The organism is Glutamicibacter sp. AGC46 (genome assembly GCF_053543715.1).
Map to the genome: position 1 here is coordinate 704079 of NZ_JBLVOJ010000025.1, position 41312 is coordinate 745390.

The 41312-nt window shown below is 61.2% G+C and carries 32 protein-coding genes and 1 pseudogene; 18 read left to right on the forward strand and 15 right to left on the reverse strand.

The window, feature by feature from the left end:
• Positions 1–29: 29 nt before the first annotated feature.
• Together ACNPM8_RS18175 and ACNPM8_RS18180 are read right to left on the reverse strand one after the other, a co-directional pair.
• Positions 30–824, reverse strand: coding sequence for a hypothetical protein (locus ACNPM8_RS18175; RefSeq protein ID WP_448940397.1), 795 nt, complete (start codon positions 822–824; stop codon positions 30–32).
• Positions 821–1744 (reverse strand): ATP-binding cassette domain-containing protein, encoded by a 924-nt coding sequence (locus tag ACNPM8_RS18180; protein ID WP_448940398.1) that lies wholly within the window; start codon positions 1742–1744, stop codon positions 821–823. Before ACNPM8_RS18180 ends, ACNPM8_RS18175 begins: the two co-directional genes overlap by 4 nt.
• 140 nt (positions 1745–1884) lie before the next feature.
• Between ACNPM8_RS18180 and ACNPM8_RS18185 the strand changes: the two genes are divergently transcribed.
• Positions 1885–3234, forward strand: a complete 1350-nt coding sequence (locus tag ACNPM8_RS18185) for a sensor histidine kinase (RefSeq protein ID WP_448940399.1) — start codon at positions 1885–1887, stop codon at positions 3232–3234.
• Positions 3235–3249: 15 nt separating this feature from the next.
• On the forward strand, positions 3250–3927 hold the full coding sequence (locus ACNPM8_RS18190; protein WP_448940400.1) for a response regulator: 678 nt from the start codon (positions 3250–3252) through the stop codon (positions 3925–3927).
• On the opposite strand, the gene soxR is transcribed toward ACNPM8_RS18190, so the two are convergent.
• Positions 3908–4417, reverse strand: a complete 510-nt coding sequence (gene soxR / locus ACNPM8_RS18195) for a redox-sensitive transcriptional activator SoxR (protein WP_448940401.1) — start codon at positions 4415–4417, stop codon at positions 3908–3910. The genes ACNPM8_RS18190 and soxR overlap by 20 nt on opposite strands.
• Positions 4418–4504: 87 nt before the next feature.
• On the opposite strand from soxR, the gene ACNPM8_RS18200 reads away from it, so the two are divergent.
• The 5 genes from ACNPM8_RS18200 (at position 4505) to ACNPM8_RS18220 (ending at position 8001) form a co-directional block, all read left to right on the forward strand.
• The gene (locus tag ACNPM8_RS18200; protein WP_448940402.1) at positions 4505–4738 is read left to right on the forward strand and encodes a hypothetical protein; all 234 of its coding nucleotides are present in this window, start codon (positions 4505–4507) and stop codon (positions 4736–4738) included.
• A gap of 178 nt (positions 4739–4916) precedes the next feature.
• Positions 4917–6050, forward strand: a complete 1134-nt coding sequence (locus ACNPM8_RS18205) for an LLM class flavin-dependent oxidoreductase (protein ID WP_105661548.1) — start codon at positions 4917–4919, stop codon at positions 6048–6050.
• Positions 6034–6492 (forward strand): MarR family winged helix-turn-helix transcriptional regulator, encoded by a 459-nt coding sequence (locus ACNPM8_RS18210; protein WP_105658053.1) that lies wholly within the window; start codon positions 6034–6036, stop codon positions 6490–6492. Before ACNPM8_RS18205 ends, ACNPM8_RS18210 begins: the two co-directional genes overlap by 17 nt.
• A gap of 122 nt (positions 6493–6614) precedes the next feature.
• Positions 6615–7298, forward strand: coding sequence for a hypothetical protein (locus ACNPM8_RS18215; RefSeq protein WP_448940403.1), 684 nt, complete (start codon positions 6615–6617; stop codon positions 7296–7298).
• 109 nt (positions 7299–7407) lie between these two features.
• Positions 7408–8001, forward strand: coding sequence for a dihydrofolate reductase family protein (locus ACNPM8_RS18220; protein ID WP_448940404.1), 594 nt, complete (start codon positions 7408–7410; stop codon positions 7999–8001).
• A 13-nt stretch (positions 8002–8014) separates the two neighbouring features.
• Here ACNPM8_RS18220 and ACNPM8_RS18225 read toward each other — a convergent pair whose 3' ends face one another.
• Positions 8015–8491: an SRPBCC domain-containing protein gene (locus ACNPM8_RS18225; protein WP_105658050.1), complete on the reverse strand. Its 477-nt coding sequence runs from the start codon at positions 8489–8491 to the stop codon at positions 8015–8017.
• A 69-nt stretch (positions 8492–8560) separates the two neighbouring features.
• Entirely contained in the window at positions 8561–9070 is a 510-nt protein-coding gene (locus ACNPM8_RS18230; protein ID WP_166650847.1) for a GNAT family N-acetyltransferase, read from the reverse strand.
• A gap of 479 nt (positions 9071–9549) precedes the next feature.
• Between ACNPM8_RS18230 and ACNPM8_RS18235 the strand changes: the two are divergent.
• Positions 9550–10809 (forward strand): annotated as a pseudogene (locus ACNPM8_RS18235) (D-alanyl-D-alanine carboxypeptidase family protein).
• Positions 10810–10874: 65 nt separating this feature from the next.
• Here ACNPM8_RS18235 and ACNPM8_RS18240 read toward each other — a convergent pair.
• Genes ACNPM8_RS18240 through ACNPM8_RS18260 form a run of 5 tightly spaced genes read right to left on the reverse strand, consistent with a single transcriptional unit; the run spans position 10875 to position 16577 of the window.
• Entirely contained in the window at positions 10875–12017 is a 1143-nt protein-coding gene (locus ACNPM8_RS18240; RefSeq protein ID WP_448940405.1) for a cysteine desulfurase family protein, read from the reverse strand.
• The gene (gene nadC / locus ACNPM8_RS18245; RefSeq protein ID WP_448940406.1) at positions 12014–12880 is read right to left on the reverse strand and encodes a carboxylating nicotinate-nucleotide diphosphorylase; all 867 of its coding nucleotides are present in this window, start codon (positions 12878–12880) and stop codon (positions 12014–12016) included. The genes ACNPM8_RS18240 and nadC overlap by 4 nt, the downstream gene beginning before the upstream one ends.
• The gene (gene nadB, locus ACNPM8_RS18250; protein WP_402734958.1) at positions 12877–14520 is read right to left on the reverse strand and encodes an L-aspartate oxidase; all 1644 of its coding nucleotides are present in this window, start codon (positions 14518–14520) and stop codon (positions 12877–12879) included. Before nadB ends, nadC begins: the two co-directional genes overlap by 4 nt.
• On the reverse strand, positions 14517–15800 hold the full coding sequence (gene nadA / locus ACNPM8_RS18255; protein WP_448940407.1) for a quinolinate synthase NadA: 1284 nt from the start codon (positions 15798–15800) through the stop codon (positions 14517–14519). The genes nadB and nadA overlap by 4 nt, the downstream gene beginning before the upstream one ends.
• 51 nt (positions 15801–15851) lie before the next feature.
• The gene (locus ACNPM8_RS18260) at positions 15852–16577 is read right to left on the reverse strand and encodes an NUDIX hydrolase (protein WP_400290873.1); all 726 of its coding nucleotides are present in this window, start codon (positions 16575–16577) and stop codon (positions 15852–15854) included.
• Positions 16578–16693: 116 nt separating this feature from the next.
• Here ACNPM8_RS18260 and ACNPM8_RS18265 point away from each other — a divergent pair, with 116 nt between their 5' ends.
• Positions 16694–17443 carry an alpha/beta fold hydrolase gene (locus ACNPM8_RS18265; RefSeq protein WP_181148884.1) on the forward strand — a complete coding sequence of 250 codons (750 nt, stop codon included), beginning with the start codon at positions 16694–16696 and terminating at the stop codon, positions 17441–17443.
• Positions 17444–17713: 270 nt separating this feature from the next.
• Here ACNPM8_RS18265 and ACNPM8_RS18270 read toward each other — a convergent pair whose 3' ends face one another.
• Positions 17714–18493, reverse strand: a complete 780-nt coding sequence (locus ACNPM8_RS18270) for a helix-turn-helix transcriptional regulator (protein WP_105658042.1) — start codon at positions 18491–18493, stop codon at positions 17714–17716.
• An 85-nt stretch (positions 18494–18578) separates the two neighbouring features.
• Between ACNPM8_RS18270 and ilvD the strand changes: the two genes are divergently transcribed.
• Entirely contained in the window at positions 18579–20498 is a 1920-nt protein-coding gene (ilvD, locus tag ACNPM8_RS18275) for a dihydroxy-acid dehydratase (RefSeq protein WP_105661080.1), read from the forward strand.
• A gap of 167 nt (positions 20499–20665) precedes the next feature.
• On the opposite strand, the gene ACNPM8_RS18280 is transcribed toward ilvD, so the two are convergent.
• A complete protein-coding gene (locus ACNPM8_RS18280) occupies positions 20666–28528 on the reverse strand; it encodes a prealbumin-like fold domain-containing protein (protein ID WP_448940408.1) in 7863 nt (2620 codons plus the stop codon).
• An 887-nt stretch (positions 28529–29415) separates the two neighbouring features.
• On the opposite strand from ACNPM8_RS18280, the gene ACNPM8_RS18285 reads away from it, so the two are divergent.
• The 3 genes from ACNPM8_RS18285 to ACNPM8_RS18295 are packed head-to-tail and all read left to right on the forward strand — an operon-like array spanning position 29416 to position 32424.
• Positions 29416–30495 (forward strand): efflux RND transporter periplasmic adaptor subunit, encoded by a 1080-nt coding sequence (locus tag ACNPM8_RS18285; protein WP_448940409.1) that lies wholly within the window; start codon positions 29416–29418, stop codon positions 30493–30495.
• Positions 30485–31192, forward strand: a complete 708-nt coding sequence (locus tag ACNPM8_RS18290) for an ABC transporter ATP-binding protein (protein WP_448940410.1) — start codon at positions 30485–30487, stop codon at positions 31190–31192. Before ACNPM8_RS18285 ends, ACNPM8_RS18290 begins: the two co-directional genes overlap by 11 nt.
• The gene (locus tag ACNPM8_RS18295; protein ID WP_133834727.1) at positions 31189–32424 is read left to right on the forward strand and encodes an ABC transporter permease; all 1236 of its coding nucleotides are present in this window, start codon (positions 31189–31191) and stop codon (positions 32422–32424) included. The genes ACNPM8_RS18290 and ACNPM8_RS18295 overlap by 4 nt, the downstream gene beginning before the upstream one ends.
• 189 nt (positions 32425–32613) lie before the next feature.
• Here the strand turns inward: ACNPM8_RS18295 and ACNPM8_RS18300 are convergent, their stop codons facing one another.
• Both ACNPM8_RS18300 and ACNPM8_RS18305 read right to left on the reverse strand, forming a co-directional pair.
• Positions 32614–33480, reverse strand: a complete 867-nt coding sequence (locus ACNPM8_RS18300; protein ID WP_448940411.1) for a hypothetical protein — start codon at positions 33478–33480, stop codon at positions 32614–32616.
• Positions 33444–34241, reverse strand: a complete 798-nt coding sequence (locus ACNPM8_RS18305) for a hypothetical protein (protein WP_448940412.1) — start codon at positions 34239–34241, stop codon at positions 33444–33446. Before ACNPM8_RS18305 ends, ACNPM8_RS18300 begins: the two co-directional genes overlap by 37 nt.
• Before the next feature lie 547 nt (positions 34242–34788).
• On the opposite strand from ACNPM8_RS18305, the gene ACNPM8_RS18310 reads away from it, so the two are divergent.
• The 4 genes from ACNPM8_RS18310 to hpaD all read left to right on the forward strand — a co-directional run bounded on the left by ACNPM8_RS18310 (position 34789) and on the right by hpaD (position 39704).
• The gene (locus ACNPM8_RS18310) at positions 34789–36312 is read left to right on the forward strand and encodes a fumarylacetoacetate hydrolase family protein (RefSeq protein ID WP_181148971.1); all 1524 of its coding nucleotides are present in this window, start codon (positions 34789–34791) and stop codon (positions 36310–36312) included.
• Positions 36312–36971 (forward strand): GntR family transcriptional regulator, encoded by a 660-nt coding sequence (locus tag ACNPM8_RS18315; protein WP_332488680.1) that lies wholly within the window; start codon positions 36312–36314, stop codon positions 36969–36971. The genes ACNPM8_RS18310 and ACNPM8_RS18315 overlap by 1 nt, the downstream gene beginning before the upstream one ends.
• A gap of 78 nt (positions 36972–37049) precedes the next feature.
• Entirely contained in the window at positions 37050–38543 is a 1494-nt protein-coding gene (gene hpaE / locus ACNPM8_RS18320; RefSeq protein ID WP_105658032.1) for a 5-carboxymethyl-2-hydroxymuconate semialdehyde dehydrogenase, read from the forward strand.
• 63 nt (positions 38544–38606) lie between these two features.
• Positions 38607–39704: a 3,4-dihydroxyphenylacetate 2,3-dioxygenase gene (gene hpaD, locus ACNPM8_RS18325; RefSeq protein WP_105658115.1), complete on the forward strand. Its 1098-nt coding sequence runs from the start codon at positions 38607–38609 to the stop codon at positions 39702–39704.
• A gap of 126 nt (positions 39705–39830) precedes the next feature.
• Here the strand turns inward: hpaD and ACNPM8_RS18330 are convergent, their stop codons facing one another.
• Positions 39831–40196: a VOC family protein gene (locus ACNPM8_RS18330; RefSeq protein WP_448940413.1), complete on the reverse strand. Its 366-nt coding sequence runs from the start codon at positions 40194–40196 to the stop codon at positions 39831–39833.
• 94 nt (positions 40197–40290) lie between these two features.
• On the opposite strand from ACNPM8_RS18330, the gene ACNPM8_RS18335 reads away from it, so the two are divergent.
• The gene (locus ACNPM8_RS18335; RefSeq protein ID WP_332595293.1) at positions 40291–41286 is read left to right on the forward strand and encodes a helix-turn-helix transcriptional regulator; all 996 of its coding nucleotides are present in this window, start codon (positions 40291–40293) and stop codon (positions 41284–41286) included.
• The last annotated feature ends 26 nt before the right edge of the window (positions 41287–41312 follow it).

Consider the following 41312-nt stretch of genomic DNA (forward strand, 5'->3'; position numbering starts at 1 on the left):
CCCGATACCCCGCTGCCCCCTGCCTGCGGCTAGGCGTCGTGCCGCTTCAGCGAAACATATCCGGCTCCGAGCAGGGCCACCGCCCAGCCTGCCAGCACCAGCAGCGCCGCTGCCGGCCCATAGGGTTCGGTGGCGCCGGTGGCCATGAACGTCGCCGCATTGCTGGGCAGGTAGTCGGCCACCGTTTGCACCCATGAGAAGGGAATCAGCTGCAGGATCTGCGGCAGCCCGATCACCAGCATGATCGCCGAGACGATCGCCCCGGCCGAATTCCGGCACAGCAACCCGAGCCCGAGCACCATCAAGCTCAGCAGCGCCAGGTAGGTTCCGGCGCCCAGGCAGGCCGAAACCAGGTCGGAGACGGTGAATGCCCCGTACGGCCCCGCGCTGAGCGCTGCCGGAATGGTGCCCACGCCGATCAACGCCACCCCGGCAGCGAAACCGAGCCCGGAGAGCAGCAGCGCCTTCGCTGCCAGCAGCAGCCCACGGCGCGGTACCGCTTGCAAGGAGGTGGTGATGGTGCCGCTGGAGTACTCGCTGGTGATGTGCAGGGCCGCCGCGGCAGCGAAGAACAACTGGCCGAATTTCAGGGTTGAGAAAACCATCAGCGGGGCAGGCATCGCCGCGTCGAAGCCATTGTCCCCGCTGGCTTTCGCACTGGCACCCAGCAGCCACCCCAGGGCGATGGACAACGCGATTCCCAAGGCATAAAGCCAGAGCAGCGACCGCAGCCCGAAGAATTTAGCGGCCTCGGCGCGGGCCGCCGCCAGCAGCTCTGCGCCCAGGTATCCGGATGCGGATTCTTTGATCTGCAGCGTGCTCATTTGCTTCCCGCTCCCCTAGCTGATTCGGCGGAGTACTCCACCATGCCATGCGTCAATTGGTTGTAGGCGTTTTCCAGCGATCCGTGGGCAACGCTCAGTTCATGCAGCTCGATGCCATGGGCGAAGGCCAGCGCGCCGATATTTTCCAGCGGCAGGCCGATGACCTCCAGCCGGTCCTCGGCAGCATTCAGCTCGATGCCCGGTCGCTGCAGGAGCCCGGCGAGCGCCGCGAGCTGCGGCGAGCGCACCGTAATGACCTGCTCGGTGAATTGCCTGATCAGCTTCCTGGTGGGCGCTTGGGCGATCAGCTCCCCGCGGCCTATCAGGATCAGCTGGTCCGCGACCTGCTGCACCTCGCTCATCAGGTGGCTGGAGACGAAGACGGTCCCGCCGCGATCCGCCCGGGCGCGCAGCAGCTGCCTGATCCAGACGATGCCTTCGGCGTCCAGCCCGTTCATCGGCTCGTCCAGGACCAGGATCTCGGGGTCGCCCAGCAGCGCCGCGGCAATGCCCAGGCGCTGGCGCATGCCCAGCGAGAATCCGCCGATCCGCTGGGCGCCCACGGACTGCAGCCCGACGTCGGCCAGTACCTCATCCACCCGGGCTGCCGGGATCCGGTTGCTTTGCGCCAGGGACGCGAGGAAGGTGCGCGGGGTGTGCCCCGGGTGCCCCGCCGTGCCGCAGATGTGCGCTCCGAGAACCTGCAGCGGGTAGCGCAGCTGCGCGTAGGGAACCGAATTGACCAGTGCCCGCCCGCTGCTTGGCGCGTCCAGTCCGAGGATCATCCGCATGGTGGTCGATTTGCCGGCCCCGTTGGGTCCGAGGAATCCGGTCACCTGCCCGGGTTCTATGGTGGCGGTCAGCGCATTGACGGCGCGGGTGGCGCCGAAGTCCTTGCTCAGCGCTTCAAGTGCGATCATGGTGTGCTCCTTTGGTTCTGCGCTCAACCCTAGGATTCGCCCGGGCTGCCGCGCACCGGCTGGAAGTCGGCCAACGCGCGGCCCCGAACCCCTACCTTGGTCGGTGTCTGGCTGCGCCGATTCTGCGTAGCATGTTGATCATGACTACCTCGTGGAAGCAGCCGGTCCTGTTGCTGCTGCTGGCCCTGTGCGCCTACCTGGTTCCCATCTCCACGAACGGGGCCTGGGTTGTGCTCGCTCCCCTGGCCGCGGCCTGCAGCTACCTGGCCGGACGGCATATTTCCGCGCTGGCCCATGGATTGCTGGCCCTCGGGGCAGGGACGCTGGCCTCCGGGGTGACGCTGGCATGGTCCTCGCACCTGAGCCTGCTGGCCTTCGCACTGAATATCCTTACGGGCCTGGTGCTTTTCGCGCTGCTGCCCTGGTGGGCGGGCCGGGCGCGGCGCAATGCGGTGCTGTTCCGCAGCCAGGAGCGCCGGCATGTGGTGGTGCAAGCCGAGCTGCGGGAAAGGGCGCGCATTGCCGAAGCCATGCATGACCAGCTGGGCCACGATCTGGCGCTGCTGGCACTGTCCACCGGCGGGCTGCAGGTGTCCTTGGAAAAGGGCACGCCGGCCTACGAACAGGCAAAGCGGATCCGCGAGCAGGCCGATGAGTCCATCGAGCATCTGCACCAGATCATCGGGGTGCTGCACGAGGACGGCGAACAAGCGCCGCTGGGCCCGGCAGGTTCATCGCTGGAGCAGCTGGTCGAACAGGCCCGGGCCAAGGGCATGACGATCAATTTCTCCCGGAAGGGACCCTCGCTCCAGGCCCCCGGATCCATCCGGTGGGCCGCGGTGCTGCGCCAGGTGGCCCAGGAGGCATTGACCAATGCGGCGAAGTACGCGCCGCACGCCGAGGTGGATCTCGAGCTCGATACGCGCTCGGAGCAGGCGGTGCTGAGCATTTCCAATCCGCTGCATGGCCCCCTGCCTCCCAGCCGGGTTGGAGCCACCGGGATAGCTTCGCTGCGCGGCACCCTCGAAGCTGCCGGAGGCTCGCTGGCGGTGCACCGCACCAAGGAGCGTTTCGAACTGCGCGCTTCCATTGCCCAGGCATCCCCGCACCCGGCGCCTGCCGGGGTGCAGCCGCCGGTGAAGCGCACGAGCACCTCGATGCTGGTGCTGATGCCGGTCCTCGCCGTCACGGTGATTGCCGCGGCCCTGCTGCTGTTGCAGCATGCCACCTACCAGGCCACCGCCCTGCACCCCTCGGACTTCCAGAAGCTTTCGGTGGGCATGGACGCACGGCAGGTTGCTTCGCTGGTCCACGCCCCGGGCCTGGATGAGCCGCTTCCCGTGATCGACGAGCCGGCACCGCCAGGGGATGCGCAGTGCCGCTACTATGCGGCCCGGACCGGGCTGCTGGATCTGGGCAGCGAGATGTTCCGCCTGTGCTTCACCGAAAACGTACTGGTTTCCACCGACCACCTCTACCCCGCCGGCTAGCCGAAGGAACTGCAGATGAGCATGGATACCCCCGTCAGCGTCCTGCTGGTGGATGACGATGCGCTGATCCGCGCCGGACTGCGCGCAATCCTGTCCAGCGACCCGGGCATCGTCATTGCCGGGGAAGCGGAGAACGGGGTGCGCGCCATCGAGCTGGCCGCGCGCCTGGACCCCTCAGTGATCCTGATGGATATCCGCATGCCGCAGCTCGACGGACTGGGAGCCATGGAAGCAATCCTGGGCCAGGCTCCGGAAACCAAGGTGCTGGTCCTGACCACCTTCGGCGAGGAGGAATACATCGACCGGGCCATGTCCGGCGGAGCCTGCGGATTCATGCTCAAGAGCTCGGGACCCGAGGAACTGCTCGGCGCCATCCATGCGGTGGCCGAAGGCGCCGCGGCGCTCTCCCCGCGCATTGCCCGGAGGGTGATCGACAAGGTGCGCGGGATCGACACCGCCGCGCAGTCCCGGGCCCGGTCCCTGGTCCACGGCTTGACCGTGCGCGAACGCGAGGTCTTGGCGCTGGTGGGCCAGAGCCTGTCCAATGCGGAGATTGCCGCCCGGCTGGTGCTCACCGAGGCGACAGTCAAGGGACATATGACCGCGATCCTGCTCAAGCTCGGTGCCCGCAACCGCGTGGAGGCCGCCCTGATTGCCTATCAGGGCGGAATCGTCACTCCACGGCGCCGGTAACCCCGTGGTTGGAGTTCGCATCGAGTTTGCGGATCCAGCGAGAGCCTTCGCCTTCCGCGGCGGCCTCGTCTCCGGGGTTGACCAGCGAGCAATTCTTGATCGACAGGCATCCGCAGCCGATGCATCCATCCAGCGAATCCCGCAGCGATTCGAGCTGCAGCATGCGGCGATCGATGATCTTCTTCCAATGTGTGCTGAGCTGTTCCCATTCGTTCTGCCGTGGCGCCCGGTCCTCGGGCAGCTCGCCCAACGTGCCGGCAATTTCAGCCAGGGTCAGGCCCACGCGCTGGCCAGCAGCGATAATCGCCAGCCTGCGCAGCGTGTGCTTGGGGAACACGCGCATGTTCCCGTTGGTCCGCGTGGAGAAAATCAGGTTCCGCGACTCGTAGTACCTGATCGCGGCCACTGATACTCCCGCGCGCCGAGCGAGATCCCCGATGCCTAATTGGCTTTTCCTTGTTGGAACTGCGGAGTCGCCGGAGGATGTCATATGAGAAATTATTCAGGTCCGGCCGCTTGACCTCAAGTTAGCTGGAGCCTGTTGGCTGTCGTATGAACTTCTACGAAAGGCCAACTCATGAACGCAACCCAGATTCCGCCATGCACCATCCTGTTCGCTCGCATCCAGGAGCAGCAATCCGGTACGGATACCGGATCCGCGCTGACCGCGCGCCAGCTGCGACGGGCTTTGCGCCAGTTGCGCAGGCACAGGCGCAATTGCCGGTGCGCGCCAGGGCAGCCCTTTTTGGAACCGGCCCACGAGCAAGGCAACTTGTTCTGGGGCGGCGGATTCATCCCCACCCGCCGTTGACTCGTTGCTCATTGACTCATTGCCGGCAGTGCGGCGGGCACCAGGCGGACGGTGCACCCCAGGAAGAAACATCTCCGAGGAGCCCGGGAATATTTGACGCATCAACTTGTTATTACATGCATACGCATATAAATTGGTGGCAGGACATAAAGCTTGCACCAGGAAAACAGGAGTGGACATGCAATTCGGAGTATTCTCAGTCAGCGACATCACCCGCGACCCGACTACCGGCCGCATCCCTACCGAAAAAGAGCGCATCGACGCATCGGTGGCGATCGCCAAGAAGGTCGAAGAAATCGGCATGGACGTCTACGCCATCGGCGAGCACCACAACCGCCCGTTCTTCTCCTCCTCCCCTACCACCACGCTGGCCTACATTGCCGCTCAGACCGAGCGCATCATCCTTTCCACCACGACCACGCTGATCACCACCAATGACCCGGTGAAGATCGCCGAGGACTTCGCCATGCTCCAGCACCTGGCAGATGGCCGAGTGGATCTGGTTCTGGGCCGCGGCAACACCGGGCCGGTCTACCCATGGTTCGGCAAGAACATGCAGGACTCGGTCAACCTGACCGTGGAGAACTACCACCTGCTGCGCCGCCTGTGGGATGAGGACGTGGTGAACTGGGAAGGCAAGTTCCGCACCCCGCTGCAGAACTTCACCTCCACCCCGCGCCCGCTCGATGACGTGGCACCATTCGTCTGGCACGGATCGATCCGCACCCCGCAGGTAGCAGAAATCGCCGCCTACTACGGTGACGGCTTCTTCGCCAACAACATCTTCTGGCCAAAGGAGCACTACCAGCAGCTGATCAACCTGTACCGCGAGCGCTACGAGCACTATGGGCACGGACGCGCCGACCAGGCCGTGGTTGGCCTGGGCGGCCAGTTCTACATGGCCAAGGATTCCCAGCAGGCAGTCAAGGAATTCCGCCCGTACTTCGATAACGCCCCGGTCTACGGCCATGGCCCGTCACTGGAAGATTTCACCTCCCAGACCCCGCTGACCGTTGGCTCCCCGCAGCAGGTGCTGGAGAAGACGCTGTCCTTCCAGGAGTACTTCGGCAGCTACCAGCGCCAGCTGTTCCTCATCGACCATGCCGGCCTCCCGCTGAAGACCGTGCTGAACCAGCTGGACCTGTTCGGCGAGTACGTGCTGCCTGAACTGCGCAAGGAAATGGATTCCCGGGCACCGAAGGACCTCACCCCGGCTCCTACCCATGCGGGATTGGTTGCTGCTCGCGACGCTAAACTGGAAGCTGAGCAAGCAAACACCAAGGAGCCTGTAGCAAGTGACCGGGACCAGTAATCCAGCAGCCTCATTGAAGGTCGCCACCGATGCCTGGGAGGCTCTTTTCCGGGCACAGGTGGCGGTCATGCGACAGATCACCGCAATGCCGGAGTTCGGCAAGCTGTCCATGCGCGAGTACGACGTGCTGTTCAACTTGCGCACCTGCCCCGGCGGCAAAAGCCGGATGGTCGACCTGAACAAGCAGTTGCTGATTTCGCAGCCTAGCCTCAGCCGCATGGTCACCCGATTGGAAGACCAGGGGCTGGTAGTTCGCGAGGCCGACCCGGATGACCACCGTGCCATGCAGCTCTCGCTGACCGAGGCAGGCCGCAAGCTCCAGCAGGAAATCGGAAGGGAGCACGTCAAGCATCTGCACAATTTGCTGGGCACCGCACTGACCGAAGAAGAATTCCATGAGTTGGAACGCTTGAGCACCAAACTGCGTGAAGCGGTGCAGTAGCGTTTACCCCAGCCCGGAAGGACATGCCATAGGCAGCTCCTTCCGGGCTCCCGGGCATTCCATGGGATTAAATTGATTCAGCATCAACTGTTCAATCACGGCGCACAGAAGGCAGAACACTCTTGAAGGACGAAAAGCTATTCAGCTTGGAAGAAGCTGCCAGCACCCTTGGCGTAGAAACCAAGGAGTTGCGCAGCTATCTGCGCCAGCATCGTCCCAAGGGCGCCATCCAGAAGCCACCTCAGCCAGGCGGCAATTGGCATGTCTCCGCCTCCTTGCAGACCCAGCTTCAGTTCGCCGGCGCGCCGGGGCTGGAAATTTCCCTCACTCCCATTGACGACCAGGTCATTGAATCCCTGGATTGGTCGCCGTGGGACTCCTTTGAAGCCACCGCCGACTCGGCGCCAGTGGCCCCGGGTGTCTACATGTTCCGCCGCGCGGGCGCCTCGGACCATGAGCCAATCTACGTGGGCCAGGCTGGCGAACGCAGCGGCAAGGGACTTCGCGGAAGACTGAAGATCTATTCCAGCGGACAGGGCGCGACCTCCGGCATGGGCAAATACGCTTTTGACGAAGGACTAGCGGATCCCCAGTGGCTGCGGGACCTGGCAATCGAGGCGGACCGCGGTGAATCCCGCTCAATCCAGCAAGTGGCACGCCTGGCCATTGACCGCTTGAATCTTGAAGGCCGGTGGGTCACCTGCATCCACCGCAAGGCGGCCCTGCTCCTGGAAGCAGCGCTGATCCGGAAATACCACTTGTCGCTGTGGAATGTTGCTGGTGCGCCAAAAGACGTGGAGAGCTAGGCGTCCGGCTGCATTGTCCCGGACTTGGGCTTGATTCTGCCTCCGGGCAGGTTCATTGTAGGAGTAGCCACTCTCCCGCCGGCATACAGGTTGAATCGAGGCATTTGCCATGGGCTCGGTAGTTTGCGATGTCACCGTCTCCCTGGACGGATTCTGCGCTGGACCCAATCAGAGCATGGATAGTCCGCTGGGCGAAGGAGCCGAAGCCCTGCACCGCTGGCAGTTCGAGCGCCTCGAAGAGAACCAGGCGGAAATATCCGCTATTACCCAGGCCTCGGCTTTCATCATGGGGAGCAAGATGTTCGGCCCTCCAGCCGGGGAGGACGACGCCGACTGGATCGGGTGGTGGGGAGAAACCCCTCCGTACCATGCCCCGGTCTTCGTGCTCAGCCACCATCCGAAGCCGATGCTCTGCCTGGAGGGCGGGACCAGCTTCCAATTCGTCCCCGATGGGATCGAGGAAGCCCTCGCCGAAGCCCAGGAAGCGGCGGGAGAGAATCCAGTGGCCATCGCCGGTGGAGCAAACACCATTGTGCAGTTCTTGCGAGCCGGCCTCATTGACGAGCTGCGGCTGCATATCGCGCCCATCCGCCTCGGGCATGGCGAACCGATCAGCGTTGAAGATATAGAAACGCATATGGACCGCGTGTCACGGCGCGAAACGACGCTTGCCACGCACGTCTACTACCAGCGCCGCCGCTAGCTGCCGATCCCGGCTATTTGTAGAACCCCTCGCGGAGGTTGATCCCGTATTCCAGCCACGCCTTCATCGCGGCCAGCATCCCGGTCCAGCCCTCGCAATTCCCAAAGGCAGCCTTGGCTCCTTCGGAGGTCGCCACCCAGCTGGCCTCGCTGATGGTCACCTTGGTTCGGGTGCTGTCTTCCAGTGAAGCGAATTCGAACGTCACGGTATTCATGCCATCGGCAGCAGTGGATTGCTGGCCGCCCCATTGCAGGACAATACGCTTTGGCTCTTCCACTTCCACGATCTTGACCGGGAACGGGCCGGGGAAATCATGGAAGTCCCAGGTCACGGTGGCACCGTTTTCCATGTGCCCGGATGCTCCGCCGGTAGTGAAGTAATGGGAAAGCTGTTCTGGATCAGCCACAGCTTCGTATACTTGCCTGATCGATTTGGAAATGATTCCCGACACGGTGAAGGACAGTTCGCGAAGCTCTTCATGTGGTTCCATAAGACAGGTTTACGCCCGAAGAGCACTAGTGACAATAGATATGGGAAAATTCCCAGCGAAAATTAGCGTTTAGACACCAAACGGCTTGGCATAGCGGTAGTTGCCGCGCGGCAGGCGGTTATCGTCGAAGACCCGCACCATGAAGTGCTCGCCCCATGAGGTGCGCGTAGGCAGGATCCCGCGACCTTGCGCCGCTTCGTAGCCGAAGCGGCGGTAGTAGCCAGGGGCGCCCAGCAGAACGATACCGCTGATGCTTTCTTGCTCGGCCCTGTCATGAATTTCTTGCATCAGGATCGACCCGACACCTCGGTGCTGGTATTCCGGGGCGACAGCTAGCGGGCCAAGTCCCAGCAAGGGTTCCCCATTCACTTCTCCCCATGTAGCGATGACGTGCCCAATGACCGTTGTGTCATCCAGGGCAACGATTGAGAAACGGTTATCGTACTGGTCGCAGTCGAATAGACGCTGCAGCAGTCCGACTTCCTCAGGCTCAACCATCGGATCGATGCCGGAGAACGCAGCATGGGTTATTGCATACACCGCAGCTCGGTCATCGAAGACTTCTGGACGGATACGCATGCACGCAAACCTACCAAATCTCGCCGAGCTAGAAAAATTGGCCCTTCGTGTTCTTCCACCAACTTGACTCCAGGAACGGGGCATTTTCCTGGCGGCTGGCGTGAGGATTGCGACTTCTTGCAAGCAAAGTTCAGCGAGCATTTTCCCAGGCCGTGCTCCTTGCGGCACGCCTGGCCGACTGGAAAACCCAGTTGCGAAGACCCTGCGGCCACGGCCCATGGAATACTTGCGGTGCCTCAAGTGGGAGGCCGTTTATCCATATCCACACCGCCAGCAGCAACTGGTTGCCGGCCTCTGGCGCCAAGTGCGGAACTGCCGCGCTAGTTGATTCAAAAGATGCGCCCAACGAGACCATTCCTTCTCTAACGTTTGCAGTAACGTCTTGAACGAGTCATGGATAGATGATGGAATGATGGTCGCATCGCTTGTCACCTCTATCGGAGAGTTCCATGAAACTGCCTCGGGCGTTCAAGACTTCAATGGCTGCCGTCCTGTCGGCCGCACTGCTTGCAACAGTGCTTCCGGCAACCCCGGCACTAGCCGCAGCCCCTGCTCCAGCAACTTCAGCGGTACAGGCTCAGGCACTGGCAGTTGATGGCGGACTGCAGATTGCCGCCAAGAAAATCCAGCGCAATCCGAGCAAGGATGACGTCTTCGTCAACAAGAAGTACCCGCTCAGTCCCGTTAAGTACGCACCGAAGACGGTAGCGGTCAAGGGCACCAACGTCCGGCTGAAGTCCTCGGCGGCCAAGGCCTACAGCAAGATGGCCAAGGCAGCTGCGAAGGACGGTGTCAAGATCCGGGCTGTCAGCGGTTATCGTTCATACAACCGCCAGGCTGAGCTGTTCAACTACTACACCCGCATCTATGGCAAGAGCTACGCTTCACGCATCTCCGCTGTACCGGGCACCAGCGAGCACCAGACTGGCCTGGCCATTGACGTGGGAAATACCAACGGCGCTTGCGGTTTGCAGGCCTGCTTCGCCAACACTCCCGTGGGCAAGTGGGTCGGCAAGAACGCACACAAGTACGGCTTCATCATGCGCTACCAGAAGGGCCAGGAATCCGTCACGGGCTACTCCTACGAGCCGTGGCACTTCCGCTACCTGGGTACCTCCTTGGCCAAGAGCGTGAAGAACTCCGGCGCCAAGAGCCTCGAAGCCTTCTATGGGGTTTCTGGCAAGAAAGCCAAGAGCACTCCCAAGCAGACCAAGGGCACAGCGCGGACCACCGCGAATCTGAATATGCGCACCGGGGCAGGCGCCGGAAACCGACTGTTGGTGACCATCCCGAAAGGCAAGAGCGTCCAACTGACCGGATCCAAGAAGTCCGGTTGGTACCAGGTTCGCTACAGCTCGAAAACCGGTTGGGTATCGGGCAAGTACCTGAAGAACATCTCGATGCCGGCAGCACCGAAGAAGGATTCGAAGAAGAGCGCGCCTCAGAAGAGCACCAGCAATGCCAAGTCTGCCAAGACCACTGCGAACTTGAATATGCGTGCCGGGGCAGGCACCAGCCATCGCGTCGTGCTGACTATTCCGAATGGCAAGAAGGTCGCCATTCGCGGCGCAAAGAAGTCCGGCTGGTACCCGGTGAAGTAGCGGGAAGAAGGCTGGGTCTCGGCACTACCTATTCCGAATGGCAAGAAGGTCGCCATTCGCGGCGCAAAGAAGTCCGGCTGGTACCCGGTGAAGTATGCCGGGAAGAACGGCTGGGTCTCCGGCACGTACTTGCGCTAGGGCGCCGGCATCGGCTGGCTGCAGTCCTGCTTCCAAGAACTTTTCTGTTCCGGGAAGCAGGATTTTCAGCTTAAGAGCCCGGAGACGCAGGAAACTACAGCCGAGGCCACCTGGCTGATCTCATTTTCTTTTGCGGTGCGCATGAACGAAAGACGGACAGCAGTATGGGCCAGTTCTTCTTCATAGCCCATCGCAGTGAGTACCGCCGAAGGATCGGTCGAGCCTGCTGCGCAAGCAGAACCTGAAGAGCATAGGACTCCCCTGCGGGCCAATTCAATCAGCACAGTTTCACCGGCGGTCTTCGGGAAAACGAAGGAGACTATGCCTCCAACACGATGTTCCGGATCCCCTGTCAGCTGGACGCTGCCCGGATGCTTGGCATTGAGTTCCTTGAGAATCCGTTCAACCAGGTACGGGCCAAAGCTTACGCCCAGTCCTGCTTCGCGCTGTGCGGTCGCTGCCTGCAATGCCGCGGCTATGCCCACGGCAGCGGCCGGGTTCTCGGTTCCCGAACGTATTCCGCCCTGCTGTCCGCCACCGTGCAGCAGCGGCACAAAGCGATGCTTAGCGGACAGGTACAGTGCTCCGCTGCCCTTGAGGCTGCCGAGCTTGTGCCCGGAAATGCTCAATGCGTCCACTGCGGCGCACAACGGCTTGAGATCGATCCAGCCGGCGCCCTGCACGGCGTCCGTATGCATGATCGCCCCAGCGTTGCGGGCCAGTTGGGCAACCTGCACTACCGGTTGAATGGTGCCGACTTCGTTGTTCACTGCCATCACCGAAACCACGGCAACAGCTGCATCGATCAGCTGGCCGGCCGCATCCAGATCGACCAGCCCCGTGGCCGATACCGGGATGATGCGGTGTTCGAATCCGTGGAATTCAACAAGGTACTTGCAGGCTTCCAGTACCGCTGGATGCTCAATGGAGCTTGAGACCACCACACGTCCACGGGGGTTGGCCAAGGCCGCCCCGATCACGGCAGTGTTGGCTCCCTCGGTGCCGCCGGAAGTGAAATAGACTTCCTCTGCTGCCACGCCCAGCTGGCTAGCCAGCTGCGTTCTTGCCCAGTCGTTAGCCCGCTTGGCTTGCTGCCCGGCTTCGTGCAAAGATGCCGGATTACCGAAATCCTTGGTCAACAACGGATTGAGCATGTCGAGAACGTCTTGGCGAGGCGGCGCGGTGGATGCGGCATCCATGTAGATCATGCAATAACCATATCCAGTCCAAGGTCAATTGCTTTCACCGAGTGCGTGATGGCCCCCGAGGAAATGACATCAACACCGGCTTCAGCGACAGCCACGACTGTTGATGCGTTGATGTTTCCGCTGGCTTCTACTACTGCTTGCCCGTTGATCAGTTCAATGGCTGCGGGAATGTCAGCGGGATCAAAGTTATCCAGCATGATAATGTCCACTCCGGCGGCGAGCACTGGTGGAATCTGCGCAATCGAATCCACTTCAACTTCCATCGACGTGGTGTGCCCCAGCCGCGCACGTACCGACTTCAGGGCAGCGGTAAGCTGCTCTCCGTTATCCAGCAAAGCCAGGTGGTTGTCCTTGGCCATGAAAGCATCCGACAGGTTGTCCCGGTGGTTGACTCCTCCTCCGCAGCGCACTGCGTAGCGTTCAAGGACGCGAAGGCCTGGCGTAGTTTTCCGGGTATCGACAATGCGGGCTTTGGTATGCGCAACCAGGCCGACGAGCTCAGCGGTCGCCGTCGCGATGGCACACATGCGCTGCAGGAGATTGAGCCCCACGCGTTCAGCGGTCAGCAAGCTCGCCGCCGGCCCGGTGACCTTGAGCAGGCTGTCACCGGCGGCAAACGTGCTTCCGTCGGCAATCAGCTGCTCTACCTCCAGCTGCAGATCCACTAGCTGCATTGTCCGGGTGAAGACCGCACCTCCGGAGAGTACGCCTGGCTGGCGGGCCTGCACCACGGCGGTAGCTGTCGCGCCTTCGGGAACGATGGTAAGTGCGGTGATATCGCCGCGCGGATTGTCCTCGGCGAGCGCCAGCTCGATGATGCGGTCCATGGCAGCGTTGGGTACCGGATGGATCAAAGTGTTCACGCGTTCATTTCCTTGCTCAAAAGGTTCTCGTTGTTCAGCTCGCTTGGGTGCAGGGTCCAGCCATAGCGCACACCCTCATCTGACAGGCTGCTGGTGAATTCGGTTGAATCCAAGCGGTGGTGTGCACCCAGGCTTTTTGTGCGTGCCATGGAACCTGCAGCGATGATCCTTGCAGCGATCCACAGATTGCGCAGTTCCGCCTGCTCTCGCGCAGTGGCAGCGACAGGCGCGCTCGTCGCCAGTATCTGGGCCATTTCTTCGAGCTCCTCGCCGGTGCGGTAGACACCAAGTTTACTGCTGGCTGCCGTTTGCAGCTGTTCAAGATCCAGGGGTGCTTCCGGGGCAGGCTCGGAGAGTTGCTGGATAGTCAGCGCATCGGTATTGCAGCGAGCATCTGGTGGGTCGCTGATCAAGGCCAGGATGGCTTCTCGGGCAAAAATCATTGCTTCCAGCAAGGAGTTGCTGGCCAAGCGGTTGGCACCATGAACTGTCGTGTTGGCGCATTCGCCGGCCGCATAGAGGCCTGGGACAGAGGTTCGTCCTGAGATGTCGGTGTGGATCCCGCCCATGAAGTAGTGCTGGGCCGCTACCACCGGAATCAGGTCATGAGCCATGTCCAGGCCGGAGCCGCCCGCGGTGCAACTTGCGAGCCGGGCGGTGATGGATGGGAAACGGCCTGCGAGGAATCCTGTGCCACGCGTTTCTTCCACGGCCCGCGCATCAAGGTACACCTGGTGCCCGGCTTGGATCTGCTCATGGATGCCTCGGGCCACGACATCACGAGGTGCCAGCTCAGCATCCGGGTGAATTCCAGGCATGAACCGCTGCCCCGCGTCATTGACCAAAATGGCACCTTCACCACGTACGGCTTCGGAAACCATCCCGGCTTCTGGATATCGGGCGGGGTCAACCAGCGTTGGATGGAACTGGATGAATTCGGCATCCGCGATGACAGCACCTGCCCGGGCGGCCAGTCCCAGGCCGTCGGCGGTTGCTCCTTGAGGATTGGTGGTCGCTGAATACAACTGGCCCAGTCCACCGGTAGCCAGCAGGATCGCTTCTGCCAGGAGCAGTTGTTCTGCCTCGTTGCGCAAGTAGTGCACCCCTGAGACTTTTCCATCATGCAGCTGGAGTTCGGTGGCAACTGCATCCTCGAAGATGCTGAGCTTGTTTGCAGTTTCCAGTTGGCGCACGGCACGAACCAAGGTTTGCACCAATGAAGCGCCGGTGGCATCCCCATTGATATGCAGAATACGGTGTGCGCTGTGCGCGGCTTCAAGGCCAAGCTGGTAGGAGCCATCTGCATTACGGTCAAAATCCACTGCATATGATTCCAAAGCCTGCACTAGCTCTTCGCCTGAGGAACACAGGTGTTCCACCGGTTCCACGCCGCAGTGGCCCGCGCCAGCTTTGAGCGTATCGGCAACGTGTTTGGAAACAGAGTCGCCTTGGGCCATGGATGCTCCGGTAACAGCTGATAGCCCGCCCTGCGCGAGCTCAGAGTTCGAGTCCCCCAGTTTCCCTTTGGTCAGCAATACCGGCTGGATGCCCAGCTCTACGGCGTGCAAAGCTGCGCACAGTCCAGCCACACCGGAGCCGACGATCACCAGCTTCTTCGGTTCTTGTTGGACCTGGCTCATGGCTTGGCAGCTAGCATGCGCTCCAGGGCGATCTTTGCATCCCCTTGTTGTTCCTTCGGTACCGAAATTTGGTTGACCACTCGTCCGGCAACCAGCTCTTCGAGCACCCAGGCAAGGTAGCCCGGGTGGATTCGGTACATCGTGGAGCATGGGCAGATCACTGGATCAAGGCAGAAGATGTTGTGCTGCGGGTACTGGGCAGCCAAGCGGTTGACCATATTGATTTCGGTGCCGATGGCAAAAGCAGTTGGCTCGGTAGCAGCGGCAATAGCCTTTTGGATGTAGTCGGTAGAGCCGGCTTCATCTGCCGCGTCCACAACTTCCATGGGGCATTCGGGATGCACAATCACGCGCACGCCAGGGAAATCCTCACGCGCCTTGGCGATCTGCGCGGGGTTGAAGCGCTTGTGCACGGAGCAGAAGCCGTGCCACAAAATGACCTTGGCATCGAGCAGCGTGTCAGCTTCGTTGCCGCCCAATTCCTTGCGCGGAGTCCACATCGGCATCTGCTCCAGGGGAATGCCCATGGCCTTAGCGGTGTTGCGTCCAAGGTGCTGGTCCGGGAAAAACAGGACGCGGCGTCCTCGCTCGAAAGCCCACTGAAGAACAGTTGCAGCGTTGGAGGATGTGCAGACCAGTCCTCCGTTGCGACCGACAAAGGCCTTGAGCTCTGCAGAGCAGTTCATGTAAGTCACGGGAATGACCGGCATCCGCCCGTCATCGGCTTCATCTGCATACAGGGCGGTGAGCTCTTCCCAGCACTGTTGCACGCTCGGACCGTCTGCCATGTCCGCCATGGAGCAGCCTGCTGCAAGATTCGGAAGGATCACCGACTGGTCCTCACGGCTGAGAATATCTGCCGTTTCGGCCATGAAGTGCACCCCGCAGAACACGATGGCTTCGGCCTTGTCGCGGGTCAATGCGGCGTTGGCCAGCTGGAAGGAGTCACCCACGAAATCTGCGTACTTCACGACTTCATCGCGCTGGTAGAAGTGTCCGAGGATCACTGCCCTGTCCCCCAGGGTTTCCTTGGCTGCCAAGATGCGGGTATCAAGCTCTGCGTCGCTGGCCTCCAGGTATTCCTCCGGGATCGAACCCTGCACCGGGTAACCAGCTGGAACCGAATCCTCTTGGGAGGCACCTGGCCCGTAGCCCGCAGGGGTGTCCCACGGGTTGGAGGCCAGGTCGGTGGAACAGGTGGAAGCCGGAGCCAGCAGGTTGAGCCGAGCTATGTTCTGGGCTACCGAGGCGTTGGCGTTGTCAGTGATTTGGGTGCTCATGGGTTCGTCCGTTTCTTGCAGGATGACGGTGAAAAGTATGGATGGTGCTTGCTAGTCGTGCAGCGGGTCGACTTCCAACGGGTCAGGTCCGTGGCCAACGTAGCGGTATAGCCGTGGTGGCCGGTGCTGTCCGCCAGCCAGATATTCGTCGGTCTCCTCAATGGATGCCGTGCTCTTGAGCGTTCGGCGGAAGTTCGCAGGGTCCAGACGGCGTCCGAGGATGGCTTCATAGACTCCGCGCAGGGCCGCCAGGGTGAAGCGTTCGCCGAGCAGCCGATGGGCTATCTGCCCGTATTCGGTTTTGTTGCGCAGCCTCCACATGGCGTAGTCCAAGATCTTCCGGTGGTCGAAAGCCATCTGGGCAATCTGCGGGTCATCGATATCGAACCAGGCCACGTTGTCGTCTTGGACGGTGGCGCCCACTTGATCTGCGTTCAGCAGCGCAAAGTAGGCGATGGTGACTAGGCGGTGGGTTGGCGAGCGGTCGATATCGCCGAAAGTGTAGAGCTGTTCCAGGTAGGTGGGGCGCAGGCCCGTGGTTTCAGCAAGGTTGCGCCCGGCCGCTTGGCCGAGGGATTCGCGCGGATCAACGGGTCCGCCTGGCAGCGCCCACATTCCGGTGTGGGGTTGGCGAATGCGGCGCACCACTGGCAAGCAGAGTTTGTCGGGTCCGCCATCCTTGCCTTCACGGATTCCCAGGATCACAGTGGAGACCGCAAGAGCGGGTGGGAGGTTGCGGCGTTCGTCGACATTCGCCCAACCCGGTACGGATGACATTTCTTATTTGCCTCATTTTCAGCACATTCGGATTCGTTAGAGTCATTCTGACATTAACGCTCTTCAGGCACTAGCCCAGATCACATTTCGAGGGTGAATGGCCTATGATCAATGGCATGACATTGGATCTGAATCTTCGAGTGGTTCGCGCAAACGCTGAGGTGAAAAGCCCATCCGTGCTTTTCATCCACGGCTTCGCCTCATCCGGCGAACTGAATTGGGACCGCTCGCGTTGGCTGAAATATTTCACTGATGCAGGACGCGATGTCCTTCTGGTTGATTTGCCCGGCCATGGAGAAGATCCTCGCCGCAATGACGGCAGCTGGGCGCCAAGCCAGATTCGCCAGGCCCTGGCTGCCATCGTGATGCATCTGGATGATGGTCCCGTAGACGTCATCGGCTACTCTTTGGGTTCCCGGCTGGCTTGGGAGTTCGCCGCCTTCAACCCGGATTTAGTGAATCATCTGGTCATCGGGGGTCCAGGAGCCGGTGATCCGCTGGCCGCCTTCGAATTGGGCCAGGCCCGCACCTACGTCGAGACGGGCGAAAAGATCCATGACGACTACACCGCCGCCATCATGCGGATTGCCGAGGCTGAACCGTCCAATGATCTATCGGCGCTCTTTGAGCTGATTGAAGCAATCAAATCCGAGCCCTACGATCCGGCAGCCAAGGTGCCGTCAGTTCCCACCTTGCTGGTCGCCGGAGACCAGGACGATCTGGCGACCACCATGCCGCATTTGCGTCGCCTCCTGAAGGACGCAGGAACACGCAATGAAGTGCTGTGGCTGGCAGGTCGCAATCACGCCAACGCGGTAACCAGCCGCGAGTTCAAGGAGAGAGCGCTTGAGTTCGTGAGCTTTTAGCTCCGGCCACTCCTTTAATGCATGCCTCCGCTGCCTTGAGCCTACTCAACTATCCGGGCTAAAGCTCGTCCGGGTTTCCAGACGAGCCTTAGCCGGCTCAGCGCCGACTATTGCATTTCCGAACTGGAACCGAACATGGAAGTGCTCTTGTTCGCTGCACGTTCCGATCAGCGCTGTGGCCCTTAGCGGTTAAATGATTCGATGCGTACAAGCCTAGCGATCTCGAATCTCTTCCCAGTCCCTGCCGCTACTTCGGCGAGCCCACCTGCGCTAAAGCGGCGTGTACATCAACAGGGTCAAGTCCGTGGCTTCGGTAGGAGTCAGGTTGTGCTGCTCGTAGCGCGTCAGCCCCAATTTAGGATGCCGGAACACCCGTTCACCGGTGCGGAAACCTGCAACGTCGCGTTCATTCCAGATCGCGGCAAATTCCGGGGAGGCCGCCGAGACCCGCGCAACGATGCCGCTCTCCCCCGACGGGCTGAGCCATCCACGCGTTTCAGCACGGAAGCTTCCCACGAAACCGCGGCTTTGCACTTCCCAATCCGGGAGCATCTCACGCAATTGCGCATCGGTGAAAACGAGCCACAACAGGTTCCGATCTTCACCGTCCAATGAAGCCACCCGCGGATACAGCTGTTCATAGGCTTCATTCCAGCCCAGGATGGTCCAGTCGGCGGAGAGCAGGAAGGCTGGGAACTGCAACGCATCGAGCAAACGCTGCAGGGCTGGAGTCATGCCGCCGGTGCCAATGGGGTCAAGCTCACCGTGCCCTGCCAGGGAAAACAGGTACGAGGATTCCACCGGGGTGAGCCGGAACAGCCGTGCCAAGGACTGCAGAACCTGGCGCGAGGGATTAATGTCGCGGGCCTGCTCAAGCCAGGTGTACCAGGTAACAGAAACGCCGGCCAAGGTGGCGACTTCTTCGCGGCGCAGGCCGCGCACGCGGCTGCGTCCGATCTCCGGCAATCCATGGGAAGCCCTGTCAGCCCGGGCCCGGCGGTCCTTGAGGAACGCGGCGAGTTCTTCGCGACGTCTTTGACTTGGAGTCACGGGGTAAACCTCATTGCATGGTAGTAGTACTACTAGTATCGTCACCGTCTGGGTTTGAGGGCAAATATATGGTGAGATTTTAGGTATGACCACACTTCGTTCACACACTGTCACCCATGGCCGCAATATGGCCGGCGCTCGCGCACTGTTCCGCGCAGCCGGCGTGAACGGCGCTGACCTCGGGCGCAAGCCGATTATCGCTGTGTCCAACAGCTTCACTGAATTCGTTCCAGGGCACACCCACCTGCAGCCGGTAGGCCGCATTGTCTCCGACGCCATCACTGCCGCCGGTGGCATCCCCCGCGAATTCAACACCATTGCCGTGGACGACGGCATCGCCATGGGCCACGGCGGCATGCTCTACTCGCTGCCATCGCGCGACCTCATTGCCGACTCCGTGGAATACATGGTCAATGCCCACTGTGCCGACGCACTGATCTGCATCTCGAACTGCGACAAGATCACCCCGGGCATGCTGATGGCCGCATTGCGCCTGAACATCCCTACGGTCTTCGTCTCCGGTGGTCCGATGGAAGCCGGCCGCGCCACCCTGGTAGATGGCACCGTGCGCACCTTGGACCTGGTGGATGCCATCTCCGAGGCCGTGAACGAGAACGTATCGGATGCAGACCTGCTGCGCATCGAAGAGTCGGCCTGCCCGACCTGCGGCTCCTGCTCGGGCATGTTCACCGCCAACTCGATGAACTGCCTGACCGAGGCCATGGGCTTGTCCCTGCCGGGCAACGGCTCCACCCTGGCTACCCACACGGCCCGCAAGGACCTGTATGAAAACGCCGGCAAGCTGGTAGTCGATATCGCCAACCGCTACTACGGCGAAGACGACGAGACGGTCCTGCCACGCAGCATCGCCACCAAGAAGGCCTTCGGCAACGCCATGGCGCTGGATATCGCCATGGGCGGTTCCACCAACACCATCTTGCACCTGCTGGCCGCCGCCCGCGAGGCCGGCGTGGAATTCGGCCTCGATGAGATCGATGAAGTGTCCCGCCGTGTCCCGTGCCTGGCCAAGGTTGCACCCAACGCTGCCGGCAACGGCACCATCTACTACATGGAAGATGTCCACCGTGCCGGTGGCATCCCCGCAATCCTCGGCGAGCTGCGCCGCGGCGGCCTGCTGGATGAAACCGTGCACACGGTTCACTCGGCAACCCTGGGCGAATGGCTCGATGACTGGGATATCCGCAGCGGCAAGGCCAAGGAGGAATCCTTCGACCTGTGGCACGCGGCCCCGGGCGGCGTGCGCTCCTCCACCGCCTTCTCGCAGTCCGAGCGGTGGGCGGCGCTGGACACCGATGATGCAGAAGGCTGCATCCACTCGGTTGAGAATGCCTACTCCAAGGACGGCGGCCTGGCCGTACTGCGCGGCAATATCGCCGTGGACGGTGCAGTGGTCAAGACCGCTGGCGTTGACCCTTCGATCTGGACCTTCTCCGGCCCGGCAGTGGTCTGCGAATCACAGGATGAAGCCGTCGAGAAGATCCTGAACAAGCAGGTGAAGGAAGGCGACGTAGTAGTCATCCGCTACGAAGGTCCCAAGGGCGGGCCGGGCATGCAGGAAATGCTCTACCCCACCTCGTTCCTCAAGGGCCGCGGCCTGGGCAAGGCCTGCGCACTGATCACCGATGGCCGCTTCTCTGGTGGTACCTCGGGCCTGTCCATCGGGCACGTCTCCCCCGAGGCCGCGTCCGGCGGCATGATCGCCCTGGTGGAAGATGGCGATACCATCTCCATCGATATCCCTACCCGCGAGCTGACCCTGAACGTCTCTGACGAGGTCTTGGCACAACGCCGCGAGCGCTTGATCGCGACCACCGGCTACCGTCCGAAGAGCCGCGAGCGCGTGGTCTCCCCTGCGTTGCGGGCCTACGCCGCCATGGCGTTGTCCGCTGACAAGGGTGCGGTCCGCGACGTGGATCGCGTGGAGCGTGCCATGCGCGAAGCCGATGAGCGTGAAGCTGCTGCCCAGAGCGCGGCCCAAATCTAGCCAGAAGGCTTGACCATGGCAACAGGCCCGGTCCTCTTATGCGAATAAGCGGACCGGGCCTGTTCTGTTTCCAAGGCACTAGCCCTGAAGCAGCAGGGATTGTTCCCCGCACGCCGAATGCCGGCCCTGCCGCGAGAGGCAAGGCCGGCATCCAGCTGGCGCGCGGACTATGGGTTCCGGCGACGGTACCGAAGCAGGATCAATGCTCCGGCGATAATCACCATCCCTGCAGCCCCTGCCAGCCACAACGAGCCCTGGTCAAGGCCGGTTGCCGCAAGCGGTGCTGGCGGGGCAGGTGGTGCTGCCGGCGCTGGCGGAGCCGGCGGAACCGGTGGTGCCGGTGGTGCCGGTGGTGCCGGTGGCGCTGCCTGCGGAGCCTCGGAGCAAACTTCCACATCCGCCGAATCCGAATTGTTCCCATCCTCGCCGGACTTCTCCGGTATCGAGGCCGTATTCGTCATCGTCTGGCACGTGCCGGCTACGCCGTCCAAGACCAGTTCGTACGTGAACTTCTTGCTCTGCTCTTCGGCCTTGACCGTGCCCAGTTCCCGCGGCTGGCCGGGATTGGTGTAGTCATCGAAGACCGTCACCATTTCATCGGTGGCCGTTGCCGCCTCGAATTCCAGCGGAGCCTTGGCACTGACCGTGCGGGTTGTGCCCTCCACGTCGGTCCAGCTGGCGTTCACCGTGTTCTCGTGGCCGGTGTAGTCGGCCTCGGCAACAGGAGCTTCGAAGGTGCAGCTGTACTTCACGGTGCGGGTTTCCCCGGCCGCAAGCTCCAGCTTCCCCTCCGCCAATCCTTCGATGGAGCAGCTGGCCCCGTCGATGGATAGCTTGTCTTCCAGGAGCACTTGCGTGTCCTTGAAGTCATTCGGATTGGCCACGGTGATCTCACCGGTGACGGTGAAGTCCTGGTCTTCGTAACCCTCCAGCATCGCTTGGACCGTGTACTTGGCCGTGGCCTGCCCGTCCGGGTCAACCTCGAACTTCGTTTCCTTCGCCTCCTTGCGGGTCGACCAGTCGTAGTCCCGGACGTACTGGGCGTCGGCGCTCTTGGCGATCATCAGGCCCTGCTCGATGCACAGTTGCAGGTCCACCGAGGATTCGTCCTTGCCGTTGCCGTCGGTACTTTCATGGACTGCCGCGGTATTGGTGTATACCGTGCAGGTTCCCGCTTCGGGTTCCAGCACCTGTTCGTATTCGAACTGCATTGGAGCTTGCGGGACATGGACTACCCCGAGCACCTTCGGTTCGGCGCCAGGATCCATCATGTCGTCGGTGACTGCCACCGATTCGTCCGTGACTGCATCGATCTGGAACTCGATCGGTGCTTCGGCACGCACTTCGCGGTCATCGAAGGTGGCAATCACCGTATTGACTGCTCCCTCGAAGGCATCGGTGGTGAGCCAGCTAGCGAGGTCGCATTCATACCGGGCCCCCAAGTTCTCCCCGGCATCGAGCACGACCTGCAATCCAGCGGCCGCTTCATCGGCATCTTCCAGATCGATCCGGCAGCTGGTGCCAGCGGTATCGATCCGGTCTTCCAAGGTGGCGGTGATGGAACCGAAATCATTCGGGTTCTGCACCATCACCTCACCGGCCAGCCGCAAGTTCTGCTCAACGGCTGCGGTGTTGCGAGCCTGAACCCAGTAGTGCGCGGTGAAGGTTCCATCCCCGTTCGCGGTGAGCTTGCTCTGGTCGATCCGCTTCTCTACCTCCCATTCGTAATCCAGGTCTACCAGTCCCTGCGCGGTCTTCTGCAGCCCCAGGGCCTTTTGGCCGCAGAGGGTGACGGTGGTCGAATCCTCGGCCCCGGTCTGCTGGATCACCGCGGTGTTGGTGAACTCGGTGCAAGTGCCGGCCTGGGCTTGGTGGCGCAGGGTGTAGTCGAAGTCGACCGGGGTGCCTTCGGCATTCCAGATCGCTTCGCCCAGCACTACCGGCGACTCGGGGTTGGTCTTGTCATCGATGACGGTGACCTGCTGATCGGTTTCAGCATCCAGCAGGTAGTCCACCGGTGCGGTTGACGTGGCCACCGAATCCTCGCCCCAGGTTGCCGTAACCGTGTTTCTGCCGTGCAGCTGTTCCGGGGTACCCGAGCAGCTGTAGGGCAGTTGCACCGTGGTTCCGGTTCCGTCGCTGCCCACCGGGACTGCGACTTGCAGGCCCCCGGTTTGCGGATCGGCGTCCTCGGCGTCGATGGTGCACGTGACCCCTTCGATGCTGATTTCATCGGTGATGGTGGCTACCGTCGAGGCTGATGCGAAGCGGTTCGGATTCACCAGCACGATCATGCCGTGCACTTCATGGCCGGAATCCTCCGATCCGTCCGGGATGGCCGATACGGTGTAGGAGAAGTCGGCGGTGCCGTCCTCGGCGACGACAGCTTCGGTGCGGTCAACCTTCTTCTCCAGATCCCACAGGTAGGTCCGATCGAAGCTGGCTTCGGCATCCTTGGCAATCATCAGATCGAGCAAGCCGCATAGCTGCACGGTCGCCTCATCCCTCGGATCCTCCCCTGCCTGGATATCGACCCAGGCGGTGTTCGTGTAGCTCATGCATTCACCGGCCGGAGCATCATGCTCCAGCTGGTACTCGATGAGCACCGGCGAATCATCGATGTCCACGGTGCGCAGCAATACCGGCTCCTGGGGATTCGACTGGTCATCCCAGATCTCGACCTGCCGATCGATGCGGGAATCAATGGCGAATTCGATGGGCACCTGCGTGCTCGATGCCCGGTCATCGCCCCAGCTGACCGTGGCGGTGTTGGTGCCGCCGCTATAGTCGCCGGCATCGACTCCCGCGGAGACATCGCAGCTGTAGCCGACCGTGATTGTCCCGTTGGCCGGGATGCCCACCAGCGATTCAGAGGTGGTGCAGGTGACCGCGTCCAGATCGACCACGTCCTGGATTGTGGCGTCGATGCCCGTGTACTGGTTCGGGTTGGTGATGGTGATCTGGCCTTCCAGCACCCATCCCGAATCCTCATACCCGGTGTTCTCCACCTTGACCACATAGTCCACCGGTTCGCTGGCCGCCCCGTTGGTGGTGATCTCCTGGTCCTGGCCTTCGGCCAAGGACTTGTCGATCTGCCATTGGTAGGTGCGGTCGTACGCGGCTTCGACGGTCTTGCTGATCTCCAAGGCCGCCTCGCGGCAGGCTTCGGCGAGCGCGTTGTCCGCCGCGGTGAAGCCGTCATCGCCGGTGAGCGTGGCGACGTTCTCGAAGACCTGGCAGGTGCCTGCCTGGTCCACGGTCCACGTCACCGAGTAGTCCCGGCTTTGCGGCCCATCGGCCACATCCACTGTCCACGGCGGATCGAACTCGTGGGCGCTGTCCGTGATGGTGACCGTGTCGTTCAGCGGCGTCTGGTTCCAGTCCTGTTCCGAGATCCCCACGGTGTCCGAGTCCTGGCTATTGGCCGTGCTCAGCGCCTGGGCGTCCCAGTCCACGGTGGCGGTGTTGCTGCCTTCGTAGTCCGGCGGGGATGCGAAGGTGCACGAGTAGTCCATCACCCATTGGGCCCCTGCGGGGATCACCGTCTGGAAGCCGGCTTGCTCGGCGGACATGTCAGCCACCGCTTCGCCCTGCACCCCGGTGATCGTGCAGGCCGCGTCCCCGCCGACATCGGCGAAGTCCTGCACCGTGACCGGCGCGTCCTGCCAGTCGTTCGGGTTGGCCAGCGTGATTTCTCCGCTCATCGCCCAATTGCCGTCCTCGTGGCCTTCGGGGGTCACGGTGATCCGGTAGTTCGCCGTGGCCTCGCCGGTATTCGGGTTGGCTGCCAGCGGTTGCCCGGAGAGCAGCTCCTTGTCCAGCGACCACAGGTAGGAGCGGTCGAAGGAGGTCACGACGTTCTTGGCGATATCCAGATCTGCGCCGGCGCACACCGTGGTGCTGGCCGAAGCCGTGTTCTCCTCGCCCTCGCCGGTGGCCTCATCGAGCACCGCGGTGTTGGTGTACTCGGTGCAGGTTCCGGCCACGCCCTGCAGTTCCAGGTCGTACTCGAAGGCCTTCGGCGATTCACCGGCCATGGCGGTGCCCAGCACCACTTCCTGGCCTTCAACGGTCTTGTCATCGGTGATGGTGACTTCGCCGTCGGTCAGCAGTGCCTGCTCGAACCCGAAGCCGACTTCCGTTTCAGCCTGGCGCTCCTGGCCCCAGGCCACGGTTGCGGTGTTCGTGTACTGGGCGGTGATGTCGGTGTCAGCGGGTACCTGGCAGTTGTAGCCAAGGGTGATGCTTTCACCGTCTCCCAGCACGATCTGGAAACCGTCAGCGCTTTCATCCGCGTCGGTGCCATCGATGGTGCAGCTGGCCGACGGGATGGAGAGCACATCGGTGACCGTGGCCGCCAGGTCCCCGACTTGCGTGTTCGGGTTGCTGATGGTGATAGTTCCGGACACCTGCTTCGCGCTATCCTGCGCTTCGCCGGCGGTGGCCACTACCGTGTAGTGCGCGGTGACCGTGCCGTTGCCGGCGACCGTGAATTCGCTGCGGTCCACCTGCTTGTGAAGCGACCAGTCGTAGTCGCGTGCGTAGCTGGCGTCCACGTCCTTGGTGATAACCAGATTCTTCTGGTCGCAGATGCCCACGTCCTGCGAGTCCTCGATGTCCTCGCCGGCCAGATCCACCCACGCGGTATTCGTGAAGACCAGGCATTCATCACGCGGCACTTCGTAGGTGATCTCGTAGCTGAAGCTCTGCGGGGCGTCGGCGTAGTGGACCGTGCCCAGCAGTACCGGGTCCCCGGAAGGATCAGCCTGGTCATCCCAGACGCCAACTGATTCATCGGTGCTCTCATCCAGGGTGAATTCGATGGGTACCGGCTGGCTCTCAGCCTGCAGCCCATCACCCCAGGTGACCACCGCGGTGTTGGTGTGGCCGGTGTAGTCGGCCTCCGCCACGGCCGATGCATCGCAGTTGTAGTCCACGGTGATCGAGCCGCTGCGCGGCACCACCTGCTGCATGCCTTCCATTCCCGGATTCGTGTCCTCGGCAATGATGGTGCAGGCGGCCGAGAGGGTATTCTCGTCGCTGATCGTCACTTCGAGGTCTTCGAATTCGTTGGGATTGGCCACGGTAATGGACCCGGAAAGCTGCTGCCCGGAATCCTCGTAGCCGGTATTGTCCACCAGCACCGTGTAGTGAACGGTGGCGGTTCCGTCTTCCTCGACGACGGCATCTGGCGATTGGCCCTCGGCCAGCTGCTTGTCGATGCTCCACAAATAGGTGCGGTCATAGGAGGCTGTCACGTCCTTGGTGACGGTCAGCCCTGCCTGGCGGCACGCTTCGACCTGCGCGTCATCGCTCTTGACCAGCTGGTTGCTTCCGGTGATCGTGGCGGTGTTCATGAAGCTCTGGCACTTGCCGGCTTCCTCCACCGTCCAGGTGTATTCATAGGTCCGAGTCTGCGGTCCATCGGAGTAATTGATGGTCCAGGCCGGATCGAATTCATGCAGCGGGTCGGTCACGGTCACCGTCTGGTTCAGTGGTGTCTGCGTCCAGTCGCCTGCATCCACCGGTACAACTTCGGTGGCGCTGCCCGAAGCGGTGGAGGCCTCGCTGGAGGACCACGTCACTTCGGCGGTGTTGCTGCCCTCGTAATTCGGCTGCGATCCGAAGGTGCAGCTGTAGCTGAAGGTCAGTGTTTGGGAGGCATCCAGTGTTGCCTGGAAGCCCGGTGCCACCGGATCGGCGTCCAGCGTGTCCGGTTCGCCGGCAATGCCGACCACCTGGCAGGTTGCGTCCCCGCCCACATCGACCTGGTCGGTGACGGTCACGTCAATGGCTTGCCAGTCATTGGGGTTGGATACCGTGATGGTTCCGCTCATGGCCCAGTCGCTGTCCGAATAGCTTTCGGGAGTGACAGTGACGGAGTATTGCGCGGTGAATTCGCCGGTTTCCGGATCCGCGGTGAATGGCTGCTCGCCTACTGCGTCCTTGGCGATGCTCCAGTCGTAGCTGCGGTTGAAACTGGACACGACCAGTTTCTCGATAGCCAGGTCCTGGCCGATGCAGACTTCCACGGTGGCATTGTCGGTCAGCGTTTCACCGTCGTCTGCGGCGAGGCTGGCGATGTTCTGGTAGTCGGTGCATTCTCCGAGCACGCCGTCCCACTCGATGGTGTACGCGAAGGTCTTCGGGCTTTCCCCCGCTGTAACGGTGTTACCGCCGGCGATGCCCGAAAGGTCGATTTCGCTATCGGTGACGGTGACTTCATCGTCGGTCACCGTTGGCGAGACGGACGCGAAATCGTAGTCGGCCGAGGCGCTGGCTTGGCCATCGGTGCCATAGTAGGCCTCCGGGTCCCAGGTTGCACTGACCGTGTTGGTGCCGGCGCTGGCGGCACTGGTTCCCTCGGGCAGGTCGCATTCATAGGTGAAGGAATTCTCGCCGGGCTGGATGGTCACCGGATTGGCGATCGGCGATCCGCCAGCGGAGATGACGCAATTGGCTCCATCAAGCTGGTCGGCCAGCGTAATCCCGGACATCGCCGTATCATTCGGGTTCACCACGGTAATGGTGCCGGAGAGCTGGAAGTTGCTGTCCTGGGCCTCGCTGGCGGTGGCGACCACGTTGTAGTCGACGTCCACTCCGGGGGCCGTGGACTTCACTGTGGCTTGCTGGCCCTGGGCCAGCGACTTGTCCAGATCCCAGTCGTAGTCGCGGTCATAGGATGCCTGCACATCCTTATGGACCGTGAGCTCGCCGTAGGTGGTCTTCGTATTGGTGAAGGTACAGGTGACTTCATCGTTGTCGCCCAGGTTGAAAGTGATGGCCGAACCGCTGCGGATGGCGGCGGCGCCGGTGCAGGCGATCGAGGAAAGATTCCAGCCAGCTGGCAAGTCCTCTTCGGTGACGGTGATCGTAGCTGGCGCCACGGTGTAGGTGACGCTCTGCGGCAAGCTCGCGCCGGTATCGGAACCGGCACTGTCATCGAGGTTGAATGATGTCGAGTCGCCGAAGCGGTCCTCGGCGAGGGTGAAATCGAAATCCGTGCCGTCGGCAGGAACCGCGTCCTTGATGACGGTTACGGAACCTGCTTGGACCGCACCGGCCTGGATCTGGTTGTCGCGTTGTCCAATGGACTTGCAGTTCAACGACGAGATCAGGACGTGGTACGGCGAACCGTTGATTGAGGAAGCACCGGTGCCCGGGCCGTGATCCAGCTCCGAGGCGATATGCGCATCGAAGTAGAGGGTGACGCTTGACTCGTCGCCTTCTTCTCCGTCGACCATCAATGTGATGAAGACGGTGTCGACGCGGTCGTTCCCGGCGCCTTCATCGACAGTCCAGCCGGTGATGTTCGCGCCGTCCACTGTCTCGTTGAGCAAATAGTCATAGGCCCATTTGCCGGCCTGCTTGACCTGGTAACTGATGACCAGCTCGTTTTCGCCTGCGGGCAATGTCATTTCCAAGCGCTGGTGAACCACACCGCCCTCATAGAGCCCGTCGTGGACATTGCCGTTGGCGAAGGCGGGCATCTCATCGGACCTCTGCATGAAGGTGTCGACCGAGCCGTCTCCTTCGTTGTACTCGCAAATCCGCGGGGCACCTGGCTCAAGGGCAGCGGCCGTGATCGGCTCGCGGGCCGCTGTCGAGGACCCGGTAGAATCTTCCGATTCCGAAACTTCGGCCTTCGGCTCCGCAAGTTTCGGTGAATCCTTGCCTTCTGGCTTCTCTTCCGGCTTGGGCGCAGCTGATTCCACAGGTTGCGCTTCGGGTGCCGGCTGCGTGGTTTCCACAGCTTTTGGCTTTTCTGGCTTCTGAGTTGCCGGTGCCGGTGCAGGGGCGGATTCAGGTTCGGCCGCTGCTTCTTCCTCTGGCGCCGAGGTCTTGGCACTGACTTCTGCTTCAGCAGCTGGCTGTTCTTCCTCCGTGTCAGCCGTGGACGATTCGTCGGCTTCGGCCTTGGTTTCCTCAGCCGAGCCGGTGGCCAGGACCGATTCGGAGTTCTCCGGTTCAGTCCCCTGCTGTGTGGCCTCGACTTCTTCCCCAACAGAAGTTTCGGCAGCAACTGCCATGCCCGGAATGGTCATGACAAAGCACAAGGAAATCGACGAAATTATCGCCAAGCATGCTTTTAATAATCTGTTTAAAGCTGTTTTACGGCGCAAATTTGGCACAAAAGTGCCACGCCTTTGATGCCTAGACATTTCTCCCCCATACAAGAATGTCCTGAGTGGATCGCGCGGCGTGCAGGAGCGATCCACCCGAAAAAGAGCGAGCTATAGTAAGGCTTTGACCTCAGATAATGAAAGCCTGGCCCATGATTCAGCCACCCCATGTGGCTCAACTGCTCAGGATAAGTTCCCCAATGCATCTAAAGATGCGAAATGAATGCGAGTGTTTCAATTCGTCTTTAAATCCCCCAATTCAAGACAACGATATGCCGACATCCTACGCCGGCATTCGGCTTTGTGCCAGCAAATGGAACGAAATAAATTTGGCTGAAAATGAAGCAATCGGTGCACTTCTTTGTCCATGGATTAAACGTGCTTGTCATCTGCCAAATTCACGATTCAGGCCCTAGCGGACAGCAATGAAGGTCGATGCGCTGCAACAGCGGCTTTGGCACCGCCCGCTCGACCGCGGCACCCGAAAGGCTTGGCAGAAACCGGACTGGAACAATCCTGCCGACCCCGGGGCCAGTACAGAAGCAATGGCACTACGCCTCGGGGGCTCCTCATCCACCGAAGAGCTCCGTGGAGTCGAGTCCCGGAGACTGCCCCGCTTCACTCTGGAACGTCGAGAAGATTCACTACGACCTTCAACTACTAATTTGAGTACCCGGTCTGACCTGCAAAGTAAAAATAAATCTCAATCTGATAAAGGTTGCGTGTTTTCTCCGTTTGAGCTTGGTAGTTGCTGAACACTTTGGTAATCATTGAATGGTGAAAAGAGCAACCCTATGAGCCAACGACGCGCGTTCCGTCGCATATTCCTTCCCGCTGCATGGCTAGTTATCGGCGCCTTGATCGCCGTCAGCCTCGTGAAACTCGCGTTTGCCGGCGGCACGGCCAGCGCCGACGATGACCTGTTCCCCACCGGAGAGATCCCGGCAGAGACCATCTTTGCCGAGAAAGCCACGGTAGAGAATAAGCTGTCCATCCCCGGAACTATTAAGCTCACCGAATCGAAAGAGCTGAATGCGCCCGTGGACGGCGTTGTCAATTGGGCTTTCGTCAAGCCAGGCGACAATGTCGCCCTCGGCGATCGAATCTTCCAGGTCCGCGCCGAATCCCAGCCAGAGAGCGTCGGGGCCAACGACTCGGATAGTGAAGGTTCACAAGACGAGCAGCAACCGCAGGAAGCTGCACCAGTGGTGAAGTACCACGACGTCTACGCAACGGCCACAGGCAAGGTCGGCGCTTTCCAGATCGAGGTTGGCGATGACGTCACCAAGGGCACGGCACTCGGCGCGATCCAACCCCAGGAATTCTTGGCCGCCGGTTCGATCGATCCGCTGGACCGCTACCGGTTGCTCGATGAAAGCCTCGAAGCAACGATCACCATTGACGGCGGACCGGAGCCATTCACCTGCAAGGACCTGTCTGTCGGTGACAGCGCTTCGAAGAAAACCAGCGCCGGCTCCGCAGACCAGGACATGGAATCGCAGATGGATCCAATGGCGTCCGGAGAATCCACGGAGAGCTCTTCGGGCAGCGAGATTTCTTGTGCCGTACCTGCAGACATCGTGGTTTTCGACGGCCTGAGCATGAACATGGAAATTGATGCAGGCACGGCCGAGGACGTATTGACCGTACCGGTATCGGCTGTTCGTGGCCTGGTTGGCCAGGGTGCGGTGTGGAGGCTGGATGAAAACGGCAAGGAAATCCGCACCGAGGTAGAGCTTGGCGTGACCGACGGAAAGGTCATCGAGGTGATTTCAGGACTGAAGGATGAGACGGAAATTCTCCGCTTCGTCCCAGGATCCACCCCGGCACCTGAAGAAATGATGGATATGGAGTCCTACTCAGATGAGTGGTGAGCCATTGCTGAAGCTCGAGAATGTCACGCGCAGCGTCCTGCTGCCCGACGACAGCGAGCTGCATATCCTCAACGGGATTGATCTCACGGTGTCCGAAGGCGATCACATTGCCATTGTCGGCCGTTCGGGTACGGGCAAGTCCACGCTGCTGAATATCCTTGGCCTGCTTGATCGGCCCACCAGCGGTAGCCTGCTGTGGCGAGGCAAGGATGCGACCCGGCTGAGCGCCAAACAGGCGGCCCATGCTCGCGGGCGCGACCTCGGTTTCGTTTTCCAGCAGTTCAACCTCCTGCCAGGACGCACTGCCCTGGAAAATGTCATGGCTCCACTGATGTACGCCGGTGGACGCGACTTCTGGAATCGGCGCAAGCTAGCAACCGAGTCCTTGGAGCGCGTGGGACTGGGCAAACGCTTGGATTCAATGCCCCAGACCCTCTCCGGTGGTGAGCAGCAACGTGTGGCCATCGCTCGCGCGCTGGTCCGCCGGCCACGAGTCGTACTGGCCGATGAGCCCACCGGTGCCTTGGATGTCACTACCGGACGTGCGGTGATGGATCTCTTGGATTCCGCCACGGTTGATTCCGGCGCTGCCCTGATCACCATCACGCACGACAGCAATGTTGCGGCCTTGGCCCGAGAACAGCTGCAGTTGGATGGCGGGCGGCTGCATCCGCTCAGTGAGGTGGCGGCAAGATGAAATCCTTAACTCGCTTAGGAACCGGTTTTGTTGCTGCGCTGCTGGAGGCATGGCAGGAACTGCGTATTCACAAGTTGCGCGTCTTGCTCTCCTTGGTTGGTGTCACCATTGCGGTGGCCTCGTTGACTACGGCATTGGCCGGAGCTGGCATGGCGCGTCAGATGATGACCGAAAGCCTTGAAAGCGAGGGTCGGCCAGCAATGATTGTTGTCTACGCCTACGACCCGAACTCGGATGCTGGTCCTGCGGGCAACGACCAAATCGATGAGGCCTTTCAAAAGACCAGTGACCGGTTCAAGGTCGAGTACACCACCATGATGGGACGCAGCTACGACCAGAAGGCTTCAGCCCAAGGGCTGAGCCTTGATGCCGAGATCATGGTGGTTGATCCCGACTACGCTCCAATGCACCGGTTAGTTGTTACTGACGGCCGCTGGCTGGAAGCCGAAGATGCACAGAATCTTGCCCCAGCGGCGGTGGTTGACCACACCTTCATCAAAGAATTGGGACTGGAAGGCCAGCGACTGCCTTTAACCGTGGATTTGATGAGCAATGGGAACACCGTCTCAGTTACGGTCATCGGAACCACCAAAGCATCTAGCTACGGCATGGGCGGCAAGCTGTGGATGCTGCCGGCCACCTATGAGCACTGGTTCGGCATGCAAGCTCCGCTCAATGAGGTCAGCTACAAGCTGTGGGTGCCCATCGAGGGATCCGAAGAGCTGGCCATGCACTTCGGCCAGCAAATGCAGGCAGAACTTCCTGGTCTCACAGTTGATGCGCACCGCGAAGATTATCTGATGTGGGGTGCTGATGAGAGCTTGAAGATGTTGACCATGGTGGTTGCCGGGATCGCAATCATCATCTTGCTGCTTGGTTCCCTGAGTCTGCTCAATGTTGCCATGGTGACCATGAAGCAGCGTATCCGCGAAGTGGGTATCCGACGCAGCTTCGGTGCAACAACCGGACGCGTATTCTTCTCGGTGATGATGGAAAGCGTCGTGGCCACGGCCGTAGCAGGTGGCATTGGCGTGCTCATCTCCGTTGCCTTGGTCTCCAACGAGAATCTGCTGAATATGGTGATGGCTACCGAGCTGGATCAAATGCCGGCATTCCCTATCGGTGCGGCCCTACTTGGCATGGGAGTTTCCATCGCCGTAGGCGCACTGACCGGTGTGCTTCCCGCGCTGGTGGCAGCCCGAGTCAAGATTGTGGATGCTATTCGCGTCTAATATGCAGATGCCGCTAAGGCGCTGGAACGGAATCATGACCTCCGTTCCAGCGCCTTCTGCGTACCCCTGGTGAGTCGGCTGATTAACTGCGGTAGCCGAGGACCGATGAGAAGGCCTCCGTCGCCGAGGTCTCAAACCAAGAGGTTCTTCTCCAGCTCAGTGGCCGCGAACTGTGTTGAGCTGATCTGTTTATCCCTTGTTCACGGCAGGGAGGGATTCGTCGCTGCGCGATGCGCCTCCGGTCGCGCGTTTTCTATCCTTCTTCCTCTTTCCACCCTCTGTCTTCATCCAAGCAATCAGCCCGATAGTAGTGACAGCAGCGATGCCGATCCAAATAGTTCCCCAAAGTGTGGATAACTGGATCCCCAGACCTCCGGTAACGGTGAAAATCAGTGTGGCCGGCAGGAATATAAACGCAAAAATATTCACTCGGTGACTGAACTTCTCACGCTTAACCGCCTCTTCGCGCAGTTGTTCGGCTCGTTCGCGATTCACCTGCTCTTCTTCGGCGCGCTGGTTGGCTTCCAGATAATCCATGATGGATTTCTGCTCGATCAGTGAATGCTTGATTCTTTCTTCCAGCATGCGCACGTTCTGCATGGCTTGCAGCACCCGAGTTGCAGATTCACGTCCAGGTATCTCCTGCAACCAGCGCTTACCGTGGAACTCGATAAACCTTTTTTGAATGTCCTTGTATCGCTTAAGCGAAGCAGCGGAATCCTCAAGGTTTCCGGTTGCCGCTAGATTGGCCAGGTGTCCGGCGCGCTGGGTCAAGAATTCATCTTGCTGCATCGTCAAGACCGCCAAATCGACGAAGACTGAATGCGCTAAGGCCACCGTATGCCCAGTCTCTGCGATCCAGTGTTCAGGATCGCCATCCGGACGGGACTGGGCAACAATCCCCATCCCCCGATCACTGCACCAACCAATTGACGGGCCAAGGGAGACTTGGGCTTTGCTAACTCCGAGGTCGGACCAGTCGCTCAAAGTTGGCTTAGGCGTGGCGGTTTGAGCAATGCTCAGTGCATGCGCCCAGCGCACTGCAGGGTTGTCCATCGCGCTCGGTCCGTGCCAGTGTTTTTGGCACTGAGGAATCTTGTCTTGCGGAATAAAAGTGGAGATCGTATAGATGTTCCCCATGGATCCTGCTTGTCTTTTGATTGCAGAGCGCCGCCATTATTCAGTTCTACTGCCAAGCCTGCTGAACGCAAGGCGTTGTTTACACCCGCTCGCAAGTCCTTGCCATCGATGTTTGTGCCCGGCAGTAGCCCAGCACGAGTCGGCCGGTGCAGCGCAGAGGTCACCCAACCGGGGGTTTGCAATGCCTCTTTCGAAAGCTTCAGGTGCAAGGCGACGTATTCAGCGTTGCCGGCTCCTGTTTCCGCCTCACTACGAGAACGTGAAATTCCAGCGATCCGGATACCGGCGCCGGTCAGCTTGCTGATTACCTTCTGGTTGTCGAAAGCAAACGTTGGAGCACCCGATAGTGCTTGCTTCGCGTCGGCAGTCATGGCCAGGAAATGAGGTCCGACCGAAGTCTTGTCGAACCAGCTTTTTGATGCTTTATGCAGATTTCCCGCGTCGTTTTGGAGAAACTCAGAGGTTTCGCCTTGCAGATCTTTGCAGAACATCTTCCACGTGATATCCGCGGCATTCGACGGGACCCACCACAAGTTTCCATCAGGTTCCGTGATCGAAGATGCCGGAACTCTGGCGACCAACGCCACGGATCCCCACATCCAGCTATTTGCGTGGACCTCGGTGGGGTGCGACGGCAGCGTCGAATCAATCACGCCTGTGTTTTGACCTGAAGACATCTTTTTCCTTGCGCTCTCATCTCAGCGAGTTTCGGATATTAAATACACTCCCCATAAATACAGGCTATCTACAATTACCCGGCATGCAGGAGGGAGCAACGGAATATTTCTCGTGAACAATCCATGACTCCACTTGCCCTCACCCTCAGTGAAATGGCCTATTTCCACGATCGGCAAAAGAGCGCCTGCCGTAGCTCGGCTTCGGTTCGCGAGCGAGCTTGCCCCTGCCGCCCAGCTGGCAAGAGGATAGCGCCGGTCGGGCATCCTTTGCCGACTACAGGGCAACGATGGCCATGCAGGGAATCCGGCATCAGATCGACTGGCTAGCCAGGATTCCTGCTATCGATTGTGTGCTGCAGTACATCCGTTCCGGCGCCCCGCAATTGTCCATTTCGAAACATTCCCGCTCACGGAGAATTCCGCGTGATCTTGCGGATTCCCAGGCCTTCACGATAATCATTTCCAAAGATTTCCAAAGCCCGCTTGACACCGTTTGAGATTCGGCGCACACTGATCGTATACGATTTGATGTACGAGATGATGTTCGATGAAAGCAGGCCGATCAACGGTGAGCAATATTGTCCCAGTAACCGAAGAGACCTTCGCGCAGGCAGGCAAGATCCTGGCCGTACACCTTAGCTACTCCTCGCGTGCGGCGCAGCGCGGACGCACCCCGAAGTTCCCCAGCTACTTCATGAAGGCCACCAGCTCGCTGGCCGCCAGCGGTTCCACCGTGGAACGCCCAGCTGGCACCGAGCTGCTCGCCTTCGAGGGCGAGATCGCACTGATCATCGGCAAGACCGCTCGCCGCGTCTCGGTAGACGAAGCCTGGGGCTACGTCGGGCAGGTCACCGCATCGAACGACCTCGGCGTGCACGACATGAAGTACGCGGACAAGGGCTCGAACATCCGCTCCAAGTCCGGCGACGGCTACACCCCGGTGGGTCCCAACGCCCTGGATGCCGCCACCTTGGATCCTGCCAAGCTGCGCGTGCAGACCTGGGTCAACGGCAAGCTCGCCCAGGACGCCGACACCTCCGAGCTGCTCTTCTCCTTCGCAACCATCATCGCCGACCTGTCCCAGCAGATGACCTTGCAGCCAGGTGACATGATCCTCACCGGCACCCCGGCCGGCTCCACCGTCTTCTTCCCCGGCGACGTTGTCGAGGTCGAGGTCACCGACCTGGTCTCCGGCGCCACGACCGGCAAGCTGGAGACCACCGCCGTCGAGGGCACTGCGGCCTTCGCCGCTTTCGGCAACCAGCCAAAGGTCACCGACAAGGACAAGGAAGATGCCTACGGCGATCGCGAGACCGCCGGCATGGCCCCGATCATCACCGGCAAGGACGTGCTGACCGACAAGGTCCGCGAGCAGCTGGCTTCGGTGGCTACCGCCACCTTGTCCGCCACCTTGCGCAAGCGCGGCCTGAACAACGTGAACATCGAAGTCCCCGGTGCCACCAAGGGCATGCAGCGCGTGATCGGCACCGCCCGCACCCTGCGCTACATCCCCAACCGCGAGGACCTGTTCAAGGCCCACGGCGGCGGCTACAACATGCAGAAGCAGTCCATCGACTCGCTCAATGACGGCGAGATCCTGGTCATGGAAGCCCGCGGCGAGACCGGCTCGGCCACCCTGGGCGACATCCTGGCCCTGCGCTCCCAGCAGCTCGGCGCCGCCGGCATCATCTCCGATGGCGGCGTACGGGACCTGGACGCCGTGTCCAACCTGCAGATCCCGGTCTTCTACAACGGCGCCCACCCAGCGGTTCTCGGCCGCAAGCACGTGGCCTGGGACAAGGACATCACCGTGGCCTGCGGCGGCGTATCGGTGCAGCCAGGAGATGTGATCGTGGCCGACTCCGATGGCATCGTGGTCATCCCGCCAGCAATGGTGGCCGAGGTGGCCGCTGAAGCCGCGGTGACCGAATCCAATGACGAATTCATCTTCGCCATGGTCCAGCGCGGCCACGGCATCGAGGGCCTGTTCCCGATGAATGATGCGTGGAAGAGCAAGTACAACGCCTGGAAGGACGCAGGCAGCCCGGATCTGGACTCATGGTCGCTGTAATGACCGCCTCCAAGTCCGAAGCCGCCTACCAGCTGGTTTCCGAGCGCATCGTCAACGGGGCATACTCCCCCGGCTACCGGCTGGTGCTGGGCACCATTGCCGATGAGCTGGGCTGCTCCGTGGTTCCGGTGCGCGAAGCGATCCGCCGGCTGGAGGCCGAGGGCCTGGTGCACTTCACCCGCAACGTCGGGGCGACGGTGGCCCACGTGGATTCCACCCTGTACCTGCACACCATGCAGACCCTGATGGTCATCGAGCCGGCCGCTACCGCGCTGGCTGCCGATGCCATGGATGCCGCCTGGCTTGCCAAGGCGCGGGCGCTGAACGAGAACATGCGCCAGTGCTTGGCGGATTTCGATCCGGTGGCCTTCACCCGGATGAATACCGAATTCCACCAGCTGCTCTACGGCCAGTGCCCCAATCCGCACATCCTGGACCTGGTCCAGCGCGGATGGCGCCGGCTGGCGGCCATGCGGGCCAGCAGCTTCACCCACATTCCCAACCGGGCTCGCGCTTCGGTTCAGGAGCATGAGGCGCTGCTGGATCTGATCGGCAACCATGCCACCCCGGCGCAGATCGAAGCCGCCTGCCGGGACCACCGCTCGAATACGCTCAACGCCTATTTGAAAGCGGCCGGCATGGCACCTAGCGCCATCTAGCCAGCAGCACCGAGAACTTTCATAGATTTGCCACAACCCATCCGGTGAAAACACCGGAACAGCACGAAAGGAACTGCCATGAGCAAGCACTTCGTACCGGAAAACCTTCCGACCCACCTGCAGCACTACATCAACGGCGAATTCGTTGACTCCATCGGCGGAGCAACCTTCGACGTGCAGGAACCGGTAAGCAACACCAACTACGCCACCGTGGCTTCGGCACAGCCTGAAGACGTGGACCTGGCAGTTGCCGCCGCCAACAAGGCCTTCAAGGAAGGCCCTTGGGCCAAGATGCTGCCACGCGAGCGTTCCCGCGTGCTGCACAAGATCGCTGACATCGTCGAGTCCCGCGACGAAGAGCTCTCGCTGCTTGAGTCCTACGACTCCGGCCTGCCGATCACCCAGGCCAAGGGCCAGGCCCGCCGCGCCGCGGAGAACTTCCGCTTCTTCGCCGACCTGATCGTCGCGCAGGTGGATAACTCCTTCCGCGTCCCGGGACGCCAGATGAACTACGTGAACCGCAAGCCCATTGGCGTCGCCGCGCTGATCACCCCGTGGAACGTTCCGTTCATGCAGGAATCCTGGAAGCTGGCTCCGGCCATCGCCACCGGCAACTCGGTGGTCCTCAAGCCTGCCAGCTACACCCCGCTCTCCGCTGGCCTGTGGCCAGAAATCTTCCGCGAAGCCGGCCTGCCAGAGGGCGTCTTCAACCTGATCTTCGGTTCCGGCGGCGTCGCCGGCGACTACCTGGTCAAGCACCCGGATGTGCCACTGGTGTCCTTCACCGGCGACTCTTCCACCGGCGCCACCATCTCCACCGCGGCCGCGCCATTCTTCAAGGGCCTGTCCCTGGAGCTGGGCGGAAAGTCCCCTGCAGTGGTCTTCGCCGACGCTGATCTGGAAGCCGCCCTGGACGCCACCGTCTTCGGCGTGTTCTCGCTGAACGGCGAGCGTTGCACCGCCGGTTCCCGCGTGCTGGTCCAGCGCGATATCTACGATGATTTCGTAGCCAAGTTCGCAGAACGCGCCAAGAACATCCGCGTTGGCCTGCCGAGTGACCCGAAGACCGAAGTCGGTGCACTGGTGCACCCTAACCACTTCGAGAAGGTCATGGGCTACATCGAGATCGGCAAGACCGAAGGCCGCTTGCTGGCCGGCGGCGGCCGCGCCGAAGGCTTCGAAGAGGGCAACTACGTTGCTCCGACCGTCTTCGCCGATGTTGCCCCGGATGCGCAGATCTTCCAGGACGAGATCTTCGGCCCGGTTGTTGCCATCACCCCGTTCGACACCGACGAGGAAGCACTGGAATTGGCCAACAACACCAAGTACGGCCTGGCAGCCTACGTGTGGACCAGCAACTTGAAGCGCGCGCACAACTTCGCGCACCAGATCGATTCGGGCATGGTGTGGCTGAACTCCAACAATGTCCGCGACCTGCGCACTCCATTCGGCGGCGTGAAGGCTTCGGGCCTGGGCCGCGAAGGCGGCTACCGCTCGGTGGACTTCTACACCACCCAGCAGTCCATCCAGATCACCCTGAACGAAGCGCACTCCCCTAAGTTCGGCGTCTAGGAAGCACGCGCTTCCCGCCCCTAGTTTTTCTTGCTTGCAAAGGAGCAAATCATGAGCAAAGAGATCGCAAACCCGATCCCAACCCCTTCGGTTCCAGCACCGGATATCCTGCGCTGCGCCTACGCTGAACTGGTCGTCACCGACCTGGAGCGCTCGCGCAAGTTCTACGTGGACGTACTGGGCCTGCACGTATCCTACGAAGACGAGAACCAGATCTACCTGCGTTCCTTCGAGGAATTCATCCACCACAACCTGGTGCTGACCAAGGGCCCGGTGGCAGCACTGAAGGCCATGGCTTTCCGTGTGCGCAGCGCCGAAGAGGTCGACAAGGCCGAGGCCTACTACAAGGAACTGGGCTGCCGCACCGAGCGCCGCAAGGAAGGCTTCGTCAAGGGCATCGGCGACGCCGTGCGCGTTGAGGACCCACTGGGCTTCCCATACGAGTTCTTCTTCGAGACCACCCACGTAGAGCGCCTGCACATGCGCTACGACCTGTACTCGGCCGGCGAACTTGTCCGCCTGGACCACTTCAACCAGGTCACCCCGGACGTGCCACGCGGCCGCAAGTACCTCGAGGACCTGGGCTTCCGCGTCACCGAGGACATCCAGGACGACGAAGGCACCACCTACGCAGCCTGGATGCACCGCAAGGGCACCGTGCACGACACGGCTTTGACCGGCGGCAACGGCCCGCGCCTGCACCACGTGGCCTTCTCCACCCACGAGAAGCACAACATCATCCAGATCTGCGACAAGATGGGCGCACTGCGCATCTCGGACCGCATCGAGCGCGGCCCCGGCCGCCACGGTGTCTCCAACGCGTTCTACCTGTACATCCTGGATCCAGATGACCACCGCATCGAGATCTACACCCAGGATTACTACACCGGCGATCCGGACAACCCGACCATCACCTGGAACGTGCACGACAACCAGCGCCGCGACTGGTGGGGCAACCCGGTTGTTCCATCGTGGTACACCGAAGCTTCCAAGGTCCTGGACCTGGATGGCAACGTGCAGGAAGTCATCGAGCGCACTGATGACTCCGAACTGGAAGTCACCATTGGCGCCGACGGCTTCTCCTTCACCCGTGCCGGTGACGAAGACGGCTCGTACCATGGCCAGGCTTCCAAGGGCTTCAAGCTGGGCAACCAGCTCTAAGCCAGGCAAGCTCTTCTAGACCCAGAGCTTGGCAGCTTCCCTGAGCTGCAACACAAGAATCCCGGGACATCAGCGAATTTCTTCGCCGATGCCCCGGGATTCTGCTTTTATTGGCCACGCTAATTCCTAGTCCATCGGCGAGACCCTGATCAGGTTGCCATCTGGATCCGCGGCAACAAAGGTCCTGCCAAAGACTTCGTCGTAAGGTTCTTGCACAATGCGCACTCCCTTGGCGGACCATTGGCGGCAAGTTGCGTCAACGTCACCGCCGGAGCCGGAGACCATCAAACCCACCTCGCTGGTGCGCGGGGTTTCCGGGACCGCATCTTCATTCTTGCCGGACCACACAGCGAAGCTCACCTGCTCGCTGAGGGCGAATGCCACATAGCGCGGCGAGACGAAGACGGGATCCATATCGAACAAATCGCCATAGAATTCGGCAGCTTTCCGGGCATCTTTGACATAAACGAGGAACAGGTTCGGGCGGGGCATCGGGGACTCCTGGGATCAATGAATTAGTGGACATTAGCAGTCCACCAGAAAATCACGACAGAACATGTCTTCTTTTCTGGGATACTTGAAGGTCATGAAAGCTTCCAGGCTGTTGCACCTGCTCTTGCTGTTGCAGACTCGTCAGCGCATCAGCTCCTCGGAACTGTCCCAGACGCTGGAGGTCTCGCGACGGACCATCCTGCGCGATGTCGAAGCGCTGTCCATGGCTGGCGTCCCTGTCTACGCCGAGCGCGGGCGCCACGGAGGAATCGCCTTGCTGCCGGGCTCCCGATTGAATCTGGCCCATCTGGAGCCGCCGGAGCTGGAAGCCTTGTCCGTGGCGGGGCTCGATGAACGGCATTTGGAACTTCTGGGCTTGCGGGACGCACATGCTACGGCGGCGCGCAAGGTCGCGCTGAAGCAGGACGCAGCTCCAGCGGCCCATCCCCGTGCTACGTTGGCCGATATTGTCATGGTGGATAGTTCTGCCTGGCTGTCGGGCCGGAGCCTGCTGGTCGATATCGCGGATCTGGCAACCGCGTTGCGGCTTCGGCGCCAGCTGCGCATCAAGTATCGGCGCAGTACCGAGGCGCACCCAGCGTTCCTGCTCGTGGATCCCTATGGACTCGTGGCCAAGTCCGGTCGCTGGTATCTCGTCGCCGAACAGCAAGGTGAGCAGCGGCTGTTCTCGTTGGAGCGGCTCTACTCATTCGAAATCCTGCAGGCGCCGGCAAACTTGCAGGTCGATGCCACCCTGCGCACGGTGTGGCTCTCGCTCAAGGAACGCACAGAGGCACCCGGGGACGTGATGATCACGGCCCGCCTGCGTGCAACTCGACTGGATTTGGCCCGGCGAATCTTGGGCGAGCGTCTCCGGGACGTGGACGCAGCCGAAGGAGGGTGGTACCCGATCACTATCGTGTTCCGGCAAATCCAAGACGTGCGCCAACTGCTCCAATTTGCCGACCATATCCACGTAACTGGTCCCCCAGCGGCACGTGACATGATTCGCGCGCTGGCCACCGATCTGGTTTCGCGCCATCAGGATCCATCCGCCGCACCGGTGCCCGGAGAGCCGGATCGTTCGTGATCGTCGCGAGCGCGCAAAGGCCGGCC

Bases quoted from the DNA above. Each gene is read 5' to 3' on its own strand.
- ACNPM8_RS18205 (WP_105661548.1), top strand. From the start codon at position 4,917: ATGCAATTCGGAGTATTCTCAGTCAGCGACATCACCCGCGACCCGACT.
- ACNPM8_RS18240 (WP_448940405.1), bottom strand. From the start codon at position 12,017: ATGATCTACATGGATGCCGCATCCACCGCGCCGCCTCGCCAAGACGTT.
- soxR (WP_448940401.1), bottom strand. From the start codon at position 4,417: ATGACATCCTCCGGCGACTCCGCAGTTCCAACAAGGAAAAGCCAATTA.
- ACNPM8_RS18185 (WP_448940399.1), top strand. From the start codon at position 1,885: ATGACTACCTCGTGGAAGCAGCCGGTCCTGTTGCTGCTGCTGGCCCTG.
- ACNPM8_RS18180 (WP_448940398.1), bottom strand. From the start codon at position 1,744: ATGATCGCACTTGAAGCGCTGAGCAAGGACTTCGGCGCCACCCGCGCC.
- ACNPM8_RS18230 (WP_166650847.1), bottom strand. From the start codon at position 9,070: ATGCGTATCCGTCCAGAAGTCTTCGATGACCGAGCTGCGGTGTATGCA.
- ACNPM8_RS18305 (WP_448940412.1), bottom strand. From the start codon at position 34,241: ATGTCTTCAGGTCAAAACACAGGCGTGATTGATTCGACGCTGCCGTCG.
- ACNPM8_RS18265 (WP_181148884.1), top strand. From the start codon at position 16,694: ATGACATTGGATCTGAATCTTCGAGTGGTTCGCGCAAACGCTGAGGTG.
- ACNPM8_RS18335 (WP_332595293.1), top strand. From the start codon at position 40,291: ATGAAAGCTTCCAGGCTGTTGCACCTGCTCTTGCTGTTGCAGACTCGT.
- ACNPM8_RS18295 (WP_133834727.1), top strand. From the start codon at position 31,189: ATGAAATCCTTAACTCGCTTAGGAACCGGTTTTGTTGCTGCGCTGCTG.
- nadA (WP_448940407.1), bottom strand. From the start codon at position 15,800: ATGAGCACCCAAATCACTGACAACGCCAACGCCTCGGTAGCCCAGAAC.
- ilvD (WP_105661080.1), top strand. From the start codon at position 18,579: ATGACCACACTTCGTTCACACACTGTCACCCATGGCCGCAATATGGCC.
- ACNPM8_RS18330 (WP_448940413.1), bottom strand. From the start codon at position 40,196: ATGCCCCGCCCGAACCTGTTCCTCGTTTATGTCAAAGATGCCCGGAAA.
- ACNPM8_RS18300 (WP_448940411.1), bottom strand. From the start codon at position 33,480: ATGGACAACCCTGCAGTGCGCTGGGCGCATGCACTGAGCATTGCTCAA.
- ACNPM8_RS18280 (WP_448940408.1), bottom strand. From the start codon at position 28,528: ATGGCAGTTGCTGCCGAAACTTCTGTTGGGGAAGAAGTCGAGGCCACA.
- ACNPM8_RS18315 (WP_332488680.1), top strand. From the start codon at position 36,312: ATGACCGCCTCCAAGTCCGAAGCCGCCTACCAGCTGGTTTCCGAGCGC.
- ACNPM8_RS18175 (WP_448940397.1), bottom strand. From the start codon at position 824: ATGAGCACGCTGCAGATCAAAGAATCCGCATCCGGATACCTGGGCGCA.
- ACNPM8_RS18200 (WP_448940402.1), top strand. From the start codon at position 4,505: ATGAACGCAACCCAGATTCCGCCATGCACCATCCTGTTCGCTCGCATC.
- ACNPM8_RS18225 (WP_105658050.1), bottom strand. From the start codon at position 8,491: ATGGAACCACATGAAGAGCTTCGCGAACTGTCCTTCACCGTGTCGGGA.
- nadB (WP_402734958.1), bottom strand. From the start codon at position 14,520: ATGAGCCAGGTCCAACAAGAACCGAAGAAGCTGGTGATCGTCGGCTCC.
- ACNPM8_RS18220 (WP_448940404.1), top strand. From the start codon at position 7,408: ATGGGCTCGGTAGTTTGCGATGTCACCGTCTCCCTGGACGGATTCTGC.
- ACNPM8_RS18290 (WP_448940410.1), top strand. From the start codon at position 30,485: ATGAGTGGTGAGCCATTGCTGAAGCTCGAGAATGTCACGCGCAGCGTC.
- hpaE (WP_105658032.1), top strand. From the start codon at position 37,050: ATGAGCAAGCACTTCGTACCGGAAAACCTTCCGACCCACCTGCAGCAC.
- ACNPM8_RS18285 (WP_448940409.1), top strand. From the start codon at position 29,416: ATGAGCCAACGACGCGCGTTCCGTCGCATATTCCTTCCCGCTGCATGG.
- ACNPM8_RS18310 (WP_181148971.1), top strand. From the start codon at position 34,789: ATGAAAGCAGGCCGATCAACGGTGAGCAATATTGTCCCAGTAACCGAA.
- ACNPM8_RS18190 (WP_448940400.1), top strand. From the start codon at position 3,250: ATGAGCATGGATACCCCCGTCAGCGTCCTGCTGGTGGATGACGATGCG.
- ACNPM8_RS18260 (WP_400290873.1), bottom strand. From the start codon at position 16,577: ATGTCATCCGTACCGGGTTGGGCGAATGTCGACGAACGCCGCAACCTC.